This window comes from Streptomyces sp. NPDC094034 (assembly GCF_040303865.1).
Classification (GTDB): domain Bacteria; phylum Actinomycetota; class Actinomycetes; order Streptomycetales; family Streptomycetaceae; genus Streptomyces.
Genome location: NZ_JBEOUD010000009.1, coordinates 1 through 56,942, shown reverse-complemented (window position 1 = coordinate 56,942; position 56,942 = coordinate 1). Strand labels below are relative to the sequence as shown.

The 56,942-nt window shown below is 69.7% G+C and carries 49 protein-coding genes, 1 tRNA gene and 1 pseudogene (1 of these 51 running past the window's edge); 32 read left to right on the top strand and 19 right to left on the bottom strand.

The window, feature by feature from the left end; all coding sequences use genetic code 11:
* The 6 genes and pseudogenes from ABTZ59_RS11135 to ABTZ59_RS11110 form a co-directional block, all read right to left on the bottom strand.
* Window positions 1-3,802, bottom strand: partial view of a putative T7SS-secreted protein gene (locus tag ABTZ59_RS11135; protein ID WP_351394173.1) — the 5' portion only. The gene continues 971 nt to the left of window position 1, outside the view; only the first 3,802 of its 4,773 coding nucleotides appear in the window; its start codon is at window positions 3,800-3,802; its stop codon lies beyond the left edge, outside the window.
* A 27-nt stretch (window positions 3,803-3,829) separates the two neighbouring features.
* A complete protein-coding gene (locus ABTZ59_RS11130) occupies window positions 3,830-4,477 on the bottom strand; it encodes a hypothetical protein (protein ID WP_351394171.1) in 648 nt (215 codons plus the stop codon).
* Entirely contained in the window at window positions 4,470-4,889 is a 420-nt protein-coding gene (locus tag ABTZ59_RS11125; protein ID WP_351394168.1) for an SseB family protein, read from the bottom strand. Before ABTZ59_RS11125 ends, ABTZ59_RS11130 begins: the two co-directional genes overlap by 8 nt.
* Before the next feature lie 517 nt (window positions 4,890-5,406).
* Window positions 5,407-5,697 (bottom strand): hypothetical protein, encoded by a 291-nt coding sequence (locus ABTZ59_RS11120; protein WP_351394165.1) that lies wholly within the window; start codon window positions 5,695-5,697, stop codon window positions 5,407-5,409.
* A gap of 178 nt (window positions 5,698-5,875) precedes the next feature.
* Window positions 5,876-6,258: pseudogene (locus tag ABTZ59_RS37355) on the bottom strand (transcriptional regulator).
* Between the two features lie 430 nt (window positions 6,259-6,688).
* On the bottom strand, window positions 6,689-6,904 hold the full coding sequence (locus ABTZ59_RS11110) for a DUF6243 family protein (RefSeq protein WP_066943173.1): 216 nt from the start codon (window positions 6,902-6,904) through the stop codon (window positions 6,689-6,691).
* A gap of 497 nt (window positions 6,905-7,401) precedes the next feature.
* On the opposite strand from ABTZ59_RS11110, the gene ABTZ59_RS11105 reads away from it, so the two are divergent.
* From ABTZ59_RS11105 to ABTZ59_RS11095, 3 genes are all read left to right on the top strand, one after another.
* Entirely contained in the window at window positions 7,402-8,820 is a 1,419-nt protein-coding gene (locus ABTZ59_RS11105) for a DEAD/DEAH box helicase (RefSeq protein ID WP_351394157.1), read from the top strand.
* 80 nt (window positions 8,821-8,900) lie between these two features.
* The gene (locus tag ABTZ59_RS11100; RefSeq protein ID WP_351394154.1) at window positions 8,901-9,239 is read left to right on the top strand and encodes a thioredoxin family protein; all 339 of its coding nucleotides are present in this window, start codon (window positions 8,901-8,903) and stop codon (window positions 9,237-9,239) included.
* Between the two features lie 1,192 nt (window positions 9,240-10,431).
* Window positions 10,432-11,568: an NHL repeat-containing protein gene (locus ABTZ59_RS11095; RefSeq protein ID WP_351394151.1), complete on the top strand. Its 1,137-nt coding sequence runs from the start codon at window positions 10,432-10,434 to the stop codon at window positions 11,566-11,568.
* A gap of 287 nt (window positions 11,569-11,855) precedes the next feature.
* On the opposite strand, the gene ABTZ59_RS11090 is transcribed toward ABTZ59_RS11095, so the two are convergent.
* A tRNA-Gly gene (locus ABTZ59_RS11090) sits at window positions 11,856-11,929 on the bottom strand.
* 241 nt (window positions 11,930-12,170) lie between these two features.
* Between ABTZ59_RS11090 and ABTZ59_RS11085 the strand changes: the two genes are divergently transcribed.
* From ABTZ59_RS11085 to ABTZ59_RS11075, 3 genes are all read left to right on the top strand, one after another.
* Window positions 12,171-12,353, top strand: coding sequence for a hypothetical protein (locus tag ABTZ59_RS11085; RefSeq protein WP_351394148.1), 183 nt, complete (start codon window positions 12,171-12,173; stop codon window positions 12,351-12,353).
* Between the two features lie 69 nt (window positions 12,354-12,422).
* Complete coding sequence (gene dcd / locus ABTZ59_RS11080) at window positions 12,423-12,998, top strand: dCTP deaminase (RefSeq protein ID WP_351394145.1); 576 nt, start codon at window positions 12,423-12,425, stop codon at window positions 12,996-12,998.
* A 7-nt stretch (window positions 12,999-13,005) separates the two neighbouring features.
* Window positions 13,006-13,503, top strand: coding sequence for a phosphoribosyltransferase (locus ABTZ59_RS11075; protein WP_351394142.1), 498 nt, complete (start codon window positions 13,006-13,008; stop codon window positions 13,501-13,503).
* A 109-nt stretch (window positions 13,504-13,612) separates the two neighbouring features.
* Here the strand turns inward: ABTZ59_RS11075 and ABTZ59_RS11070 are convergent, their stop codons facing one another.
* From ABTZ59_RS11070 to ABTZ59_RS11055, 4 genes are all read right to left on the bottom strand, one after another.
* The gene (locus tag ABTZ59_RS11070; protein WP_351394139.1) at window positions 13,613-14,683 is read right to left on the bottom strand and encodes a Yip1 family protein; all 1,071 of its coding nucleotides are present in this window, start codon (window positions 14,681-14,683) and stop codon (window positions 13,613-13,615) included.
* Window positions 14,684-14,830: 147 nt separating this feature from the next.
* Window positions 14,831-16,147 (bottom strand): FG-GAP repeat domain-containing protein, encoded by a 1,317-nt coding sequence (locus tag ABTZ59_RS11065; RefSeq protein WP_351394136.1) that lies wholly within the window; start codon window positions 16,145-16,147, stop codon window positions 14,831-14,833.
* Window positions 16,148-16,428: 281 nt separating this feature from the next.
* Window positions 16,429-18,780 (bottom strand): (Fe-S)-binding protein, encoded by a 2,352-nt coding sequence (locus ABTZ59_RS11060; RefSeq protein WP_351394133.1) that lies wholly within the window; start codon window positions 18,778-18,780, stop codon window positions 16,429-16,431.
* 232 nt (window positions 18,781-19,012) lie between these two features.
* Window positions 19,013-19,525 carry a sugar transferase gene (locus ABTZ59_RS11055; RefSeq protein WP_351394130.1) on the bottom strand — a complete coding sequence of 171 codons (513 nt, stop codon included), beginning with the start codon at window positions 19,523-19,525 and terminating at the stop codon, window positions 19,013-19,015.
* A gap of 300 nt (window positions 19,526-19,825) precedes the next feature.
* Here ABTZ59_RS11055 and dnaK point away from each other — a divergent pair, with 300 nt between their 5' ends.
* Genes dnaK through ABTZ59_RS11035 form a run of 4 tightly spaced genes read left to right on the top strand, consistent with a single transcriptional unit; the run spans window position 19,826 to window position 24,043 of the window.
* Window positions 19,826-21,685, top strand: a complete 1,860-nt coding sequence (gene dnaK / locus ABTZ59_RS11050) for a molecular chaperone DnaK (protein WP_351394127.1) — start codon at window positions 19,826-19,828, stop codon at window positions 21,683-21,685.
* Entirely contained in the window at window positions 21,682-22,344 is a 663-nt protein-coding gene (grpE, locus tag ABTZ59_RS11045) for a nucleotide exchange factor GrpE (protein WP_351394124.1), read from the top strand. Before dnaK ends, grpE begins: the two co-directional genes overlap by 4 nt.
* A 45-nt stretch (window positions 22,345-22,389) precedes the next feature.
* Window positions 22,390-23,577, top strand: coding sequence for a molecular chaperone DnaJ (gene dnaJ / locus ABTZ59_RS11040; protein WP_351394121.1), 1,188 nt, complete (start codon window positions 22,390-22,392; stop codon window positions 23,575-23,577).
* 4 nt (window positions 23,578-23,581) lie between these two features.
* Entirely contained in the window at window positions 23,582-24,043 is a 462-nt protein-coding gene (locus tag ABTZ59_RS11035) for a heat shock protein transcriptional repressor HspR (RefSeq protein WP_249953152.1), read from the top strand.
* Window positions 24,044-24,050: 7 nt separating this feature from the next.
* Here the strand turns inward: ABTZ59_RS11035 and ABTZ59_RS11030 are convergent, their stop codons facing one another.
* Together ABTZ59_RS11030 and ABTZ59_RS11025 are read right to left on the bottom strand one after the other, a co-directional pair.
* Window positions 24,051-25,028, bottom strand: a complete 978-nt coding sequence (locus tag ABTZ59_RS11030) for a LuxR C-terminal-related transcriptional regulator (RefSeq protein ID WP_351394116.1) — start codon at window positions 25,026-25,028, stop codon at window positions 24,051-24,053.
* Between the two features lie 185 nt (window positions 25,029-25,213).
* Window positions 25,214-26,233: a helix-turn-helix transcriptional regulator gene (locus tag ABTZ59_RS11025; protein ID WP_351394113.1), complete on the bottom strand. Its 1,020-nt coding sequence runs from the start codon at window positions 26,231-26,233 to the stop codon at window positions 25,214-25,216.
* Window positions 26,234-26,317: 84 nt separating this feature from the next.
* On the opposite strand from ABTZ59_RS11025, the gene ABTZ59_RS11020 reads away from it, so the two are divergent.
* Both ABTZ59_RS11020 and ABTZ59_RS11015 read left to right on the top strand, forming a co-directional pair.
* Window positions 26,318-26,674, top strand: coding sequence for a hypothetical protein (locus ABTZ59_RS11020; RefSeq protein ID WP_351394111.1), 357 nt, complete (start codon window positions 26,318-26,320; stop codon window positions 26,672-26,674).
* Window positions 26,671-26,991, top strand: a complete 321-nt coding sequence (locus tag ABTZ59_RS11015; RefSeq protein ID WP_030353182.1) for a Rieske (2Fe-2S) protein — start codon at window positions 26,671-26,673, stop codon at window positions 26,989-26,991. Before ABTZ59_RS11020 ends, ABTZ59_RS11015 begins: the two co-directional genes overlap by 4 nt.
* Window positions 26,992-27,170: 179 nt before the next feature.
* On the opposite strand, the gene ABTZ59_RS11010 is transcribed toward ABTZ59_RS11015, so the two are convergent.
* Complete coding sequence (locus ABTZ59_RS11010; protein WP_351394109.1) at window positions 27,171-27,575, bottom strand: pyridoxamine 5'-phosphate oxidase family protein; 405 nt, start codon at window positions 27,573-27,575, stop codon at window positions 27,171-27,173.
* Between the two features lie 166 nt (window positions 27,576-27,741).
* Here ABTZ59_RS11010 and clpB point away from each other — a divergent pair, with 166 nt between their 5' ends.
* The gene (clpB, locus tag ABTZ59_RS11005) at window positions 27,742-30,363 is read left to right on the top strand and encodes an ATP-dependent chaperone ClpB (RefSeq protein WP_351394106.1); all 2,622 of its coding nucleotides are present in this window, start codon (window positions 27,742-27,744) and stop codon (window positions 30,361-30,363) included.
* 161 nt (window positions 30,364-30,524) lie between these two features.
* Window positions 30,525-31,052, top strand: a complete 528-nt coding sequence (locus ABTZ59_RS11000; protein WP_249953146.1) for a type III secretion system chaperone family protein — start codon at window positions 30,525-30,527, stop codon at window positions 31,050-31,052.
* A 142-nt stretch (window positions 31,053-31,194) separates the two neighbouring features.
* Here ABTZ59_RS11000 and ABTZ59_RS10995 read toward each other — a convergent pair whose 3' ends face one another.
* The gene (locus tag ABTZ59_RS10995) at window positions 31,195-32,340 is read right to left on the bottom strand and encodes a pyridoxal phosphate-dependent aminotransferase (protein WP_351394102.1); all 1,146 of its coding nucleotides are present in this window, start codon (window positions 32,338-32,340) and stop codon (window positions 31,195-31,197) included.
* 834 nt (window positions 32,341-33,174) lie between these two features.
* Between ABTZ59_RS10995 and ABTZ59_RS10990 the strand changes: the two genes are divergently transcribed.
* The 16 genes from ABTZ59_RS10990 (at window position 33,175) to ABTZ59_RS10915 (ending at window position 49,449) form a co-directional block, all read left to right on the top strand.
* Window positions 33,175-33,693, top strand: coding sequence for a DUF2617 family protein (locus ABTZ59_RS10990; protein ID WP_351394099.1), 519 nt, complete (start codon window positions 33,175-33,177; stop codon window positions 33,691-33,693).
* A gap of 54 nt (window positions 33,694-33,747) precedes the next feature.
* Window positions 33,748-35,382, top strand: coding sequence for a polyamine aminopropyltransferase (locus tag ABTZ59_RS10985; protein WP_351394096.1), 1,635 nt, complete (start codon window positions 33,748-33,750; stop codon window positions 35,380-35,382).
* 162 nt (window positions 35,383-35,544) lie between these two features.
* Complete coding sequence (locus ABTZ59_RS10980; protein WP_351394093.1) at window positions 35,545-36,294, top strand: SRPBCC domain-containing protein; 750 nt, start codon at window positions 35,545-35,547, stop codon at window positions 36,292-36,294.
* Window positions 36,295-36,303: 9 nt separating this feature from the next.
* Entirely contained in the window at window positions 36,304-37,098 is a 795-nt protein-coding gene (locus tag ABTZ59_RS10975; protein ID WP_351394090.1) for an aldose epimerase family protein, read from the top strand.
* A 23-nt stretch (window positions 37,099-37,121) separates the two neighbouring features.
* A complete protein-coding gene (pyrE, locus tag ABTZ59_RS10970; RefSeq protein WP_351394087.1) occupies window positions 37,122-37,661 on the top strand; it encodes an orotate phosphoribosyltransferase in 540 nt (179 codons plus the stop codon).
* A 154-nt stretch (window positions 37,662-37,815) separates the two neighbouring features.
* Entirely contained in the window at window positions 37,816-38,847 is a 1,032-nt protein-coding gene (gene fbaA, locus ABTZ59_RS10965) for a class II fructose-bisphosphate aldolase (RefSeq protein ID WP_351394083.1), read from the top strand.
* Between the two features lie 133 nt (window positions 38,848-38,980).
* Window positions 38,981-40,636, top strand: coding sequence for an MFS transporter (locus ABTZ59_RS10960; RefSeq protein WP_351394081.1), 1,656 nt, complete (start codon window positions 38,981-38,983; stop codon window positions 40,634-40,636).
* 2 nt (window positions 40,637-40,638) lie between these two features.
* Window positions 40,639-41,052: a DUF3151 domain-containing protein gene (locus ABTZ59_RS10955; RefSeq protein WP_249953136.1), complete on the top strand. Its 414-nt coding sequence runs from the start codon at window positions 40,639-40,641 to the stop codon at window positions 41,050-41,052.
* A 375-nt stretch (window positions 41,053-41,427) separates the two neighbouring features.
* Complete coding sequence (locus tag ABTZ59_RS10950) at window positions 41,428-42,282, top strand: DUF3152 domain-containing protein (protein ID WP_351394078.1); 855 nt, start codon at window positions 41,428-41,430, stop codon at window positions 42,280-42,282.
* Between the two features lie 93 nt (window positions 42,283-42,375).
* Window positions 42,376-43,221: a tryptophan 2,3-dioxygenase family protein gene (locus tag ABTZ59_RS10945; RefSeq protein WP_351394075.1), complete on the top strand. Its 846-nt coding sequence runs from the start codon at window positions 42,376-42,378 to the stop codon at window positions 43,219-43,221.
* Window positions 43,214-44,557: a kynureninase gene (gene kynU / locus ABTZ59_RS10940; protein WP_351394072.1), complete on the top strand. Its 1,344-nt coding sequence runs from the start codon at window positions 43,214-43,216 to the stop codon at window positions 44,555-44,557. The genes ABTZ59_RS10945 and kynU overlap by 8 nt, the downstream gene beginning before the upstream one ends.
* A 135-nt stretch (window positions 44,558-44,692) precedes the next feature.
* Window positions 44,693-45,577, top strand: a complete 885-nt coding sequence (locus ABTZ59_RS10935; RefSeq protein WP_351394069.1) for an alpha/beta hydrolase — start codon at window positions 44,693-44,695, stop codon at window positions 45,575-45,577.
* A 134-nt stretch (window positions 45,578-45,711) separates the two neighbouring features.
* Window positions 45,712-46,554: an NAD(P)H-binding protein gene (locus ABTZ59_RS10930; protein WP_351394066.1), complete on the top strand. Its 843-nt coding sequence runs from the start codon at window positions 45,712-45,714 to the stop codon at window positions 46,552-46,554.
* Window positions 46,555-46,771: 217 nt separating this feature from the next.
* Window positions 46,772-48,073 (top strand): sensor histidine kinase, encoded by a 1,302-nt coding sequence (locus ABTZ59_RS10925; RefSeq protein WP_503002574.1) that lies wholly within the window; start codon window positions 46,772-46,774, stop codon window positions 48,071-48,073.
* Entirely contained in the window at window positions 48,070-48,729 is a 660-nt protein-coding gene (locus ABTZ59_RS10920; protein ID WP_351394063.1) for a response regulator, read from the top strand. Before ABTZ59_RS10925 ends, ABTZ59_RS10920 begins: the two co-directional genes overlap by 4 nt.
* A 126-nt stretch (window positions 48,730-48,855) precedes the next feature.
* Window positions 48,856-49,449, top strand: coding sequence for a Uma2 family endonuclease (locus ABTZ59_RS10915; RefSeq protein ID WP_351394060.1), 594 nt, complete (start codon window positions 48,856-48,858; stop codon window positions 49,447-49,449).
* Between the two features lie 117 nt (window positions 49,450-49,566).
* On the opposite strand, the gene ABTZ59_RS10910 is transcribed toward ABTZ59_RS10915, so the two are convergent.
* Both ABTZ59_RS10910 and ABTZ59_RS10905 read right to left on the bottom strand, forming a co-directional pair.
* Window positions 49,567-51,186, bottom strand: a complete 1,620-nt coding sequence (locus tag ABTZ59_RS10910) for an ABC transporter permease (RefSeq protein ID WP_351394057.1) — start codon at window positions 51,184-51,186, stop codon at window positions 49,567-49,569.
* Window positions 51,183-52,118 (bottom strand): ABC transporter ATP-binding protein, encoded by a 936-nt coding sequence (locus ABTZ59_RS10905; protein ID WP_351394054.1) that lies wholly within the window; start codon window positions 52,116-52,118, stop codon window positions 51,183-51,185. The genes ABTZ59_RS10910 and ABTZ59_RS10905 overlap by 4 nt, the downstream gene beginning before the upstream one ends.
* Window positions 52,119-52,223: 105 nt before the next feature.
* Between ABTZ59_RS10905 and ABTZ59_RS10900 the strand changes: the two genes are divergently transcribed.
* Complete coding sequence (locus ABTZ59_RS10900; protein ID WP_503002571.1) at window positions 52,224-52,793, top strand: GbsR/MarR family transcriptional regulator; 570 nt, start codon at window positions 52,224-52,226, stop codon at window positions 52,791-52,793.
* Between the two features lie 77 nt (window positions 52,794-52,870).
* On the opposite strand, the gene ABTZ59_RS10895 is transcribed toward ABTZ59_RS10900, so the two are convergent.
* Window positions 52,871-53,743, bottom strand: a complete 873-nt coding sequence (locus ABTZ59_RS10895; protein ID WP_351394051.1) for a diacylglycerol kinase catalytic domain-containing protein — start codon at window positions 53,741-53,743, stop codon at window positions 52,871-52,873.
* Window positions 53,744-53,960: 217 nt separating this feature from the next.
* Between ABTZ59_RS10895 and ABTZ59_RS10890 the strand changes: the two genes are divergently transcribed.
* Window positions 53,961-55,244 (top strand): adenylosuccinate synthase, encoded by a 1,284-nt coding sequence (locus ABTZ59_RS10890; RefSeq protein ID WP_351394049.1) that lies wholly within the window; start codon window positions 53,961-53,963, stop codon window positions 55,242-55,244.
* A gap of 136 nt (window positions 55,245-55,380) precedes the next feature.
* On the opposite strand, the gene ABTZ59_RS10885 is transcribed toward ABTZ59_RS10890, so the two are convergent.
* Entirely contained in the window at window positions 55,381-55,794 is a 414-nt protein-coding gene (locus tag ABTZ59_RS10885; RefSeq protein ID WP_351394046.1) for a hypothetical protein, read from the bottom strand.
* Window positions 55,795-56,942: the final 1,148 nt, after the last annotated feature.

Sequence of the window (56,942 nt, the reverse complement as noted above, 5' to 3'; positions counted from 1 at the left end):
GGTCGTAGACGTAGCGCCATCGGGTGCCGTCCGGGGTGGTGACGGCGGTGAGGCGGTCCTCGGCGTCCCACTCGTAGCGCCAGGTGTCGGGTCTGCGTGACAGCCGGGTCTTCTGGCGCAGGACGATGCGGCCGGCAGCGTCGTGTTCGTAGCGGACATTCCCGGCGCGGGTGATGCGCGTGCCGGTGTAGGTGCGCGGACCGATGGCCTCCTGGCCGGGCATGAACGCCGGCCAGGAGGCAGTGGTCTGGTTGCCGGCTTCGTCGTAGGCGTACGTCTCGCTCCAGCCGTCCGCCCGGACCGAGGTGACACGGTCGGCCGCGTCGAGGTCGAAGCGGCGGGAGCCGGAGAGTTCGTCATCGATGCCGGTCAGATTGCCGTCGGCGCGATAGGTGTAGGCACGGCGGTTCAGGCTGCGCCCGCAGGAGGAGATCTCCTGCCCGGTGACGCGTCCCGCCGCGTCCCAGGCGGTCGTGAAGGTGAGTATCTCGCCGAACCGACGGGTCAGCTCGCGTCCGGTCGCGTCGCGGTCGAAACGCACGTCGTGGCCGCCGCTGGTCTGTCGTGCGAGACGCCCGGCGGCGTCGTACGCACAGGTGGTGACCTGTCCGGTGGGGGTCACCCGGCGGGTGCGGCGGCCCAGGGCGTCGTAGGCATGGGTGGTGGCCCGGCCATCGGACAATTCGGTCTTGATCTGCCCACGGCGGTCGTACTGGTAGATCAGTTCACTGTCCGGGCCCGCGGCGTGGATCAGATGGCCGGATTGGTCGTACGAGTAGTTGGTGATCCGGCCGGCCGCGTCCTTGCGGATCACCCGGCCGGAGAGGTCGCGCTCGTATCGGATGACCTCGCCCAGTGGCGTGGTACGGCTGCTCACCCGGCCAAGAGAATCGAGATCGTAACGGAGGGTGCGCTCGTCGAAGTCCGTCTCGGCGATGACCCGGCCTGCCGCATCGTAGGCGTAACTCCACGTCAGACCCTGGGGATTGGTCACCGTTGTCAGGCGCAGTTCCGCGTCGTGGCCGAATTCGTAGCGGGCGCCGTCCGGGCCGGTGCGCGCCGCGAGGAGGTCGAAATGCGTGTACTCGTAGCGGGTGGTTCGGCCAAGGGAGTCGGTGTGGGTGAGGCAGTTGCCCTCACCGTCGTAGGTCCACGATTCGGCGGCGCCGTCAGGCCCAGTACGGCGGGCGAGTCGGCCGTCGGCGGTCCACTCGAAGGCAGTGACCGATCCCAACGCGTCGGTGATGCGTACGGGGCGGCCGAAGGCGTCGCGCTGGAAGCGGGTCGTTCCGCCGAGCGGGTCGGTCACTTCCATGGGCAGACCGGCCCGGTCGCAGCGTACGGTCGTCACAGCGCCGAGTGCGTCGATGACGTTCGCCGGACGGCCGTGTGTGTTGTAGCTGTAGCGCGTGGTGTGTCCCGCGGGGTCGGTGAGCGCCGTCCGGTTGCCCCGCTCGTCGAACTCCTGCTGCCACGTGGCACCGCCCGGTGCGGTGATCTCGGTTGTGTGACCGGACGGGTCGTGTACGGCGCGGACCTGGCTGCCGTCGGGGCGGGTGAGTGTGGTGAGCCGACCCTCCTCGTCGTAGATGTAGGCGGTGGTGCGGCCGAGGGGGTCGGTACGGGTGAGCTGGTTGCCGCGGGCGTCGTAGGTGAAGCGAGTGGTGTGGCCGAGCGGGTCGGTGGTGGCGAGGACGCGGCTGCCGTCGCCGATGAGGTGGTGGGTGGTGTGGCCGTCAGCGGTGGTCAGTGTGGTGGTGCGATGGCCGCCGGCCCGGTTGGGGGCGCCGTAGGCGAGGGTGAGTTGGAAATGGCCGGCCTCGCCGCCCTCGGAGATGACCCGGTGCTGGTCGTCGTAGGTGTAGGCGTAGCGGCGGTTGTTGGAGTCGATCCAACCTGTCACTCGGCTGTGGTCGTCGTAGGTGAAGGCGAGTGTGGCGCCGGAGGGCTTGGTGACGGTGGTGAGGTTGCCGTCCGTGTAGCCGTAGGCCATGACGGGCTGGGCGGGCTCGCCGTCCGTTCCGGCCAGTGTCAGTGCGGTGACGCGGCTCTCCGCCGTCGTCAGCGTCAGGTGGTATCCGGCCGAGTGGGCCATCGCCAGGGGGGTGCCGTCGTCGGCGCGGTCGATGCTGACGGTGTTGTCGTTACGGTCGGTGATCTGGACGAGCCAGGCGTCGCCGTCGTCGCCGGGCTCCGTACCGGGAGGGGCGGTGAAGTGCCGGGTCAGCCAGGTGTCGGTGTCGGTCAGCGTGTAGTCGCCGGTCTCGTCGCGGCGCAGAACGCTGTGGCCGGCGCCGGATTCCGGATGAGTGGGCAGGCCCGGGACGGGGTGGGGGTAGGTGATCAGGAGTCCGTCGTCGGTGACGTGGATGACACCGTTGGCGTCGATCTCCAGGCGTTCGTCGACGGTGGAGGACCAGGACGGGCCGAAGAAGCGGCCCGCGGTGTAGCCGGATTCGACGCGGCGGGTGAAGGCCAGCGGGAGCGTTCCTGGGAGCACCACATCGGTCTGGGGCAGGAACATCCGGCCCGTGGCGAGGTCGACCGGGTCGGTGCCCTTGGTGGTGCGCTCCTTGTCGGGGCGGTTGTGCGTGCCGTCCGGGGCGTCGTCGACCAGACGGCGGGTCCGGTTCGCGTCGGCGGCCAGGTCGGCGGCTTCCTTCGCGATCCGCGCGGCCTTGACGCCCGCGCCGCCGCCCCCGGTCGCGGCGGTCATCACCAGGTCGGGGACCAGTCTGCCGAAGCCCTCGGCGGGGTCCTTCATGAAGCCGGTGACCATCTGTTTGCCCGCGCCCCAGGGGTCGTTGGCGACCTGGACCAGTCCGGCTGCGGTGTTGTTGAGAGAGAGGGCGTACTCCGCGGGGTGCGTGATGTTGTACGGGTCGGTGGGGTTGACGCTGCGGGCGAAACTGAGCAGTCCCGCGGTGCCCTTGACAATGCCCGCACCGAAATGGGTCTGTATGACGTCGAGTTCGCTCATGCCGTCGACGACCTGTTCGGCGTATGACGGTTTCGGTGGCGCTGCGTCCCGGGCGGCGGACACGGCACCGCGCGCGGTCTCGGCGGCCGTGTTGCGCTGGCGCCGGGCTTCGGCCAGGATCTCCTGCGCCTCTTCCATCCGGGTCTTGCCAGGATCGATGAACTCGCCCGGTTTGGGCGGCAGGGTGGCCGGGTCGCGTTCGTCGGCGGGCTGGGCGTTGTAGCGGTCGGCCGCCTTGTTGTACGTGTCGACCTTCGCGTTGTGCGCGTCCCACGCCTCTTCGGATGCCTTCGTGCCCGCTTTCCACTTGTCGATCGCGCTCTGCGCCTGCCCCTGGGCCCATTCGACAGTCCCGGCGAATGCCTCCAGCGCGCCGGCGGCCTTCCCGCAGGCGTCCGCGCCCTTGAACCACTTCGGGGGCTCGATCGCCACTTTCGCCCGGAAAGCGTCGGCGGCCTCCCCCTTGAGAGCGGCCGAGTCGAGGCCCTTCAGTCCCTGGCCGACGTTGTTGAACGCTTTCTGGAAGTCCTTGAGATGAGACGCGTTCTCACGCAGCTTCGACGGACTGCCGTAGACCAGCTTCGTCTTGTCCTCGGTCTGCCCGAGGTCCATCTCGTCGACCTCGGCGCCCATCCGGTTCGCCAGCGAACGGGACTGGTCGCGTATCCAGTCCGCGCCGGAGTCCCAGCCGGCGTCCTTCAGCCGGTCGGCGGTCCAGTTCCCGGCGTCCTCGACACGGTTCCCGGCCCACTCCACACCGTCCTCGACCACGTCCTCGACGACATCCGGGGTGAGGTCGCTGATGAAATCGCCGATCCCCATGTTCTGGTCTCCCCCGCTGATTCTGGATCAGTTGCCCGCGTTGCCCTGCTCCTGTTGTCGGGCGCGTTCTTCGGGTGACGGACCGAATGTGTCGTCCACCGCGCGGTCGAAGTCGTCCTGGTCGACGCCCACGAGATCGTTCAGCGCGCTCGAACGCTGTCCACCCATGCCCTCCGTCAGCACCGCCCGCCCGGTGTCCTTCCAGGTCTGCACGGCTTCGTCCCGCGCCTGCTGGAACGACTCCGCACTGTAGTCAGGACTCAGATAGTCCGGGGTGAGTACGTCGCCCCAGTTCTGCTTGACGATCTCGTCCTCGGAGGCGTGCGGATTGCCGACCGCGGCGTTCACCGCGATCTTCATCGTGCCCTCGACATACTGGTCCTCCTCCCAGAGGATCCCCGCCGCCAGACCCAGCTTCGCCGCGATGGTGTTGGCATCCTGGATCAGGGCCCGTACGCCCCACTCCCAGCGTTCGCAGTAGTCCTCGAAGTCGACCGACAGGCCATGGTGCCCAGTCTCCATGCCGGTCATCGACAGGCCCGAGAATCCCTTGCCCAGCACCGCCCCGGTTCCCGTACCGAGATCCCGCAGCTCGGACACCGCCGCCCGCAGCCCCTTGGTGATCCGCTGGACGCTCTCCTTGCCGACCCTCAGGTCCTCCGCGCCCTCACCCATCGGACCCGCCCCCATGAATGTCATCGGCATCGACGGCGACCGCGTCCGGCACGATCCCTGTCACCGGCGGAAACAGCATCGCCCCGGCCGGATCCGCGACATTGATCGCGACCCCGGCCGGCTCGTCCATCGCCGGGATGATCTCGTCCAGCAGCCGCGCCCCGCGCAGCTCGGCGAACTCCCACGCCCGACCGGTGTCCCGCCCGTCCCCGGAGTCACGCGCCCGCACGAACCGGGCCAGCGCGCCTTCATCCGTGAACCCACAGATCCAGCGCACCCCACCGAACTCCGCGGTCCACAACCCGCCGGCGTCGACCGGCACCAACACCAGCGCCCGCCGCAACTCCCCGACCAGCGCCCGCGGATCCCCCGCCCCCGCCCGCCGCTCGGCAATCCGCTCCACAAGCGCCATCCCGTCGACCACCCGGAACCCCCCTACGCTTCGCTGTCCCAACGGCATGTCTTTCGGCACCGTAGGACACGGACCGGTGAACTGGCCACCGAACTCAGGGAACGAACGACGATCTCGGCCAGGCCGGACGGGAGACAGCGAGCAGAAGACCGCCGCGTCCACGCCCAACGATGAGGGCGTCCGGTACGCGACGCTGAGTATGGTCCGGACAGAAAGTCCCGAGGCTGTGGCCCGGGGCTTACTTATGGAGCGGGTGACGAGAATCGAACTCGCGCTCTGAGCTTGGGAAGCACCTGGTACTGGATAGGCTTGCGCGCCTCTGAGCTGGGAAAACTACCTCGGTGACACCACAATAGGTGAACGGGCCAACGACGACCTGCTCTCCTCGGAGCACGGCGTCCGCGCGGTGAACGTGATCAACGCCGTGAATGACAGCGTCTGATCGTCTCCGACGTATGCACAGGTGTGCTCCGGTCGCCGGTCCGTCCCGGCGCCGGGGTACACCCGTCGATCGGGATCACCAGCAATGCGGGCGGACGAACCATTGCCAGCCCCCACACTCCGCCGGCTGCACCGGCATCTCGGCGGGCTTCGCCTGTTTCACCCGTTCCGGAGTCCAGAACTTGAGGACCTCCTCGCGGGTCGCTGTCTCTCGGCGCGTCTCCACGCCGTCGGAGCCCCCCGCGTCCAGGACCGCAGCCGACACGGCCGCGCCGGAGAGTGCGATCGACCCGACGGACGCCGCGATCACGATCCACGCGCGGGGCGGCAGCGTGGCACGGCGTTCGCCACGGCGGGCGGCACTCATCGGGTCCCCCTGCGCTGCGGATCGGCGGCCTCGGTTTCGTGGCCCCAAGTATGCATTCGCCGCGTCCGACTCTCCAACAGCTCTTCTGTGAGGGACAGTTGGCGATTCCGCGTTCCTCGACGGCATGGCCCGCATCCGCGTCTCACCGCCGGGCTCCCTTGCCTCCCCGGAGGCCCAGTCATCGCAACGGGCCCGCACGACGCATACAAGAGGCCGCGCTCGCACGCGCTGATTGTCGCGCCAGTTCGTCGAAGGAACTCTCCCGGACCACACGGACATCACGGCTGACCAGTGAGCGCAGTGTGGGTCACAGGTCGACGAGTAGCTCGCGATGGGGATACCGGACCAGGTCGTCGTGCTGGCCCTCGGCCAGAACGATGCGGTAGTAGCTCATTCGCAGCCGGGGCCGGTCGAGATCGAACGTGGTCGGCCCCGACCACGCAAGGTGGAGCGGCAGACTCACTGCGCCGTGCACAGGTCCGGCAAGCTCGGAGAGCGTCCGGGCAGGCGCCGAGCGAACTTGACACGGCGGAGATCGGAGAGATCGGGCTGCGATGCCATACGTCGAGTTTCCAGCAGGAGGGCACGGCACGCCGCCAGGTTCGGGGCGAACGGCCACAGAAGCGACGACTGAGCATGAGAAAGCCCCAGGTCGCTGACTGGGGCTTTTGTATGGAGCGGGTGACGAGAATCGAACTCGCGCTCTGAGCTTGGGAATCACCCAGTACTGCGTAGGCTTGCCCGCCTCTGACCTGGGAAAACGCGTCCCTGGGAGCGTGCCGCAGTGGCCTCGTCCGGGCCCCAGCTGACCGCTGTTCACCGTCCTGACTGGCACGTAGTGGCACGCACATCCCCGGGTGGTCAGCTGAGACGCTGGTGGTCGGCCGAAAGCTGAGCGGGAGCGGCCGCGTTCGGTACGGCAGCGGGGCCCGGACCGTGCGTCGCGGCCCTGGCCCTGCCCCGTGCGGTGCCGCCCCGCGACAGTGGTGCGTCAGCTCTGTGCGGTGTCGTCGCCCGTCTGCCCGGCGCCCTCGGCTGCGCCTGCCTTCTCGCGGATCTTGCGCACCAGCTCCGCCTTCCGGTCGGCGGCGCCCTTGCGGTCGAGGTTGCGGTGCGGACCATTATTCTGCCGTTCGGCGCGGGACAGCCTCTTGCGCTGGCCCCCGCCCATGCCCACAGGATTATTGATGTTCTTGCTCACGGTCATAGGTACTCCCGCAATGATGTGAAGTGATCTACGGATTCATCGGTGGGGGACGGGCGCGGCGACGCCGAGGGACGTCAGCAGGGGCCCATCACGCTCTCACTCGTAAATCGGCGTCCTGGCCTTCGGCCGAGTATGCGCCGTGCACGGACATGCTGGTCATGTATCAGTGCAAGCGTGAGACTTCGATCCCGAACTCCCCGATCGCCCGCGCCACGACCGTGCCCGCCATGGTCTCCAGCCGCGGGGCAACCGCGTCCAGCGCCCGGACACCTACGGCAGGAACCCTCGTACCGCTCGGCAAGAGCATCCCGGATGTCGAGGAGGTTACCGGCCTTCAGCGCGTGACGATCCCCGGGGCGGGTGCCCGGCCGGGCCGCGGGACGGCCGGCGCGAGGCCCGCGCTGGTAAGGTTGGGTCACGCTTGCAGAGAGGCTGGGCCCGTGCCGGACAAGGTACGGGCCCAGGTCCGTTCAGGGCGCCGAAACGAGGAACCTCCAATGAAGGCGAAGCAGTCGGCCTCCGGTCGCTCCGGACCCGACAGGTCCGACCAGGGGAGGGCCCCGCGGGGCGAGCTCTCGGTGCCGGGGTCACCGGCGCCTGGCCTCCCGTCGACCGGCTCCTTCGCGGAGCTGGAACTGCCGGTCGAGCTGATGGGGGTGCTGGCGGGGCTCGGGATACGGGAGCCATTCCCGATCCAGGCGGCCACCCTGCCGAGCGCGCTGGCCGGCCGGGATGTCCTCGGCCGCGCGCGGACCGGCTCGGGAAAGACCCTCGCCTTCGGGCTTGCGCTCCTCGCACGTACGGCGGGCCGGTGCGCCGAACCGAAGCGCCCTCTCGCGCTGGTCCTGGTGCCGACAAGGGAACTCGCGCAGCAGGTGAGCGAGGCGCTGGCTCCCTACGCGGAGGCGCTCGGGCTACGCTCGGTGACTGTGGTCGGCGGGCTGGCGATCGGCCGACAGGTGGCGGCGCTCCGGGCGGGCGCCGAGGTCGTGGTGGCGACGCCGGGACGGCTGGCCGATCTCGTCGCCCGGCGGGACTGTCACCTGGACCGGGTGCGGATCGCGGTGCTGGACGAGGCGGACCAGATGTGCGACATGGGTTTCCTGCCGCAGGTCTCGGAGACCCTGGACCGGATGCCCCCCGGCGGGCAGCGAATGCTGTTCTCCGCGACGCTCGACCGCAACGTCGATCAACTGGTCAGGCAATATCTGAGTGAGCCGGTGTTCGCCGCGGTCGATCGGGCGGAGAGCTCGGTCGCGACGATGGACCACCACGTACTGAACGTCCATCCCGCCGACAAGTACGCGACAGCCACCGAGATCGCGGCCCGGGACCGGCGGGTGCTGATGTTCCTGGACACCAAGCACGGTGTGGACCAGTTCACCCGCCACTTGCGGAGCAGCGGCATACAGGCGGGTGCTCTGCACAGCGGGAGGTCGCAGCCGCAGCGCACGCACACGCTGGCCCAGTTCAAGGACGGGGAGATCACGGTGCTGGTGGCCACCAACGTTGCTGCCCGTGGCATCCACGTCGAGCACCTGGACCTTGTCGTCAACGTGGATCCGCCCTCCGACCCCAAGGACTACCTCCACCGCGGCGGGCGCACCGCGCGTGCCGGGGAGTCCGGCAGCGTGGTCACGCTGGTCACGCCCGGCCAGCGCCGGGACGTGAACCGGATGATGTCGGATGCCGGGATCCGGCCCACGGTCGCTCAGGTTCGCTCCGGCGAGGAGAGGCTGACCAGCATCACAGGCGCGAAGCGCCCGCCGGTGCAGGACGGGGCGAAGACCGGCAACGCGGCGTTCCGGGGTCTGGGTACCCGCGCGGGCCGCCCGCCGAAGGAATCCCGCAAGGCCGCGGAGGCGCGCACGATGGCGGAGGCCCGCAAGGCCGCCCGAGCGCGCAGGGCCCACTGACGGGCGGTACGGCCGTCGCGGTCGGGAGACACAAGGAGGCACCCACTGCCTCGCATCGAGTGGAGCGTCAAGGAGTGACGATGGCGAACAGGGTCCAACGACCCCACGAGGAAGCCGAGTTCGAGTTCATCCTGACGAGGGCGGACGTGCTGGTGCTCGCGTACTTCCACGGGGTGTGGCCCAAGGCCGCGGCAGCATGCAAGGAAATGGATCCCCTGGTGCGGGAGGTGGCCGACGCCTACGAGGGCCGACTGATCGTCATGCGGGCCGACATCGCAAGGTGCCCCGGCCCCGTACGACGGTACGGCGTCACCGGCGCGCCCTCTTTCGTGCTGATCGATCGGGGCGAGGCGATCGGGGCCGGGAGCGGTCCGATGTCCAGGACAGCGCTCGGGGAGTTCCTGGACGCCCACCTGTGAGCAGGCCGCATACCGGCCGGCGAGGCTGCGCCCGCAGCGACCGGCCCGGGCACCATCGTGGCCGCAGATGTACGACTCTTCACCGAAACCGGCGAGTGCCCCGGTGAGGTCCTGGTGCTCGCGCAAGGCGGCTACCCGTCATGGCTGGAAGTCTGCTCATCGAACGACGAGATCGAAGTGAACCTGGGCGCCGCGCGTCGGTGGATGAGCCACCCCCGTGATCACGGAACGCCGGCGTCCAGCTCTCTCGAATCAGGACCTCACCACGATTCAACCGACATCAAGAGTTCAAGTTCGGTAGCGGACGGGCCTGAGTGACCCCAACTTCCGGTTGCTGATTGTCGGCGCCGGTACTTGGTGCGGGGGAGCATCCCTATCTGTACCCGCAGGAGAACGGCGATTTCAGACGACGATACTCGGCAGGTCGCCGAGACTCGTGTCGCTGCACCGATTGACCGCCAGATGTTGTGCACAAGTGGTGCGTGGTCTTCGAATTGGACTAGACGATAAACAACCCCCGGGCCGCTGGCCTGGGGCTTTTCTTTGGAACGGGTGACGAGAATCGAACTCGCGCTCTGAGCTTGGGAATCACCGCTCCTTGTTACATCGGCAGCCCTCTGAGCTGCGGTAAAGGGCGTTCGCGCAAACCCTTGGGCTCGGTCTGGCGCCCGCTGTTGATGCGGATTACCGCCCCGTCGGGCACGGATGTGGCACGGGGATGACAGGGCCTTCTGATCCGTGAGATCGGGTGGCGCGCTGCGACAGGGGCCGATGACCCTCCCGTTCCGGCTGCCGAGGTTGGCACGCATGGGCGTTTGTGTGCCGCAGTTGCCGTCAGGGTTGCGGTCAACTCCGAGCGCAACGAGAAAGCCCGCCCCCGAAAAAGACAGCGTCAAGGGCTCTGAGCCCCCGGCGGCCGGTGGGCCCTGGTTTCCACTGTCTGTGGGAGCCGGCCGACATGCGTAGTGATCCGACCTCACGCCCCTCTACCCCGCAGACAGTCTCGTCACGGACATTCGGCCATCACTCCGGCGCACCGGCGGCCTGCCTCGATCGGCGGCCCGGGGCACACATCCGGCTCTCTTTGACGTGCACTGCGCCACGGGGTTCGTTTATGTGATGACCGGCAACTCTCTGTGACCGTCGATGAGGCCGCAGGACGGCCCCACGACGCTGAGGAGGTAGGACTCTGATGAGGCTTGATTTCGGTTCGCGTCTCGCAGCGGTGGCCATCACCGCAGCGACAGTGATCGTGACGGTGGGCCAGACGGCATCCGCCGCGCCGGTGGGCGGGGACGGGAAGCCGTTCCTCGGGCCGCTGCACACCGTCTCCACCGTCGCGTCGACGGTTCCGGCCAACGGTGACCTGAACCCGTACGGCACCGCCCTGGTCAAGAAGAGCACTGGTGACCTGCGGCGCGGCGACGTGCTGGTCAGCAATTTCAACAACGCCGCGAACCAGCAGGGCACGGGGACCACGCTCGTGCAGATCAGTCCCGAGGGCGAGACCAGACTGTTCGCTCAGATCAACCCGAGCAAGCTGCCAGGACCGTGCCCGGGGGGCGTGGGGCTGACGACCGCACTGTCCATCCTGCCGGGCGGCTGGGTGGTGGTGGGGAGCCTGCCCACGGCCGACGGCACGTCCGCCACGGCGAAGGCCGGGTGCCTGATCGTGCTGGACAAGCATGGCAAGGTCCGCGAGACCCTCAGCGGCAAGGGGATCAACGGTCCCTGGGACATGACCGCGACAAGCCACGGCGACAAGACTGATCTGTTCGTCACCAACGTGCTCAACGGTACGGTCGCCGCCGGCGGCGACGTCGTGCGGCGGGGCACCGTGCTGCGGATCACCCTGCACCGCCACGACGACCGGCCGCCGACCCGTGTGGCCACGACCGTGATCGGCTCGGGTTTCGCCCAGAAGACCGACCCGGCGGCCCTCGTGATCGGGCCGACGGGTGTCGGCCTGCGGGACGGGACGCTCTACGTGGCGGACACCGAGAACAACCGCATCACCGCGATCCCGGACGCGCTGAAGCGGGACACCAGCGACGGCCCCGGCCGAGTGGTCACCACCAACCAGCACCTCAACGGCCCGCTCGGGTTGGCAATCGCTCCGAACGGCCACATCCTCACCGTCAACGCCGGTGACGGCAAAATCGTCGAGACCACCCCGGACGGCGCCCAGGTGGCGGTGCGCAGGCTCGACAGCAGCGGTACGCCGCCGGGAGCGGGCGCGCTGTTCGGGCTCGCGATCGCGGAAAACCCCGACCGGGTCTACTTTGTCGACGACGCAACCAACACGCTGAACCTGCTGAGCCGATCTTGAACCGCTTGCACGGGGGGCTGATCCGGCCCTGTACAAGCACAGGCAGTCAGTGCTTCCGGCTCGGACCAGGGAGGGGCTGACCGCGCACCCCGAGACAGAGGTCGCCGAGGCGATCGACGCTCGCGTACGTTCGGAGCGCGAGAAGTCCAAGCAGGTTGAGGCCAGCTCGGACGATCGGGCACCGGGCACCGGGCACCGGGCACCGGGCACCGGGCACGGAACGGGGACGAGACGCCTAGGCAGGAGACAACAAAGGAGGCCCAAGTCGATGACTTGGGCCTTCGTCGTGGAGCGGGTGACGAGAATCGAACTCGCGCTCTGAGCTTGGGAAGCTCATGTTCTACCATTAAACTACACCCGCGAGGCGAGCCGGTGATCGGCTGCGCATCGTCGGACACTCTACCTCATCGCGGGCCCCGGGCGTATTGCGTCGTGGGGCCCCTCGCGTTCCGGGTGGCAGGGAGCGGGCGCGGTTGTGGGGTGGATGTGGGGGTGGCGGGCGGGAGTTGGGGCGTAGGGTCGGGGCGGAGTGCCGTTGGCGGGTGGGTTTCGTTCATCCCCTAGTGTGGGCTTTCGTCCGCGTTTGTTGGGGAAGGGACCTGATGGACTTGATGGAGCGCACCGTCGTCCGCTGTGCCGAAGGGCATGTGTTCAGTACCGCCACGTTTCCGATGCAGCAGCTCGATTCCGGACGGATCGGTCCCGGGCGGCTCATCCGGTGTCCGCGGTGTGCGCGGTTGCGGCATGCCGTGCCCGTGGAGGCCGCGGTGGTGGAGCGGCACTGACCGTAGTGGCTCAGGCGCGCGGGGCTGCCCGATTGGGGCGGGCTCGCGCGCTCTGCGTATCCTCGGGGCGTGCTTCTCTCAGACAAGGACATCCGGGCCGAGCTCGAATCCGGACGTGTGCGCCTCGAACCGTATGACGTGTCGATGGTGCAGCCCTCCAGCATCGATGTGCGGCTCGACCGGTTCTTCCGGGTGTTCGAGAATCACCGCTATCCGCATATCGATCCCGCCGTCGAGCAGGTCGATCTGACGCGCACCGTCGAGCCGGACGGGGACGAGCCGTTCATTCTGCACCCCGGGGAGTTCGTGCTCGCGTCGACGTACGAGGTCATCTCGCTTCCCGACGACATCGCCTCCCGGCTGGAGGGGAAGTCCAGCCTCGGCCGCCTCGGGCTGGTGACGCATTCGACCGCGGGCTTTATCGATCCCGGTTTCTCCGGGCATGTCACGCTCGAACTCTCGAATATGGCGACCCTCCCGATCAAGCTCTGGCCCGGCATGAAGATCGGGCAGCTGTGTCTTTTCCGGCTCAGTTCGCCGGCGGAGTTCCCGTACGGCTCGGAGAGGTACGGCTCGCGTTACCAGGGACAGCGGGGGCCGACCGCCTCCCGCTCGTATCTCAATTTCCATCGGACACAGGTGTGATACGGGAATGACCGAGACCCGAGAGAACCTCACGTACGAGAAGTTCGGCCGCGCCGTCCGCGAGCTGGCGCAGACGATCGCCGACGACGGGTACGAGCCCGATGTCGTGCTGAGCATCGCGCGCGGTGGTGTGTTCGTCGCCGGTGGGCTCGCGTATGCCCTGGACTGCAAGAACATCCATCTGGTCAATGTCGAGTTCTATACCGGGGTCGGGACCACCCTCGCGATGCCCGTCATGCTCGCGCCCGTTCCCAACGTGATCGACTTCTCCAACAAGAAGGTCCTCATCGCGGACGATGTCGCCGACACCGGCAAGACGCTGAAGCTGGTGCACGACTTCTGCATAGACCATGTCGCCGAGGTGCGCAGCGCCGTCATCTACGAGAAGACCCAGTCCCTGGTGAAGTGCGAGTACGTGTGGAAGCGCACCGACGACTGGATCAACTTTCCCTGGAGCGTCGAGCAGCCCGTCGTCCGCCGCGGCGGGCAGGTTCTGGACGCCTGACGCGCTGACACGGCGCGTACCCGTAGTACGCCGAAGGGGCCCGGTGATTCTCCTGGCAGGAGATCCGGGCCCCTTCCGGGTGCGTGGTGGCCGTGGTGGCCGGGGTCCGCTACAGCGTGCCCAGTTTCAGCAGTGACAGCAGCGCGATCAGCTGGATCGCCGACGCGCCCAGCGCCTTCGGCCAGGGCAGGTCGTGCGACTTGCTGACCATGACCGTGAACAGCGCGCCCGCCCCGATCCAGGTGAGCCAGCCGAGCACCTGCACCAGCGAGTTCTCCCCGCCGAGGAAGAGCGCGAAGACCAGGCGCGGGGCGTCCGTGATCGACATGATCAGCATGGACAGGCCCACGGTCGGCTGCCAGGCGCCGTCGCCGCCGAGCTGGCGCGCGAGCGTGTGGGTCACCGCGCCGAGGATCAGGCCACCGAAGACGAAGGCGATGCCGGTGGTCAGTACGTACGGAATGGCCGTGGAGAGGGTCGCGTTGATCGCGTCCTCGCGGGCCGTGTCGAAGCCGAAGATCGCCAGCAGGCCGTAGACGAACGTCACGATCAGGGCAGGGCCCCAGACCGGGTAGTCGCGCATCCGCAGGAACGTCTCGGAGGGGCGCAGTACGACGCCGCTCAGCAGTTCCTTCCAGTGCAGCCGGGGGCCCGCGGGGGCCGCGGCCGCGCCGGCGCGGTACGGGGTCCCGTGGCCGTAGGGGTCGTCGTTGACGCTGAAAGCCTGGGTGTGACCGGGGTCGTTGGCGTACGGGTCGCCGGGCCGGCCGCCGTGTCCGCCCTGCGGGGGGTGGCCATACGGCCCGTGCTGCCCGCGTGCGCCCTGCGAACCGTGCGGACCGTGCGGGTCGTACGGGCCCGGCTGTCCCTGCTGGCCGTACGCGTCGCCGAAGTACTCCGGTTCGCCATGACCACCGCCGTGCCCGCCACCGCCGTGCCCGCCACCGCCGTGCCCGCCACCGCCGTGCCCGCCACCGCCATGCCCGCCACCGCCGTATCCGTTCGGTGCGCCGCCGCTGGCGGGAGGCCACTGCTGTCTGCCGTACGGGGGCGCGGCCTGGTGCCCGCCTCCGTAACCCGGGGGCGGCGCCTGCCGTCCGTACGGCTGTTGCTGCTGCCGCTGCGGTTGTTGTTGCGGGGTGCGGTTGTCCCGGCCGCGTCCGATCCTGAATCCAGCCACGCGATCGAACGTACCCGGTCCGGGCGGGTCGGGTAGCTGAGGTGGCGTAACGGGGGGTCCTTTGCGGCCGAGCTGTGACATCCCCTAAGGGAACCCCGTGGGGACAGCCCCCCTTGGCCGCCGGGGACCTCTCGCCACCCCCCGGCCCTATCCGAGGAAGATCGATGTACTGAACGTGATCACGGGCCGGTCGGCTCCCGACGCGTACAGCGCGATCAGATCCGTACGCTCGCCCCGGTGGGTGCGGGTCACCAGATCCTGGCGCCCGTCCCCGCGCCCGTCCCCGGTGAAGTCGGCCGAGGCGAGGAGTTCCGTCACGGCCCGGCCGGACCCCGACGGGAGCCGGGGCGCGGTCGGGAACCGTACGGCCTTGAAGCGGTACGCGCCTCCCGCGCGCCCCGGCCCCTCCGGGCCGCCGAGCAGCAGCTCGCCCGTCGCGGCGCGGCCCGGGGCGCGGGCCCGGGCCAGGTGGACGAGGTCGTCGTAGCCGTCACCGTTGACATCGGCCTTGGGCGTGGGCGCTTCGAGGACCGGGCCGCCGCCCGGGATCGGCGCGGAGGCGGCGCGTGGGGCGCCGGTGCGGCTGAAGGGGCCCCGGAGATAGCTCACCTGGCCCGCGCTCGCGGTCACCGCGAGGTCCATCTCGCCGTCGCCGTCGAAGTCGCCGCAGACGGGGTGGTCGGGCCACTCGTCTCCGGCGCGGGCCTTGGCGGGGATCCGGAGGACAACCGCCCTGCCACGATCACCGCCCGCGCCGCCATCACCGTCACCGCCCCTGCCGTCATCACCGCCACCGCCCGCCCCGAGGCCATCGGGACCGCCGAAGAGGATCTGGAGCGGCACGGGCGGGGCTCCGATCCCGTCGTACGGCGGGTCCGTGGTGACGATCAGGTCCCCGAACCCGTCGCCGTCCAGATCGCACGCGGCCTCGGCGTCGAACGCCGAGGGCAGCACGCCGTCGACACGGGCGCCGTGTTCCCGGGGGCTGAGGAGCTGGCGCACGGCCGGATCAACACCGCGGGCCGTGCCGGTGCCGTACACGATCCCGATGCCCGCATCATCGCCGTAGGTGTCGCCCGGGGCCTTGACCAGGTCGTTCAGTACGAGGTCAGGGTGGCCGTCACCGTTGAAGTCGTCGGGGACACGGCTGCCCTTGCCGCGCGGTACGGGACGACGAGGGGCGCCGGAGCGGCCGGAGAGGGGCTCGGTGTCGCCGTTCTTGTCGGCCGTCGTGCCCTTGCTCCCGTCCTGGCCGCCGCCTCCGTCCGGGCCCGAGAAGGCGGTGCAACCCGTCAGCAGCAGCGCCGTACAGACGGCCGCGCACACCGCCGCGCACGCGGCCGTACGGAACCCACGCCCGCGCCTGCGTCCATGCCCGCGTTCGCGCCCGCCTCCACGCCCGCGTTCGCGTCCGCGCCTCACCGCGGCCCCGGGAGCCGCCTTCGCTGTCACGCGTATGCGCATGTCCCGCTCACCCGTCGACCCGTCGACCCGTCGACCCGTCCACCCATCGCCCATGCACCCGCCGTCCTCCGCCTGCCCGGTCCCTCTCGCCGGCCTCAGTCGTCACATGGTGCCCCAGTCCCCGCCCGTTCAGCGGCCCGAATCGGAGCCGAATCCCCACGGTCCAGGACCACGCACCACACACCGAGCGGCCGGACCCGCCCCGAGGCAGATCCGGCCGCTCCTCCACTCCTACTCGTGCACTCCTGCTCGTGCACTCCTGCTTGTGCTTACTCGTTCCTCTACTTCACCGGCTGAGGCTCCGGGTCCGGATCCGGAGCGCTCTCCCGCTCCTCCGAGCCCTCCGGTCCCGCCGGCGTCCGCACCGAGTCGAGCAGCAACTGCGCCACGTCCACGACCTGGAGGGACTCCTTCGCCCGCCCGGAGCCACCGGCGGAGCCCTCGGCGGAGCCGCCGTTGGACGCCTTCTTGCCGTTGACCGAGTCGGTGAGCATCACCAGACAGAACGGGCAGGCCGTCGACACGATGTCCGGGTTCAGCGAAAGGGCCTCGTCGACCCGCTCGTCGTTGACGCGCTTGCCGATCCGCTCCTCCATCCACATCCGCGCGCCCCCCGCGCCACAGCAGAAGCCGCGCTCCTTGTGGCGGTGCATCTCCTCGTTCCGCAGACCGGGCACCTTCGCGATGATCTCGCGCGGCGGCGTGTAGATCTTGTTGTGCCGGCCCAGGTAGCAGGGGTCGTGGTACGTGATCAGACCCTCGACCGGTGTGACCGGGACCAGCTTGCCCTCGTCCACGAGGTGCTGGAGCAACTGCGTGTGGTGGATGACCTCGTACTCGCCGCCGAGCTGCGGGTACTCGTTCGCGATCGTGTTGAAGCAGTGCGGGCAGGTCGCGACGATCTTCTTCGACGACTTCGGCTTCTTCGTCGAGGCGTCGTCATCGTCCTCCCCGTACGCCATGTTCAGCATCGCGACGTTCTCCTGGCCGAGCTGCTGGAACAGCGGCTCGTTGCCCAGGCGGCGGGCCGAGTCACCCGTGCACTTCTCGTCGCCGCCCATGATCGCGAACGTGACGCCCGCGATGTGCAGCAGCTCCGCGAAGGCCTTGGTGGTCTTCTTGGCCCGGTCCTCCAGCGCGCCCGCGCAGCCGACCCAGTACAGGTAGTCGACCTCGGTCAGGTCCTCGACGTCCTTGCCGACGACCGGTACCTCGAAGCCCGTGTCCGCCGCGAGCTCCTTGGTCCACTCCAGGCGCTGCTTCTTCGCCAGACCCCAGGGATTGCCCTTCTTCTCCAGGTTCTTGAGCATCGTCCCGGCCTCGCTCGGGAAGGCGCTCTCGATCATCACCTGGTAGCGGCGCATGTCGACGATGTGGTCGACATGCTCGATGTCCACCGGGCACTGCTCCACACACGCGCCGCAGGTGGTGCAGGACCACAGCACGTCCGGGTCGATGACGCCGCTGGTGGCGAAGCCGCTGTCGGACCCGGGCTCCAGCGTCCCGATCAGCGGGCGTTCGGCCTCCGCGAGGGCCGCGGCGGGGACTCCGGCCAGCTGCTCCTCGGTGGCCTTCTCCTCGCCCTCCATCGTCTTGCCGCCGCCGGCCAGCAGATACGGCGCCTTGGCGTGGGCGTGGTCGCGCAGCGACATGATCAGGAGCTTCGGGGAGAGCGGCTTGCCCGTGTTCCAGGCCGGGCACTGCGACTGGCAGCGGCCGCACTCCGTACAGGTGGAGAAGTCGAGGATGCCCTTCCAGGAGAAGTGCTCGATCTGGGAGACACCGAAGACATCGTCCTCGCCCGGGTCCTCGAAGTCGATCTCCTTGCCCGCGCTCGTCATCGGCTGAAGGGCGCCGAGGGCCGTCCCGCCGTCCGCCTCGCGCTTGAACCAGATGTTGGGGAAGGCGAGGAAACGGTGCCAGGCGACGCCCATGTCGGTCTTGAGCGCGACCGTGATCATCCAGATGAAGGATGTCGCGATCTTGATCAGCGCGACCAGGTAGACCAGGTTCTGGAGGGTGCCGAGGCTGAGCCCGTCGAACGCCGCGACCAGCGGGTACGAGACCAGATACGCCGCCTGGTACGAGTCGACGTGGTGCAGCGCGCCCTCCAGCCCGCGCAGGACCAGGATCGCCAGGCCGATGACGAGGATGACGGCCTCGACGAAGTACGCCTGGCCGAAGTTGGAGCCCGTGAAGCGGGACTTGCGGCCGGCGCGGCTGGGAAGCGAGAGCTGCCGGATGACGATCAGGGTCAGGATGCCGAGCGTCGTGAGCAGGCCGATGAGCTCGACGAAGACCTCGTACGGCGTCCAGTTCCCGATGACCGGCAGCAGCCAGTCGGCCTTGAAGAGCTGCCCGAAGGCGTTCACCAGGGTCAGTACGAGCGAGAAGAAGCCGATGGCGACGAACCAGTGCGCGACGCCGACCACGCCCCAGCGGTTCATCCGGGTGTGGCCGAGGAACTCCTTGGCCACGGTCAGGGTGCGCTGGGCGGGCTCATCGGTCCGGGTGCCCGCGGGGACGGGCTGGCCGAGCCGTACGAAGCGGTAGATCTGCGCGATGGCTCGGCCGAACAGCGCCACACCGACGACGGCGAGTACCAGCGACACGATGATCGCGGCGAGTTGCATTGGGGGCTCCTCGGGCCTGCGAGGGTGGGAGATCGGCCCACTCTTCCACGGGCTTCTGCGTTACGGGGGCGGGCGACTGGCTCGCTGCTGCTCACCAGCCACTGGTGCGGTCGACTGTTGCTGCTCACTGGTGCTTACTAAGCGGTAACTTAATCGTTTCGTGCTGAGGTTACCCACTTCTCCAGCCGCAATGTAGCGGCGGAGCCGGTGATCTGCGTCGCTCAGGCGACCCTCAGGGAAACCTGGCCGCCCGCAGCGCGCGTCCGGGCGTGCGGGCGAGGATCGCGAGGTCCAGGCCGATCCAGTGGTGTTCCACGTAGTGCTGGTCGAGCAACGGTGTCTCGTCCCACGGCAGCCCCGAGTGGCGCCGTACCTGCGCGAGGCCGGTCAGGCCGGGCCGTACGCGCTGACGCCAGGGCGCCGACCCCGCGGGGCAGCCGGTCTTCAGGGGTGCGGGACCCACCAGGGACAGCTCGCCGCGTACGACGTGGGGCAGCCGGGAGAGCAGGTCGAGCCGGAACAGGCGGGTGCGCAGGGAACTCAGCAGGAAGGGGTGGCCGTTGAGTCCTGTGCGGTAGTCGCGTACGAAAACGCCCCCGGCCGGCCGGGACAGCGCGAGGGCGAGGGCTGCCGACCCGAGCAGGGGCGCGGTCAGCACCAGGAGGGCCGAGCCGAGGGTCAGATCGAGTAGGCGCTTGGGCTCCGGGAGGTGGGGCGGGCGCCATGCCGTGGGGCGTCGCTTCAAGGTCACACCTGACCGTTCTGTTCGCTATAAGTGCTCTATTACATTCAGCTGTGTTCAGCGGTAGTTTCGATTGCTTCGCGAGTTTCGTCAGTTTCGTTTGTTTTGATGCTTTTGCCACGGAACGATCGCATGGTGTGGGTGCCGGGGTCGGGCAGGCGGGCCCCTCAGGCGCGTCCGGCGGCGCCCGGCGATGGGGGCGGCGCACGATAGTTGAGTCCCATCGACTCAGGTCCTTTGACTCCCAGGGATCTGTCATGCATCCTTGAGTCAGTTCCACTCAAGTCAGCTGGAGGAATCGAAATGGCACGTGCGGTCGGCATCGACCTGGGCACGACTAACTCCGTCGTCAGCGTTCTCGAAGGCGGCGAGCCCACCGTCATCACCAACGCCGAAGGCGCCAGGACCACGCCGTCCGTCGTCGCCTTCGCCAAGAACGGCGAGGTGCTCGTCGGCGAGGTCGCCAAGCGCCAGGCAGTCACGAACGTCGACAGGACCATCCGGTCGGTCAAGCGCCACATGGGCACCGACTGGAAGATCAATCTCGACGGCAAGGACTTCAACCCGCAGCAGATGTCGGCCTTCGTGCTGCAGAAGCTGAAGCGGGACGCGGAGTCGTACCTCGGCGAGAAGGTCACCGACGCGGTGATCACCGTCCCCGCGTACTTCAACGACTCCGAGCGTCAGGCCACCAAGGAGGCCGGCGAGATCGCGGGCCTCAATGTGCTGCGTATCGTCAACGAGCCGACGGCGGCGGCGCTGGCCTACGGGCTCGACAAGGACGACCAGACGATCCTGGTCTTCGACCTCGGTGGCGGCACCTTCGACGTCTCGCTGCTGGAGATCGGTGACGGCGTCGTCGAGGTGAAGGCCACCAACGGTGACAACCACCTCGGTGGTGACGACTGGGACCAGCGTCTCGTCGACTTCCTGGTGAAGCAGTTCGCCAACGGCCACGGCGTGGACCTCTCCAAGGACAAGATGGCTCTCCAGCGTCTCCGCGAGGCCGCGGAGAAGGCGAAGATCGAGCTGTCGTCCTCGTCCGAGACCACGATCAACCTGCCGTACATCACGGCGTCCGCCGAGGGCCCGCTGCACCTCGACGAGAAGATCACGCGCTCGCAGTTCCAGCAGCTGACCGCGGATCTGCTCGACCGCTGCAAGACCCCGTTCCACAACGTCATCAAGGACGCCGGCATCCAGCTGTCCGAGATCGACCACGTGGTGCTCGTGGGCGGTTCGACGCGTATGCCCGCCGTCGCGGAGCTCGTCAAGGAGCTGACCGGTGGCCGCGAGGCCAACAAGGGTGTCAACCCCGACGAGGTCGTCGCCATCGGCGCCGTGCTCCAGGCCGGTGTCCTGAAGGGTGAGGTCAAGGACGTCCTGCTCCTCGACGTCACCCCGCTGTCCCTCGGTATCGAGACCAAGGGCGGCATCATGACCAAGCTGATCGAGCGCAACACGACGATCCCGACGAAGCGTTCGGAGATCTTCACGACGGCCGAGGACAACCAGCCGTCCGTGCAGATCCAGGTCTACCAGGGCGAGCGCGAGATCGCGGCGTACAACAAGAAGCTCGGGATGTTCGAGCTGACCGGTCTGCCGCCCGCGCCGCGCGGTGTGCCGCAGATCGAGGTCGCCTTCGACATCGACGCCAACGGCATCATGCATGTGGCCGCGAAGGACCTCGGCACCGGCAAGGAGCAGAAGATGACCGTCACCGGCGGCTCCTCGCTGCCGAAGGACGAGGTCAACCGGATGCGTGAAGAGGCCGAGCAGTACGCGGACGAGGACCACCGCCGCCGCGAGGCCGCGGAGACCCGCAACCAGGCCGAACAGCTCGTCTACCAGACGGAGAAGTTCCTCAAGGACAACGAGGACAAGGTTCCCGGCGACATCAAGGCCGAGGTCGAGACGTCGATCGCCGAGCTGAAGGAGAAGCTCAAGGGCGAGGACACCGCCGAGATCCGTACCGCCACGGAGAAGGTCGCGGCCGTCTCCCAGAAGCTCGGCCAGGCGATGTACGCCGACGCCCAGGCGTCCGGTGCGGCCGCCGGTGGTGCCGAGGCCGGTGCGGGTGCCGGACAGGCCAAGGCCGATGACGATGTCGTCGACGCCGAGATCGTGGACGACGAGAAGCCCAAGAAGGACGGTGCGGTGTGACGGAGGAGACCCCGGGCTTTGAGGAGAAGCCCGACGTTCCCTCCGGCGCGACCCCCGAAGATGCCGCGTCGAAGGGCGCCGAGTCCGACTCCGTAGCGGAGTCGGGCCCGGCGGCCCCGGGCGGGGACGTACAGGAAGTCGCTTTGACGGCGCAGCTGGACCAGGTCCGTACGGCACTCAACGAACGCACGGCTGACCTCCAGCGGCTCCAGGCCGAGTACCAGAACTACCGGCGCCGGGTGGAGCGGGACCGGGTCACGGTCAAGGAGATCGCTGTCGCGAGTCTGCTGACCGAACTGCTGCCGGTCCTGGACGACATCGGCCGGGCGCGCGACCACGAGGAACTGGTCGGTGGGTTCAAGTCGGTGGCCGAGTCGCTGGAAGCGGTCACGGTGAAGCTGGGCCTCCAGCAGTTCGGTACGGAGGGCGAGCCCTTCGATCCGACGATTCATGAGGCCCTGATGCACTCGTACGCGCCGGATGTCACGGAAACGACGTGCGTCGCGATCCTCCAGCCTGGGTACCGGTTCGGCGAGCGGACCATCAGACCCGCCCGCGTCGCGGTGGCCGAGCCCCAGCCGGGGGCCCAGCCCAAGGCCGCGGACGAGGGCGCGGATTCCGCCAACGACAAGGAGAGCGGTGGCCCGGACGAGGGCTGACGCGGCGGGCAGTGGGGTAGCAGGCGGAGAGGAGGGACGTCGGGAATGAGCACGAAGGACTTCGTGGAGAAGGACTACTACAAGGTTCTCGGCGTCCCCAAGGACGCCACCGAGGCCGAGATCAAGAAGGCGTACCGAAAGCTCGCGCGCGAGTTCCACCCGGACGCCAACAAGGGCGACCTCAAGGCCGAGGAGCGCTTCAAGGAGATCTCCGAGGCGAATGACGTCCTCGGGGATCCCAAGCGGCGCAAGGAGTACGACGAGGCGCGCGCCCTCTTCGGCAACGGCGGGTTCCGGCCCGGTCCCGGCGCCGGGGGCAACGGCTCGTTCAACTTCGACCTGGGGGACCTCTTCGGCGGCGGCCCCGGGGGCAGCCAGGGCGGACCCGGCGCCGGCGGCTTCGGCGGCGGGCTCGGGGACGTCTTCGGCGGGCTCTTCAACCGGGGCGGCACCGGGACCCGTACGCAGCCGCGCCGCGGCCAGGACATCGAGTCCGAGGTGACGCTCAGCTTCACCGAGGCGGTCGACGGGGCCACGGTCCCGCTGCGGATGTCCAGCCAGGCGCCCTGCAAGGCGTGTTCGGGCACCGGCGACAAGAACGGCACCCCACGGGTCTGTCCGACCTGTGTGGGCACGGGACAGGTCTCGCGCGGCAGCGGCGGCGGCTTCTCGCTGACCGACCCCTGTGTGGACTGCAAGGGCCGCGGGCTGATCGCCCAGGACCCGTGCGAGGTCTGCAAGGGCAGTGGGCGTGCCAGGTCCTCCCGGACCATGCAGGTCCGTATCCCGGCGGGCGTCAGCGACGGGCAGCGGATCAGGCTGCGCGGCAAGGGCGCTCCCGGCGAGCGCGGCGGCCCCGGCGGCGACCTGTATGTCGTCGTGCATGTCGACGCCCATCCGGTCTTCGGCCGCAAGGGCGACAACCTCACGGTCACCGTGCCCGTCACGTTCACGGAGGCGGCGCTCGGCGGCGAGGTGAAGGTGCCGACCCTGGGCGGTCCCGCGGTCACGCTCAAGCTTCCGGCGGGGACACCCAACGGCCGTACGATGCGCGCCCGCGGCAAGGGCGCGGTACGCAAGGACGGCACCCGTGGCGACCTGCTGGTCACCGTCGAGGTCGTCGTCCCCAAGGACCTCGACGCGCCCGCGCGGGACGCGCTGGAGGCCTACCGGAAGGCGACCGCGGCCGAGGACCCGCGGGCGGAGCTGTTCCAGGCGGCGAAGGGAGCATGACCTCATGGACGGGCGGCGGCAGTCTTCATCGTTCACCCGGGCGTATCAGCTGACCGAGGAAACGCCGGTGTACGTCATCTCGGTGGCGGCACAGCTCTCCGGGCTGCACCCGCAGACGCTCAGGCAGTACGACCGCCTCGGTCTGGTCTCCCCGGACCGCACGGCGGGCAGGGGACGCCGCTACTCGGCCCGTGACATCGAGCTGCTGCGCCAGGTGCAGCAGTTGTCGCAGGACGAGGGCATCAATCTGGCCGGTATCAAGCGGATCATCGAGCTGGAGAATCAGGTCGCCGCGCTCCAGGCGCGGGTCGCCGAGCTTTCGGCGGCGGTGGACGGCGCGGCGACGGCGATGCGGCAGCGCGAGGCGCAGGTGCATGCCTCGTACCGCCGGGATCTGGTGCCGTATCAGGATGTGCAGCAGGCGAGCGCGCTGGTGGTGTGGCGGCCCAAGCGGCCGACGGACTGAGCTCGCGTCAGTCCAGCCTGCGTTCCTTCGCGGCCGCCTCGGAGCCCCACCACACACCGAGGGCGAACAGCGTGTCGACCCCCACGGCCTCATAGAGCTTGTTGAGGTCGGTGTTGACGGTGCGCAGGCTGACCCCGAGTTCGCTCGCGATCTGCTTGAGCGCGCGCCCCTCCCGCAGCTTGTTGAGGATGCGGCGGGACCGGCTGGTGGTCAGGGTCGTCTGTTCCCGCCGCCGGAAGCGGCCGCCCATCCAGGGCTCGGCCCGTTCCCACTGCTGCTCGTACACATGGTGGAAGAAGGCGAGCATGCCGGGGTGGGTCACCTTGAAGGCGACGTCCCTGTTCGGTTCGCCCCGGTGATCGGCGATCACGGCGACTTTGTTGTCCACCAGGATCATGCGCTCGAAGTCGGTGGCGAGGGTGCGTATCTCCGCGCCGTGTCCGCTCGCCGCGGTGGCCCATTCTTTCTCGCCGGGCCTGGTGCGGGCGGTGTCCGGATAGAGAGTGCGGTAGCCGACACCTCGCTGGAGGACCGCCACATCGGCCACGAGCGCCTTGCGCAGCGTATCCAGCTTTCTGTCCTGCGGATGCGCCGTACAGATCCGTGAAGTCGCGGAATTCGTCGCCTGAACGATGGCGGCGTTGACGAGCTCGATTCGGTCGAGGAATTCGATGCCATTTCCGCTCGGCGGCTCGATATTTCTCATCTCGCGGTGCAGCTCGGACAGCCGGTGCATGCGCTGAAGATGATGGGCGATGCCGGCGCGCTCCGCGGCCAGAGCGGTCTGCTCCGCGTGCCACAGGTCCGCTGAACTCCAGCGGTCGTCATGCGGGTTGTGCACCGCCAGGCCCAGCGCGGCCAGTTCCGCGAGCCCGGGTTCTGTCCCCGTGACCTGTTCGCCCCGAATGAGCCGGCGCAGCAGGGCGTGTGTTTCCTCTGATATGTCGAGCGATGCTTCGTTGTGCAGCGCTATGTCGGATTTCATATGTCCCTCCTGCGAGCTTCCGCAGTGCACATCAGTGCAGGCATCTTTCGCTTGATCCGCGCGGACCGGCCCCGCATTCTACAGAGAGTGACGGAAGATATCGAAAGGCGACATCGCGCGCCCGGACGGAATTGAGGCGCCCCTTCGCCGGGGTCGCCGGGGGCGGCTGAATGGCAATTCCTGGGTTACTCCGACTCGGTGCCCTGGTCCAGGATTCCCGACTGCGCGATGAGATATCCGAGTTGGGCGCGGCTGCCGCTGCCGAGGGTGGTGGCGAGTTTGGCTATGTGCGCGCGGCAGGTGCGTACGTTCATGCCGAGGCGGCGGGCGATGGCCTCGTCCACGTACCCCTCGATGAGCAGCTTGGCGATGGACCGCTGGACGCCGGTGATGCCGAAGGGCGTGGGCTCGTAGGAGACCTGTTCGGTGAGCGGGGTGGCGCGGCGCCACAACTGCTCGAAGACCTGGGCGAGATAGTCGACGAGTCCGGGGTGGCGCAGTTCCAGCGCGACCTGCCGGTCGGAACGGGCCGGAATGTACGCGACGGTGCGGTCGAAGACGATGAGCCGCTCGATGAGTTCTTCCAGCGTCCGTATCTCCACCTTGCCCTCGGCCAGCCGCTCCGCGTAGGCGAGTGTGCCCTGGCTGTGCCGGACGGTGTGCTGGTACAGGGTGCGGATGCTGACACCGCGGTCCACCACGGAACGGCCCCGCTCCAGGGCCTGGGCGAGCACATGCGCGCTGCGTCCGCCGCCGGGCTGCACGGTGAGTACTTCCGTCCGGCATTCGGCGGTGGAGAGGTCGAGCGCGGCGTTGATCCGGCTGTCGCCCTCCAGGACGGTGATCGCGTGTGTGGTGGGCGGATCCTGGGCGCTGATGGTCATGAACGGCTCGAAAGAGTCGGTCAGTTCGACGGCGAAGTGCCGGCGTTCCTGGATCTCGCGCTCGATGGGGTGGAGACGCTGGGCAAGGGCCGCGGAGGGCGGAACTGGGCGTAGCCAGTCGGCATCGTCGGGATCGGGGTGGAGAAGAGGGAATTCCATGAGGCAGGGAGCCGCCGCGGCCTCGCTGCGAGCGATCCGTCCGGAGCGCAACGCGCTGGCGTAAATCCGTCTGCCGTCATCACACAGCTCAGTCACAGCGTGGGGATGTGTCTGTTTTGTGTTGTTTACTAGCAAAGCTCCACCCCCCAGGGTCCTGAACATACAGGAACATGATGCCTCGTCCCGGTGGTGTTGACGTGTCCGGGTGAGACATCGTCTAGATGGCGGGGGAGAGGAATCCATCAAGTGAGGACGAAGCCGACTATGTACAAGAGAATGCTTCGCGCGGTGGTTGTCACTGCTTTCTCTGCGGCTCTGGCCTATGGTGCGCTGGCTGTTGGGGCGGACATTGGCTGGAACACAACGCCTGCCGGATCTGCCGCCCAGGGTGTGGAGTCGGGCGACATCGGGTGGAAGTCCGGCGACATCGGGTGGAACACAACGTCTGCCGGATCCGTGGAGTCGGGTGACATCGGCTGGAACGTGAAGGCTACGGGAACTACTGCCGTGAGTTCGGGGTCCGGTGACATCGGCTGGGTGACCCCTCAGGCAACTCCAAAGGACATCGGCTGGATCGTCACGTCGGCCGACACCAGCGCATGACTGTCCCGCCGGACGACCGGGTCTTCCGGCGCGAGATGGCCACGGCCTACCGGTCGGGCTGGCACTTCATCGATCTCGTCACCGCAATTCCTCACCGTGGCGACTCGTTGATGGTCACCCTCTTCGGAGAGCCGATCGTCGTCGTACGCGAGGAGGACGAGGACGTCCGCGCCTACCGCTGCCTTCGGAGGCCGCGGGGGGCTCCGCAGCCGGTCCGGTGTGCCATCCGATACGACATGATCTTTGTGAACCTCGATCAGCGTGACCACCAGCTGGTCGGGTCGAATACCACCATCGCCACCCCCCGCAGTGCCTGAGCGATTCCCCCGTCGTTGTAAATCGCTCAGGCGCTTCCCCCACACAGCGGCGCCATCGTGGACCTGAAACACGATGGCGCCGTTGTGCTGTCCGCGTCCGTTTCGAAGACCTGTCAGTTTCGGGGACCTGTCGGTTTCGAGGACGTGTCCGTTTCGAAGACCTGCCAGGGCCCTCGCGGTCAGACGCGGCCGAGCGCCCGTTCCAGGGCGATCTCGATGACCACCCGGTCCGGGTTGGGGCGCGGCGCGCGCTCGTAGCGCTCCTCGTAACGGCTCTCGGCGTCCGCGACCACCTCAGGCTCCGTACGGACCGTCGCGCGGCCCTCCAGCGTCGCCCAGTGGCCCTTCTTGACCTGACACACGGCCACCCGCGCGCCCCCCGGTCCCGCCGCCAGGATGTTGGCGACCTTCGTGCTGTTCTTGTTGGTGATGACACGGGCGAGTCCGGCCGCCGGGTCATACGTCACGCCCACCGGCACCACATGCGGGCTGCCGTCCGGGCGCAGGGTGGTCAGGGTGCATACGTGGCGCTCGCTCCAGAAGGCGAGAAAATCGGGGCTGGGATCGCGTACGTCATGGGCCATGCCGGAAGCCTAGGTCCGGAGGCGCCCCGGGTTGGACAGGGGCACGGAAAGCCCCGAATCGCGGCCCCGTTTCAGGCTTGAGTGGAATAGACTCAACTTTGCGCACGTTCTCAGTGTCAGGGTCGGACGGAGACCCGAGGTCTGTGCAGGAGAGGAGAGGGCGTACGTGGACGCCGAGCTGACCAACAAGAGCCGGGATGCGATCAATGCCGCCACCAACCGCGCCGTGGCGGCCGGGCATCCCGATCTGACCCCCGCGCATCTGCTGCTCGCGCTGCTTGAAGGCCAGGACAACGAGAACGTCACCGACCTGCTGGCCGCCGTCGAGGCGGACCAGGTCGCGGTACGGTCAGGGGCGGAGCGGCTGCTGGCCGCGCAGCCCAGTGTGACCGGTTCGACGGTCGCGCCCCCGCAGCCCAACCGCGAGCTGCTCGCCGTCATCAACGACGCGGCTCAGCGGGCCAAGGAGCTGGGGGACGACTACCTCTCCACCGAGCACCTGCTGATCGGCGTCGCCGCCAAGGGGGGCCAGGCCGGGGAGGTGCTCGACCAGCAGGGGGCGGGCGCCAAGAGACTGCTTGACGCGTTCGAGAAGGCAAGGGGAGGGCGCCGGGTGACCACACCCGACCCGGAGGGCCAGTACAAGGCCCTGGAGAAGTTCGGTACCGATTTCACGGCCGCCGCCCGCGAGGGCAAGCTCGACCCGGTCATCGGCCGGGACCAGGAGATCCGGCGTGTGGTGCAGGTGCTGTCACGCCGTACGAAGAACAATCCGGTGCTGATCGGCGAGCCCGGCGTCGGCAAGACCGCCGTTGTCGAGGGGCTCGCGCAGCGCATTGTCAAGGGCGACGTGCCGGAGTCACTGAAGAACAAGCGGCTGGTTTCGCTGGACCTCGGTGCGATGGTGGCGGGCGCGAAGTACCGCGGCGAGTTCGAGGAGCGGCTCAAGACCGTCCTCTCCGAGATCAGGTCGAGCGACGGCCAGATCATCACCTTCATCGACGAGCTGCACACCGTCGTGGGCGCGGGCGCCGGCGGCGACTCCGCCATGGACGCCGGGAACATGCTCAAGCCGATGCTGGCCCGCGGCGAGCTGCGGATGGTCGGCGCGACCACACTGGACGAGTACCGCGAGCGGATCGAGAAGGACGCGGCGCTGGAGCGGCGCTTCCAGCAGGTACTGGTCGCCGAGCCGACCGTCGAGGACACCATCGCGATCCTGCGCGGGCTCAAGGGCCGTTACGAGGCCCACCACAAGGTGCAGATCGCGGACGCGGCGCTGGTCGCCGCCGCGGCGCTCTCCGACCGTTACATCACCTCGCGCTTCCTGCCGGACAAGGCCATCGACCTCGTGGACGAGGCGGCCTCCCGGCTCCGGATGGAGATCGACTCCTCGCCCGTCGAGATCGATGAACTCCAGCGCTCCGTCGACCGCCTCCGTATGGAGGAGCTGGCGCTCAAGAACGAGTCCGACCCCGCCTCCAAGCAGCGGCTGGAGAAGCTCCGCCGCGATCTCGCCGACCGCGAGGAGGAGCTGCGCGGCCTCAACGCCCGCTGGGAGAAGGAGAAGCAGGGCCTCAACCGCGTCGGTGAGCTGAAGGAACGCCTGGACGACCTGCGCGGCCAGGCCGAGCGCGCCCAGCGCGACGGCGACTTCGACACCGCCTCCAAGCTGCTGTACGGCGAGATCCCCGGCCTGGAGCGCGAGCTGGAGGAGGCCGCCGAGGCCGAGCAGGTGGCGGCCAAGGACACCATGGTCAAGGAGGAGGTCGGCCCGGACGACATCGCCGATGTGGTCGGCTCCTGGACCGGAATCCCGGCCGGCCGGCTGCTGGAGGGCGAGACACAGAAGCTGCTGCGGATGGAGCAGGAGCTGGGCAGGCGGCTGATCGGCCAGAGCGAGGCGGTCCAGGCCGTGTCCGACGCGGTACGCCGTACCCGCGCCGGGATCGCCGACCCCGACCGCCCCACCGGCTCCTTCCTCTTCCTGGGCCCGACCGGTGTCGGCAAGACCGAGCTGGCCAAGGCGCTCGCCGACTTCCTCTTCGACGACGAGCGGGCCATGGTCCGTATCGACATGAGTGAGTACGGCGAGAAGCACTCCGTGGCGCGGCTCGTCGGCGCGCCTCCCGGCTATGTCGGCTACGAGGAAGGCGGCCAGCTCACCGAGGCCGTGCGCAGGCGCCCGTACTCCGTGGTCCTGCTGGACGAGGTGGAGAAGGCCCACCCCGAGGTCTTCGATGTGCTGCTCCAGGTCCTGGACGACGGCCGGCTCACCGACGGCCAGGGGCGGACGGTGGACTTCCGTAACACCATCCTGGTCCTGACGTCGAACCTGGGCAGCCAGTACCTCGTCGAGCCGACCACCTCGGAGGAGACCAAGAAACAGCAGGTCCTGGAGGTGGTACGGACCTCCTTCAAGCCGGAGTTCCTGAACCGTCTCGACGATCTGGTGGTCTTCTCCGCCCTCTCACGGGATGAACTGGCCCATATCGCCAAGCTCCAGATCGACCGGCTGGCCCGCCGTCTCGCGGAGCGCCGGCTCACCCTGGACGTCACCCCCGCGGCGCTGGAATGGCTGGCCGACGAGGGCAACGATCCGGCCTATGGGGCCCGGCCACTGCGCCGTCTGGTGCAGACCGCGATCGGCGACCGGCTGGCCAAGGAGATCCTCGCGGGCGAGGTCACGGACGGCGACACGGTCCGGGTGGACCGCTTCGAGGACGGCCTGATCGTGGGCGCGGCGACGACCGCGGCGGCGGGGACGGAGTCCGGCAAGACGCTGTGAGCGCCCGGTACGCGGGGCCGGTACGCGCGTGATCGCGCACCGGCCCCTTCGCGCGCCCCGGGTGCCTCGGGTGCCTTGTTCGCCGGATCGGCGGGCCGGGGTTGCCAGGGCCTCCCCGCTATGGGGGAGGATGGCAGGAACCGTACGAAGGGAAATTCACGGTGAGCATCGACCCGTCCTCGATTCCGAATTTCGGGGGCCAGCCCCAACCGCAGGGTGCAGGACCGGCGGGCCCCGTCGTCCCCGACCAGGACCTGGTCAAGCAGCTCCTCGAACAGATGGAGCTGAAGTACGTCGTCGACGACGAGGGTGACCTCGCGGCGCCGTGGGAGGAATTCCGTACGTACTTCATGTTCCGCGGCGAGGAGGACCAGCAGGTCTTCTCGGTGCGGACGTTCTACGACCGGCCGCACCCGATCACGGACAAGGCGAAGGTCCTCGACGCGATCGACGACTGGAACCGCCGCACCCTGTGGCCCAAGGTCTACACCCACATCCACGAGGAGGGTGACGGTCCCCCCACCGTCCGGCTCATCGGCGAGGCCCAGATGCTGATCGGCATGGGGGTCAGCCTGGAGCACTTCGTGTCGTCCACGGTCAGCTGGGTGCGCGCGTCGATCGAGTTCGACAAGTGGCTCATCGAGCAGCTGGGCCTGGAGCCGGGCGACGAGAAGCCCGAGGACGCCTGAGCCACGCGGACCGCGCGGCACGAGGCCCGGCCGGCGCCGCGATCGTCTGTGATCGCGGCCCTGAGCCGGGCTTTCGCGCGGACACGCCCCACAGCCGGCGCAGTCGTGACACGCCCTACAGTCGGCGCAGCCGTGACACGGCCTAGAGTCGGCGCAGCCGTGACACGGCCTCCTCCAGAACGTCGGTCCGCTTGCAGAACGCGAACCGTACGAACGGGGCGCCCTGCTTCTGGTGGTCGTAGAAGACGGCGTTGGGGACGGCGACCACGCCGCACCGTTCCGGCAGGGCGCGGCAGAAGGCGAAGCCGTCGCTCTCCCCGAGCGGCCGGATGTCGGTCGTCACGAAGTAGGTGCCGGCCGGGCGGTAGACCTCGAAACCGGCCGCCGCCAGACCCGTGGAGAGCAGATCGCGCTTGGCGCGCAGATCGGCGCGCAGCCCCTCGAAGTAGCTCTCCGGCAGCCGCAGGGCCTCGGCGATCGCGTACTGGAACGGGCCCGACGCCACATACGTCAGGAACTGCTTGGCCGAGCGCACCGCCCTCACCAGCTCCGGCGTTCCCGTCACCCACCCCACCTTCCAGCCGGTGAACGAGAAGGTCTTGCCCGCCGAGCTGATCGTCAGGGTCCGCTCGCGCATGCCGGGGAACGAGGCGAGCGGGATGTGCTCGCCCTCGAAGACCAGGTGCTCGTACACCTCGTCGGTGACGACCAGCAGATCGCGTGCGACGGCGAGGTCGGCGACGGCGGTCAGTTCCTCGCGGCTGAGGACGGTGCCCGTGGGGTTGTGCGGGGTGTTGAGGAGGATGAGGCGGGTGCGGTCGGTGACGGCGTCCCGCAGTTCGTCCAGGTCCAGGTGGTACGCGCCGTCCCGGGGGCGCAGGGTGACCGGTACGCGGGTGCCGCCCGCCATGCCGATACAGGCGGCGTACGAGTCGTAGTACGGCTCCAGCGCGATCACCTCGTCACCGGGCTCGACCAGGGCGAGCAGCGCGGCGGCGATCGCTTCGGTGGCGCCCGCCGTGACCAGGACCTCGGTGTCCGGGTCGTGGGCCAGTCCGTAGCGTGCCAGCTGGTGTCCGGCGATGGCGGCGCGCAGTTCCGGGACGCCGGGGCCCGGCGGGTACTGGTTGCCCTTGCCCTCGCGCAGCGCCCGTACCGCCGCTTCCCTGACCTCCTCGGGGCCGTCGGTGTCGGGGAAGCCCTGGCCGAGGTTGATCGCGCCGGTGCGTACCGCGAGCGCCGACATCTCCGCGAAGATCGTGGTGCCGCCGAGCCATTCTTTGGTCATGGCCGCCATCCTGTGCCGAACCTCTGGACTTGCTCAAGTCGGCTTTGGCCGCGGGGCGCCGGGGGGACACCCACGTCACGCGAGAAGTTCACGCGGGAAGTGCGGACGGGAAGTTCAGGCGGGAAGCCGGTCAGTGCGGAGCCGGTCGCGCGACGGCGCGGGGCTTCGCGACGGGGGAACAGAAGGACGGTGGGGACGATGGCAATGGGCGTGGTGGTCGTACTGATCGCGGTCGCGTTCGTCGGGGTCGTGGCGAGTGTGAGCAGCAGGGACAAGCGCAGGAAGCCGCGTGTGAAGGCGGCGAAGGTGGTGTCGGGCCGGTCGCTGAAGAAGAGGGGCGGCAGGCGCCGTGCCGATGGCGGTTGGTGGGCCGGCGGCGGTGATTCGTCGTGCGGCGGCGGTGGTTCGTCCTGCGGCGGTTCTTCGTGCGGCGGTGGTTCGTCGTGCGGCGGTGGCGGGGGCGGGGGTTGCGGCGGAGGAGGCAGCTGACACGGGGCAGCTGATCCTCGCTCACGATGGTGCCCGGTGGGAACGAACTCCCGCCGGGCACCTTCGTGTTGGTGGCACCGACCGTTTGGACGGCGGCCCCGCGGGCCTTCTCCGACCGTTTTTGATTGAACAGTTGAACCCTTGGGCCCCCTACGGGATGGAAACCCCTTCAAGTTGGGTAAAAACACTGTGAGCGTCGCGTACTTCGTGATTCCCTCGCTGTTGAGAGCTTCCAGCCCTCGGGCCTGATACGGAACCGAGCAGGCGATCTCCCCCCACAAGCCACTCGCTCATCGTCCGGGACATCCCCGGTTCACCCGTCAAGCGTGTTTGCGGAGCCGACCCATGCTCACCACCCTCAATACCGCCTACACCGACACCCGCGCCGCTGATCTGGCCTGGGCGTTGGGCCGGGAGCCGGTCCCCGCCCTGGCCGTCCTCGACCTCGAACTCGCGGGCGCCGGGCTCCAGCTGAGACTGCTCGGCGCCTCTCACCAGGTGATTCTGGAGGAGGAGCGCGGCACCTGCTCCGAGACCGTCGCCTGTATCCCGGGCAGTAGCACACCGCTTCCGCTCGGCGTCTCCAAACGGCTCGGGGACTGGGAGTACGAATTCGCCGCGCGCGTCGAGACGTTGTCCCAGGGTTCGTTCGCCGGGCGCGCGCAGGAACTGCTCGCGCTCGTGGCCGACCACCCGAACGGATTGGCGGGGACATTCCCCGGCGCCCCGAACGCCTTCACCGCGATGCTGGCGCAGCGCGACGGCGGCCAGGTCCGATGGCGTACGTGGCATGCGTATCCACAGGAAGGCCGCCTGGTCGTCACTCGGACGCGGGTGGGGGTCCGTATGCCTGCCGTGCTCTAGATGCACCCGTGTGGGTGACAAACCGCAATGAATTCGTGACGTAGCGTTACGAACATGATCGAGCAGTCCGTGTCCTCGCCGCCCCGGGGTGGCGCGCGGCTTCCCGTGCGCGCGGGCGCCGGGCGTTATCTGATCCTCACCGTGGTCTTCATCTGCGCCGCGTGCGGGCTGGTGTACGAGCTGGAGCTGGTCGCGCTCGCCTCGTATCTCATCGGGGACTCCGTCACACAGGCCTCGGTCGTCCTCTCGGTGATGGTCTTCGCGATGGGCGTCGGCTCGCTGCTCGCCAAACGGCTGCGGTGCCGCGCCGCGTTCGGATTCGGGCTGCTGGAAGCAGCGTTGGCACTCCTGGGCGGTTCCTCCGCACTCGTGCTGTACGCGAGCTTCATATGGCTGGGCGAGTCCCGCTACGCACTGGTCGGTTTCTCGCTGGCCATCGGCGTCCTCATCGGCGCCGAGATTCCGCTGCTGATGTCGCTCATCCAGCGGTTCTCCCGCCAGAGCGCGGAGGGGACGGTCGCGGATCTCTTCGCGGCCGACTATGTGGGCGCGCTCGTCGGCGGGCTCGCCTTCCCGTTCCTGTTGCTGCCCTGGCTGGGCCAGCTGACGGGGGCGCTGCTGACGGGCGCGGTGAACGCGGTGGCGGGGGGCGGGCTGGTGCTCTGGCTCTTCCGGCGCGATCTGAGGCCGCGTTCACGCTGGGTGCTGGTGATCGTCAATGTGCTGGTGCTGGCCCTGCTCGGCACGGCGGCCGTCCTGGTGGACGACTTCGAACGGGCGGCGCGGCGGGCCGTCTACGGCGACCAGGTGCGGGTCGCCCTCCACACCGGCGCCCAGGAAGTCGTCATCACGGGCGGCCGGAGCGGGCCGCTGGAGCTGTATCTCGACGGGCGGCTGCGGGTCAGCGCGCGCGACGAGTTCCGCTACCACGAGGCGCTGGTGCATCCCGCGATGCGCGGTCCGCACGCGCGGGTGCTGATCCTGGGCGGGGGCGACGGACTGGCCGCGCGCGAGGTCCTGCGATACCGGGGCGTGCGCGAGGTCACGGTGGTCGAGCTGGACCCGGAGGTTGTCCGGCTGGCTCGCACGGATCCCGCGCTGCGGGAGCTGAACGGGGCGGTGTACGGGGACGGGCGGGTGCGGGCGGTGTACGCGGACGCGTTCGTGTGGTTGCGGGGAGCGGTGGACGCCGGAGGCGTCGGGGGGCGCGGTGGGCGTGGGGGCGGGCCGTACGACGTGGTCATCTCGGATCTGCCGAATCCCGGCGTGACGGCGAGTACGAAGCTGTACTCCGAGGAGTTCTACGGCCTGGCCACGCGTGTGCTGGCGGACGGCGGGCGGCTGGCGGTGCACGCGGGGTCGCCGATGGCGGAGCGGCATACGTACTGGACGGTGGACGCGACGTTGCGGGCGGCCGGGTTCGGGACCACGCCGTACCACGCGACGGGGTGGCCGTCGGGCTTCGCGGCGGGCCCCGACCGGGTCGAGGACGGGGCGCCGGCCGCGGGTGACTGGGGGTTCGAACTGGCGGCGGTGGGCAGGCCCCCGAGGCTGGCGCTGGCGCGGGACGCGCCGAGGCTGCGGTCGTTGGAGGGGGCGATGCTGGTGGCGGGGGCGCGGGGGGTGGAGCGGACGAGGGTGCGGGGGCTGCCGCCTTCGACGCTGGTGCATCCGCGGTACGGGGGGTAGGGCCTGCGCGTGTACCCGGACAAGCGCGGCATGCGGTCCGGGGCGCGAGCCCGAAGCGACCACCGGCAACAACCCGCGCACCACCACCGGCCCCGGCCGAAACGAAACGAACCGCGAGCACGACCCCCCGCCGGAAGGCGCACGGCGTTACGCTCGGGGCTTATGGAGCATGAGGTGTTCGTTCCGGTCACGGCAGAGGCTCTTCGGCAGGCACTTGGCGACCCCGTTCGTGTCGCCCGTTGTGTGCCGGGGCTTCAGCACGACGCGGAGGAGTCGGCCGGGCCGCTCTCCGGGCGTATGAAGGTGCGTATCGGCGGTCACACGATCACCTATCGCGGCAGGCTCACGGTCGCCGAGCGGGACGGTGTCTTCGAGGTGGAGGGTGAGGGCGAGGAGGTCCGGGGTTCCGGCTCGGCCAAGTTGACGCTCACCGTGCGGTTGATGGAGACGCCGGACGGCACGACGCTCGCCTTCACGGGCGGATCGCGTTCCGAGGGCCGACTCGCGGAGCTGCCCGCCGAGACGACGACCGCCGCGGCGCGTCGGCTGCTGGACCGTTTCGTCGCGCGGCTGGGCGAGGAGACGGAGCCGCCCGAGGACATCGTGGCGGAGGCGCTGGCGGAGTTCGGGACCGAGACGCCCGGCCTCGGTCTTGACGGGGAGACCGTCGCCGGTGAGGGGGACTTCATCATTCCGGACGAGCCGTCGGCCGAGGCCGCGCACGCGCGTCGCACCATGATCGGGCGCAGCGCCGAGGAAGTGGATCACGCGCCGCCGCGTGGGCGTTACGCGCCCGTGCCCGCTCCCGACGCCGGGGGCGCGCGGGCCACACTGCGCTGGGTCGCGCCCGCCGCCGCGCTCGCGCTCGCCTCCGCCGTGGTGGTCGGACGGGCACTGCGTCGGCGCAAGTAATGTCGTGGTGTGAGTAGCAGCGAAGAGAGCATCCGACTGGCGGCGGGCGACGCCGAGTTGACCATTACCCCGGCGAACGGCTGCCGGATCAGCAGTCTGCGCATCGGCGGGACCGAACTGCTGCGCCAAGGCGAGCGGTACGGCTGCTTCCCGATGGTGCCGTGGTGTGGGCGGATCGAGAACGGCCAGTTCCGCAACGGCGGGGTCGTCCATCAGATGCCGCTCAACTCCCCGCCGCACGCGATCCACGGCACCGGCCGGGACACGGCCTGGCGTCCCGCGCGGGTGGATGGCAGCGAGGCGGTGTTCACCTATGACCTCGTCGACCCCTGGCCGTACAGCGGCCGGGTCACCCAGACCTTCGAGCTGACCGAGGACTCGCTGACGATGGGGCTGGGGGTGGAGACGTACGACACGTCCTTCCCGGCCCAGGCCGGCTGGCACCCGTGGTTTCTGCGTGACCTGGGGGGAAGCGAGGCGCGGGTCGACTTCGACCCCGCCTGGCAGGAGGAGCGCGGCGCCGACCATCTGCCCACCGGGCGCAGGATCACGCCGCGCTCCGGTCCCTGGGACGACTGCTTCGGGATGCCCGACGGTGTCGAGGTGACCCTGACCTGGCCCGAGCGGCTGGAGCTGAAGGTCACGAGCCGCGCCGAGTGGGTGGTGATCTATGACGAGCAGGCAGAGGCGGTGTGTGTGGAACCGCAGTCGGGTCCGCCGAATGGGCTCAATACCGCGCCCCGGCTGGTCACCCCCGTGGAGCCGCTGGAGATGGGCGCGACCTGGCGTTGGCGGCGGCTCTGAACACAGGACCTAAGCTCGTGGGCATGACTGACGTACGGGCTGAGCTGCTGCAACTGATCAAGGACAAGGCCGTGGTGCACGGCAGGGTGACCCTCTCCTCGGGGATTGAGGCCGACTGGTACATCGATCTGCGCCGGATCACACTGGACGGTCATGCCGCACCGCTGGTCGGTCAGATCATGCTCGACACCACCGCCGATCTGGACTTCGACTGCGTCGGCGGGCTGACGCTGGGCGCCGATCCGGTGGCGACGTCGATGCTGCACGCCGCCGCCGCGCGCGGGCAGCGGCTCGACGCGTTTGTTGTCCGTAAGGCGCAGAAGGCACATGGCCTCCAGCGCCGGATCGAGGGCACGGACGTCAAGGGGCGCCGCTGTCTGGTGGTCGAGGACACCTCGACCACGGGCGGTTCGCCGCTGACGGCGGTCGAGGCGGTACGTGAGGCCGGCGGCGAGGTCGTCGCGGTCGCGGTCATCGTGGAGCGGGGCGCCGCCCCGGCGATCGCGGAGGCGGGCCTTCCGTACCTCAATGTCTATGCGCTGGATGAACTGGGTCTCGGCTGAGCTGGGCTTTCGGCCGGGTCCCGGGTGTTTCACGTGAAACGGCCGGGACCCGGGTGGAGTCCATACAGGAGTCTGGAAAGATGGGGGTGACGATGACGTCGCCCCCAGGTCAGGGACAAGCACCTCTCACCCGCACATCACAAGGAGCGGCCCGATGCCCATCGCAACCCCCGAGGTCTACGCCGAGATGCTCGATCGGGCGAAGGCAGGCAAGTTCGCCTACCCGGCCATCAATGTGACCTCGTCCCAGACCCTGCACGCCGCACTGCGTGGCTTCGCGGAGGCCGAGAGCGACGGCATCATCCAGATGTCCACCGGCGGTGCGGAGTTCCTGGGCGGCCAGTACAACAAGGACATGGTGACCGGTGCGGTCGCCCTCGCCGAGTTCGCGCATATCGTCGCCGCGAAGTACGACATCACCGTCGCGCTGCACACCGACCACTGTCCCAAGGACAAGCTCGACGGCTATGTCCGCCCGCTGCTCGACATCTCCGCCGAGCGCGTCGCGGCCGGCCGTAACCCGCTCTTCCAGTCGCATATGTGGGACGGCTCCGCCGAGACGCTCGCCGACAACCTGGCCATCGGCGAGGAACTGCTCGCCAAAGCCGCCGCCGCCAAGATCATCCTTGAGGTCGAGATCACCCCGACCGGCGGCGAGGAGGACGGCGTCAGCCACGAGATCAACGACGAGCTGTACACCACCGTCGAGGACGCGCTGCGCACCGCCGAGGCCCTGGGGCTCGGCGAGAAGGGCCGCTACCTGCTGGCCGCGTCCTTCGGCAATGTCCACGGCGTCTACAAGCCGGGCAATGTCGTGCTCCGCCCCGAGCTGCTCAAGGACCTCCAGGAGGGTGTGGCCTCCAAGTACGGCAGGGCCGCCGGCAGCCAGCCCTTCGACTTCGTCTTCCACGGCGGCTCCGGCTCCACTGCCGAGGAGATCGCCACGGCGCTGGAGAACGGCGTCGTGAAGATGAACCTCGACACCGACACCCAGTACGCCTTCACGCGTCCCGTCGCGGACCACATGCTGAAGAACTACGACGGTGTCCTGAAGGTCGACGGCGAGGTCGGCTCCAAGAAGACCTATGACCCGCGCACCTGGGGCAAGCTGGCCGAGGCCGGCATGGCCAAGCGCGTCACCGAGGCGTGTGCCGCGCTGCGTTCGACGGGCACCAAGCTGAAGTGACGGACACCAAGCTGAAGTAACGCGCGGGAGCGGTATCTCCCGTACGGCGGGCCCGGCATCCATCACGATGCCGGGCCCTTGCCATACCGTCCGCCGGGTCGCCACCGGGCTGCGAGGCGAGGATGATCCCCGTATGAACATCAGGCTGTCCTCCGCCCAGGGGCGCTGGGTCATTCTGACGACGGTGCTCGGCTCGACCATGGCCCTGCTGGACTCCACCGTCGTCAATGTCGCGCTGCCGCATATCGGGGACTCCCTGAACGCGAATCTCGCGGACCTCCAGTGGACCGTCAACGCCTACATGCTCACGCTGGCCGGGCTGATCCTGCTCGGCGGATCGCTCGGCGACCGGTACGGCAGGCGGCGGATCTTTGTGATCGGGATCATCTGGTTCGCGTGTGGCTCGCTGCTGTGCGGGGTCGCGCCGAGCGCCCTTGTGCTGATCATCGCCCGCGCGCTCCAGGGTGTGGGCGGGGCGCTGCTCGTACCGGGCTCGCTCGCGATCATCCAGTCGAGCTTCCACCCGGACGACCGCGCACGGGCCGTCGGGGTGTGGTCCGGGCTCGGCGGGGTCGGCGCGGCGGTCGGCCCGTTTCTCGGCGGCTGGCTGGTCGACGGTCCCGGCTGGCGCTGGGTGTTCCTGATCAATGTGCCGCTGGCCGCGCTGTGCGTACCGGTGGCGCTGCGCCATGTACCGGAGACCAGGGATCCGGCGCACCACGGCCGGTTCGATGTGCTGGGCGCGTTCCTCGGTGCGGCGGCGCTGGCGCTGATCACCTACGCGCTGATCGGCAAGGCGGCCTGGTCGGGGGTGGCGGGGGTGCTGGTCGCGGTGGTCTTCGTACTCGTCGAGCGGCGCAGACCGGACCCGATGCTGCCGCTGTCGATCTTCGCGTCCCGGCAGTTCAGCGCGGTGAATCTGGTGACGCTCTGTGTGTACGCGGCGTTCGGCGGCTTCTTCTTCCTCGCCGCGCTCCAACTCCAGGTGGTCGTCGGGTACTCGGCGCTGGGCGCGGGGGCCGCGCTGCTGCCGACGACCGTGCTGATGCTCCTGCTCTCCGCGCGCTCCGGCGCGCTCGCGGAGCGGATCGGGCCGCGGATCCCGCTCACCGTGGGGCCGCTGCTGTGCGCGGCCGGGCTGCTGCTGATGCTGCGGGTGGGCCCGGGCGCCTCGTATCTCGCGGATGTGCTGCCCGCGCTGGTGGTGCTGGGGATGGGGATGGTGAGCCTGGTCGCGCCGCTGACGTCGACGGTGCTGGCCTCCGTGGACAACACGCGCGCGGGTCTGGCCAGCGGCATCAACAACGCGGCGGCCCGTGCGGCGGGCCTGCTCGCGGTCGCCGCGCTCCCGCTGCTCACGGGCACGGGCCCGGAGGCGTACCACTCGGCGCCCCAGTTCGACACCACCTTCCACCGCGCGATGCCGCTGTGCGCGGGGGTGCTGGTGGCGGGCGCGCTGATCGCCTGGGCGACGGTACGGACGCCGAAGGCGGCGGCCGACCGGGCCGAGCCCGAGTGCCGGGTGAACTGCGGACTGTCCGCGCCGCCCCTGGAGCGGCTGGCCGGGGAGGGGGTGGCCGACGGCGGGGGCGGCGCGGCCGGCGGGTCCGGCGGGCCGGGCAGTGGTAGGGGCGGGGGCCCTGGTGGCGGATTCGGTGGTGGTCCTGGCACGGGTCCGCGTGGCGGTCCGATCGGAGGTTCGGGCGGAGGCCCGATCGGAGGTCCGGGCGGGATTGCGGACGGAGACGGGGACGCGGGGTCCGCCGGGCCGGGGCAAGGCAGACTGTAGGTATGGCCATCCATGAAAACCTGCTGGGGGGACCGCCCCCCACTCAGCTGCCCGACGATCCCGAGCCGCGTGAGCTGCTCGCGAACGGTACGCCGCCCGCCGACGTCGCCGCGAAATATCCGACCTCCTCGCTGGCCTGGGCACAGCTCGCCGACGCCGCGTTCGAGAACGGCCATGTCGTCGAGTCGTACGCGTACGCCAGGACCGGTTACCACCGCGGGCTGGACTCCCTGCGGCGCAGCGGCTGGAAGGGGCACGGCCCGGTCCCGTGGGAGCACGAGCCGAACCGCGGCTTCCTGCGTGCCCTGCACGCGCTCGCCCGAGCCGCGCAGGCGATCGGGGAGCAGGACGAGTACGAGCGCTGCGCGACGTTTCTGCGCGACTCCTCGCCGCTGGCGGCCGACACCCTGGGCTGACCTGCGGCTCCCCGGCTGACCAGCGACTCCCTGGCCGACCAGCGACTCCCTGGCTGATCCGTTACTCCCTGGCTGATCCCCGTCTCCACGGCGGCTCCCCGACCGGGGGCCGCCCGTTCCCTCGCGGCCGACAAGCAGCCGACCGCTGCTGATCGCCCCGAAACGGAACCCAACGAGGGCCCCGTCCGTCATCAAGGGCGCGGGCCTTCGGTCTGATCGATCGCGCGCAGCAGATCATCAGCCCGCCCCGGCACAGAGGCCCCCACTCGCGCCTCTCCCCCCACGCCGGTCGCACCAGGGGAGACGTTCGTTTTGGGTAAGCGTGCCGCCGTCCGTCGAATAGGCCGCCGCGGTCGTGACCGTGTCCGTGCTCGCGTGCGCGGAAGGCGCCATGGACGCGGCCGTCCGCCCGCCCGGCCGGCCCTGGCAGGACTGGGCCTGGTCGTCGTACTCCTCGGCGCGGGCGCCGCCGTCGCCGCCTGGCAGGGTGGCGGTACGGGGGAGAGCGGGGCGACCACGACCGCGGATGTGCTCCCGGCGTCGCCCAGCGCGCCGTCCCCGGAGCCCTCGCCCCCGAAGCCTCCGCCCTCGTCGTCCCCGTCGTCCTCGCCGACCGCGTCGGCCGGCGGCGAGCCCGCCGAGGAGAAATCGTCGGAAGCGCCCCATGTCCCCGCCTCGGGCCCCGGCACCTTCACCACCGCGCGGGCGCACGGCGACCCGGTCGGCGACGGGCCGCTGCGCCGCTACCGCGTCCAGGTCGAGAACGGGGTCGACATCTCCGCGAAGGAAGCGGCGGCCGAGATCGAACGGATCCTCGCCCATCCGCGCGGCTGGGCCGCGCACGGCCGGGGCTCCTTCCAGCTGGTCTCCACGAACGCCGACTTCGTCATCCGTATCGCCACCCCGGCCACCGCCGACAAGCTCTGCGGCGCCCAGGGACTCGACACCCGCGGCGAGCTGAACTGCGAGACCGTGGACGGTGTCGTGGTCAATCTGCGGCGCTGGGTCCTCGGATCCCCGACGTTCGACGGACCGGCCTCCGAATACCGGCATCTGATCATCAACCACGAGGTCGGCCACGAGATCGGTCTGCGTACGCATCTGGGCTGCCCCGGCCCCGGCCGGCTCGCCCCGGTGATGATGCAGCAGATCAAGGGCCTGGACGGCTGCGAGTCCAACGCCTGGCCGTACGACGAGAACGGGAAGTACATCACAGGCCCGAAGCTCTGACCCCGGATTATGATGCCGGGAGGGGACCGGGGCTCCGTAACCAACACGGAAGGGGCGGACCGCTACCCGGGAACACATGTCGAGGAGACAGAGATGTCGCACGCCTCCGATGTCCCCGAAGCCGGTTCGGAAGCCCCGAACCTCGACTTCGCGGGGACCACCCCCTACGAGGACTACGTCCAGGCGGATGTCCTCACCCATTTGCAGCACCCGCGCTCCGACGACCCCGGCGAGATGGTCTTCCTCGTCACGACACAGGTCATGGAGTTGTGGTTCACCGTCCTCGTCCACGAGTGGGAGACCGCGTCCCGCGCGCTGCGCGAGGACCGGATCGCGGTGGCGATCGACGCGCTCAACCGGTCCGGCCACGAACTGGAAGCGCTGAACGCCTCGTGGAAGCCGCTCGGCCGGCTGACGCCCGCGCAGTTCAACTCCTACCGCGCCGCGCTCGGCGAGGGCTCCGGCTTCCAGTCGGCGATGTACCGGCGCATGGAGTTCCTGCTCGGCGACAAGTCCGCGTCGATGCTCGTCCCGCACCGGGGCGCGCCGCGCGTCCACGCCGAGCTGGAGAAGGCGCTCCAGGAGCCGAGCCTGTACGACGAGGTCCTGCGGCTGCTCGCCCGGCGCGGGCTGCCGGTGCCCGCGGATGTGCTCGACCGCGATCTCGCGCAGCGGTACGAGCCGTCGCGGGCGGTCGAGGAGGTCTGGGCCGGGATATACCGCGAGCCCGATCAGCACAGCGAACTCATCCGGCTCGGTGAGGCGTTGACGGATGTCGGCGAGCTGGTGTGGCGATGGCGCAATGACCATCTGGTGGCGACGAGGCGGGCGATGGGGTCCAAGACCGGTACGGGCGGCTCCGCGGGCGTGGCCTGGCTGGAGAAGCGGGCCACGAAGAGCGTGTTCCCCGAGCTGTGGACGGCGCGCAGCCATGTCTGAGTCGTACGAGCTCCACTCGCGGGAGCCTCAGTCGCACGGGACCTCCGGGGCCCGTGAACACCACGCGTCCCAGGACAAGTCCCTCGCCGTCCAGGCCGCGACGCTGGACTCCGCCGACGAACTGGCCCCGCTGCGCGATCTGTTCACCCTCCACGACGACTCCGTCTATCTCGACGGCAACTCCCTGGGCGCGCTGCCCCGCCATGTCCCCGAGCGCGTCCAGGACGTGATCACCCGGCAGTGGGGCGAGTTGCGCATCCGCTCCTGGACCGAGAGCGGCTGGTGGACCGCGCCCGAGCGGATCGGCGACCGTATCGCCCCGCTCGTGGGCGCGGGGCAGGGCCGGATCGTGGTCGGCGACTCCACCAGCGTCAATGTCTTCAAGGCCGTGGTGGGCGCGGTACGGCTGCTGGATCCGGCGGAGCCGGCCAGGGACGAGATCCTTGTCGACGCCACGACCTTCCCCACGGACGGATACATCGCGCGCTCCGCGGCCCGGATGACGGGCCTGCCGGTCGTCCCCGTCGACCCCGGGAATCTGCTTGGCGCGCTCGGGCCGCGTACCGCCGTCGTACTCGTCAACCACGTCGACTTCCGGACCGGCCGGCTGCACGATCTCCCCGGGATCACCGCCGCCGTGCACGAGGCCGGGGCGCTCGCCGTCTGGGACCTCTGCCACAGCGCGGGCGCCCTGCCGGTCGGTCTGGACGAGCACGGCGTCGACCTCGCGGTCGGCTGCACGTACAAGTACCTGAACGGCGGGCCCGGTTCGCCCGCCTTCCTCTATGTCGCCGAGCGCCACCAAGCACGGTTCGACTCCCCGCTGCCCGGCTGGAACGCGCACACCGACCCGTTCGCCATGTCCCAGGACTTCGAGGCGGCGGACGGCGCGGTACGGGGCCGGGTCGGCACGCCCGACATCCTCTCCATGCTGGCCCTGGAGGCGGCCCTCGACGTCTGGGAAGGGGTGAGCCTGGCGGCGGTACGGGCGAAGAGCCTGGCGCTCACGGACTTCTTCCTGGAGTGCGTGGAGGCGTACGCGCCACCGGGCCGGGTCCGTTCGCTCACGCCCGCCGCGCACGCCGAGCGCGGCAGCCAGATCGCACTGCGCTGCGCCGAGGCGCCCGCCGTCATGGCGGCGCTCATCGCCCGGGGCGTTGTCGGGGATCTGCGCAGGCCGGACGTGCTGCGCTTCGGATTCACCCCGCTCTATACGGGTTTCGCCGATGCGGAACGGGCGGCGAGGGTCCTCGGTGAGGTGCTGACCGAGGTACCGGCCGAGGTACCGGGCGAAGTGCCGGACGAGGTGCCGGACGAGGTGTTGGCCGAAGGGTAGGCCGGGTTCGGGTCACAGTGGCCCGGCGGCCGCCCCCGCGGCCGCCGGGCATCGGGGTGAACGGGCCCCCGTGGGGCTGATAGCGTCCCCGCTGATCAGGTCAATTCGGCCCCCGTACCGAAAGGTTGGAGCAAGATGCCGGACCCCGCCGCGCACGATGCCCTTGCTCGTGACGCCGCAGAGACCGAATCGGTCTTCTCCCATCCGGTTGTCCGGCCCGATGCCACCGCCGCGTACGGCGAGCACCCTGATCAGGTGATCGACTTCTACGCTCCCCGGGGCGACCAGGAGCGCGTGCCACTGGTCGTCGTTCTGCACGGCGGCGCCTGGCGCGCGCCGTACGACCGTACGCATCTGACCCCCTTCGCGGACTTCCTGGCCCGGCGCGGATTCGCCGTCGCCAATGTCGCCTACCGGCGGGGGCCCGCGATCCCGCAGCAGGGCGACGGGCCGCCGGTGGCGGGGCGCTGGCCCGAGACGTTCGACGATGTGGCCGCGGCGATGGACGCGCTGCCCGCGCTGGCCGCCGACGCGCTGCCGCGGGCCGACGCGCGGCGGACCGTGCTCACCGGCCACTCCGCGGGCGGCCATCTCGCGCTGTGGGCGGCGGCCCGGCATGTGCTGCCGGTGGGTTCGCCGTGGCGGCTGCCGGAGCCCCCGCCGCTGCGCGGGGTCGTCGCGCTGGCGCCGATCGCGGATCTCGTACGCGCCGTGGAGCTGGATGTGTGCGGCGGGGCGCCCATCCAGTTGCTGGGCGGCGAGGAGGAGTTCAAGCAGCGCAGGGAGAGCGCGGACCCGGCGGCGCTGCTGCCGACGGGGATCGCGACGACGGTGGTCCAGGGCCGTACGGATCTCACCGTGCCGTACACGGTCTCCGAGGCGTTCGTGGAAGCGGCGGGCCGGGCGGGCGAGATGGTGGGGCTCACGTTGCTTGAGGACGTCGGTCACTTCCCGCTGATCGACCCGGCGGCGGACGCGTGCGCGGTGGTGGCGGAGGAGATCGCCCAGCTCGCCTGGTGAGGCCCGCGTTTCCCACACGGGCGGAGAGGCCGGACGACGACAGGCGGAGGGGCCGGAAGACGCCGGGAGACGCCGGAAGACGCCGCGGGGAGACGCGGACAGAAACTGACCGCAAGCCTTCCTACGGTCTCCCCATGACCCAGAACACCAGCCAGACCGTGCTCGTGACCGGCGCCACCGGAACCGTGGGCCGGCAAGTCGTCGCCGAACTCCGCCACCGCGGCCACACCGTCCGCGCGCTCACCCGTGACCCCGAGAAGGCGAGGACCGCCCTCCCCGGCGTCGATGTCGTACGGGGCGACCTCACCGACCCCGCGAGCCTCGCCCCCGCCCTCGAAGGCGTCACCGCGATTCATCTGATCACCTTCGGCGGGGCGATGTTCGCGCCGTTGGAGACCGGACCCGAGATCGTGGAGCTGGCGCGGAAGGCAGGCGTACGGCGGGCGACCGTCCTCTTCGGTGGCGAGGAGACCCCGCTCCAGCGGGCCGTCGAGGCGAGCGAACTGGACTGGACCGTCGTGCAGCCCGTCGAGTTCATGTCCAACGCGCTGGAGTGGGCGGACGCGATCCGTACGGAGGACACCGTCGCCGAGCCGTTCATCGGTCGGCTGAGCGCCATGATCCACGAGGCCGACATCGGCGCGGTCGCGGCGGTCGCGCTCACCGAGGAGGGGCACGCGGGCCGTACGTATCTGATCACCGGCCCCGAGGCGCTCACCCTCCGGGACAAGGTGGACGCGCTGGCGGCGGCCCGTGGCCGGGAGATCGCGCTCGTGGAGCTGAGCGAGGAGACGGCGAAGGAGCGGTGGCGCGCGGCGGGCCGGCCCGAGGAGGTGATCGCCTTCCTGATCATGGTCTACCGGGACACCCCGCCGGAGGGCAGGACCGTGGTGGGCACGGTCGAGGAGGTCACCGGCAGGCCGGCCCGTACGTTCGCGGAGTGGGCGGCGGAGCACGCGGCGGCGTTCCGGGCCTGATCCCGACCACTGCCGACAACCGCCGCACACTGCCGACCACTGCCGACCACCCTCGCCCATCCCAGCGCCTCCGACCGCCTGCCGACCGCCGCCGGCCGTCCGCGGCACGCGTCATACCTGGTGGGCGCCGGAGGCGCGCAGTAGTACCTGGGACGGACGGGCAAGGATCCGCTTCGCTGGTGACGACCCCGTCCCTCCCCCCGCTTACCGTGGCAACGTGACCGAGACAGATACCGGGAAGACCCGGAGCCCCGAGTTCCACTTGGCCATGGGGGCACTTCATGGCATGCGCCAGGATCTCTTCCACGACGCTTTCGCCTACCGTCCGCTCAAGCCCATGCGGACGGGCGGCCCGATCACCCGCCGCCTGCCCGGCCGGATACGTGAGAACGCGGTCTGGACCCCGCATGTCCTGATCACGGCGTGCGCGCTGCTGGTGATGTTCGTCGGCTTCGCCGATCACGGCGGTCTGTTCGGCCTCCTTCCGGCGATCCCGGTCCTGTTCACCATGGTCAGGCCGGTGGGCGCCCTGTGGCTGTCGCTGGGGGTCTCCGCCGTGCTGGCCGTGCTGTCGTACGACGAGTGGCCGTGGGGGGCCGCGAGCTTCCTCGGTTACCTCACCGTGCTGACGGTGGCCGCGATCCGTACGCGCCCGCGCACCGGTGCCTATATGTGGGCGCTCACGGCGGCGTACGCGTTGTGCATGGAGATCTTCTTCAACCGCGGCTACGGGGGCGGGGGAGCCTCCGTCTCGCTGATGATGCTCTTCCTTTCCGCGCTCGTCCTGCTGACCGTGACCGTGCTGCATATCCGCCGGGAGGCGGAGCAGGAGGTCGCCGCGCAGCAGAGCGTCACCGCCGTCGAACGCGACCGGCGCACGCTGCTGGAGGAGCGCACCACCATCGCCCGCGAGCTGCACGATGTGGTCGCCCACCACATGTCGGTCGTCGCGATCCAGGCCGAGGCGGCCCCGTACCGGGTGGAGAACCCGCCGCCGGAGCTGGAGCAGGCGTTCGTCACGATCCGGGAGAACGCCGTGGCCGCGCTGACGGAACTGCGCCGGGTGCTCGGGGTCGTACGGGCGGAGGACTACGAGGCGCCCGACGCCCCGCAGCCCACGCTCGCCGATCTCGACGGACTGCTCGGGAATGTCCGTGACGCCGGGCTGACCGTGGAGAAGACGATCACCGGATCGGTGCGCACACTGCCGCAGGGCGTCGAGCTGTCGGCGTACCGCATCGTCCAGGAGGCCCTCAGCAACGCGCTCCGGCACGCGCCCGGCTCGGCCGCGCGGGTCGAGATCTCGTATGTGCTGGGCGGGCTCGGTCTGCGGATCGTGAACACGCCGCCGCGCGGCCTGGTCAAACCGTCGCCCGGCTCCGGGCACGGCATCACGGGGATGCGGGAGCGTGTCACGATGCTCAACGGCGAGATGACCGCGGACCTCCTGGAGGACGGCGGCTACGAGGTCGCGGCCTTCATTCCGGTGGCCGCCGTGCGGGACGGGGACGCGTCATGACCATCCGGGTACTGATCGTCGACGATCAGGTGATGGTCCGCGAGGGCTTCTCGGTCCTGCTGAACGCGATGCCGGACATCGAGGTCATCGGCGAGGCGGTGAACGGCCGCGAGGCCGTGAGCCAGGTCGCCGCGCTCCACCCCGACGTGGTGCTGATGGACATCCGGATGCCGGAGCTGAACGGTATCGAGGCGACCCGGGAGATCGTCGCGGCGGACGCCGACGCGAAGGTCCTCGTGCTGACCACCTTCGACCTCGACGAATACGTCTACCAGGCGCTGCGCGCCGGCGCCTCCGGCTTCCTGCTGAAGGACGCCTCGGCCCGCCAGCTGGCGGACGGTGTACGAGTGGTGGCCTCCGGCGAGGCGCTGCTCGCCCCGACGGTCACCCGTCGCCTGATCACGGAGTTCTCCAAACTCTCGGAGGCCCCGCGCGCCCCGGCGATGGCCAGGATCGGTGATCTCACGGAGCGTGAGACGGAGGTCCTGGTCCTGATCGCGCAGGGGCTGTCGAACGCGGAGATCGCCGAGCATCTGGTGGTCGCGGAGTCCACGATCAAGACGCATGTGAGCCGCGTCCTGGTGAAGCTGGGGCTGCGGGACCGTACGCAGGCGGCGGTGTTCGCGTACGAGGCTCGGCTGGTGACTCCGGGCTGAGCCGAGTCCGAGCGGGGTGGCGAGTATCGGTCATGTGATCACTCGCACGGGTGATCGCACCGGAAAGAACCGTTTCGTCCGCTCGGGGGCACGTCACGCTGGTGTCCACCTGACAGGAGGTGCACCATGACAGTTATGGCAGAGCATGTGGTCCAGATGTCCGTCGAGGAGTTCGAAGAGATCGCCAAACTCATCGAGAGGCAGTCCGACACCGTCAGGTTGGAGTTCATCAACGGACGGATCGGGTTCAAGGGCGTGACGGATGGCGACCACAGCGAGATCATCAGGTGGCTGCAGAAGCGCTGCATGCAGGTTCGGCCCGACCTGTGGCTTTATGCGGGGGGCGAGTTGGGGCTGCTGGTCGAGGCATACCGCAAGGGTCGGGCCAAGCCCGATGCCGTCCTTGCCCCGGAGGGGAATTTCGCGGGGCAGGGAGACTGGGCCGACCCGGCGCGCGTGTTGATGACGGTCGAGGTGACGTCGTACGACTCGGACACTGATAAGCGGGACCGGAAAGAGAAGCCTCTCGCTTACGCCGTCGCGGGGATTCCTCTCTATCTGCTGATCGACCGCGACGACTGCACGGTCACCGTCCACAGTCGGCCAGCGCCTGAAGGCTACCGCTGTCGCCAGGTGGCGAACTTCGGAGAGACAGTCACTCTCCCCGACCCCGTCGGCATCGAGCTGGACACCGAGATCCTGAAGCACTACGTCCGCTGACGCACCCGGCGTCGCGCGGCGGCCCACCTTGTCCACAGCCTGTGGACAAGACGGGCCGCCGCGCGTCTCCGATCAGTGAGTCTCCGATCAGTGAGTCTCCGGTCAGTCTGTCTCCGGTCAGTTCAGCAGGTCACGACGGCGCAGTCCCGCCAGCCCCGCCCCCACCAGCGCCACCGCGAGCACCGTCAGCACCACCGCCGGTGTCCAGGCCATCTCCCCGCCCGGCAGCTTCGGCAGGTGTCCGAACGGCGACAGGTTCATCACCGACCGCGGCAGATCCAGCGCCGGGCCGATCCAGCCCAGGGCCAGCGCCAGGCCCGCGACTCCCCACGCGGCCACGGTCGCCTTCGGGAAGACCCCGTACAGCAGGACGGCCAGCGCGCCGAGGACCCAGATCGCGGGCAGTTGGACCAGGGCGGCGCCGAGGATTCCGGGCAGATCGTCGCCGTAGCCGACGAAGAGTCCGAGACCGCCGAGCACCATGATCAGGACCGCGCCGCCGAAGGCGATCGTCAGATGCCCGCCGGCCCAGCGGAGCCGGCCGACCGCGCCCGCGAGGACCGGTTCCGCTCGCTGGCCGGTCTCCTCGGCGTACAGCCGCAGTACGGACGCGACCACGTACAGCGCCGCGACCATCCCCAGCATGCCGACCATCGCGGCCAGGAAGGCATCGGTCAGTCCCTGCTGGCCGCCCATCCGCTGGATGATCTGCTGGGTGGCCTCGTTGTCGCCGACCAGGTCCGCCGCGCCGTCGGTGATGCCGCCGAACATGATTCCGGCGAGCAGGAAGCCGATTCCCCAGCCGAACACGCTGCCGCGCTGGAGGCGCCACGCGAGCCCGCCCGCCGTCGCGATCGCGCCCGTCGCGGGTCCCGGTCGCGCGGGCAGGAAGCTCATGCCGATGTCACGGCGGCCCGCCAGGGTGTACGCGAGGACCGCCTGTACGGCGATCGCGGCCAGCAGGACCAGCAGTACCCACCAGCGTTCGTCGGCGTAGGCGCGTACGTTCTCGGCCCAGCCGATCGGGGAGAGCCAGGTCAGTACGGACGAACCGTCGTCGGTCGACGCGTCGCCCGCCGCCTTGAGTACGAACGCGGCGCCGATGACGGCGGCCGTCATCCCCTTCGCGAGCCGGGCGTTCTCGGTGATCTGAGCGGCGATGGCGGCGGTGCAGGCGAAGAGCATGCCGACTCCGCCGGTCGCCAGGCCGAGCGCCAGCGCGCCGGTGGCGGCCTCCCCGTTGCCGACGAGCCCGGCGGCGACCGCCAGGACCAGCGCGGCGTTGGCGATCAGCGCCGTGAGCAGCGCGGCGGTCAGCGGCGCCCGGCGCCCGACCATCGCCGCCGAGAGCATCTCCTGACGGCCGGTCTCCTCTTCCTCCCTGGTGTGCCGCACGACGATGACCAGGCTCATCACCGCCGCGAGCGCGGCGCCGAAGGCGATCATGCGCCAGGAGGTGAGCCCGCCCACGGAGTCGCTGAAGACGGGCCCGTACAGGGCGCGCAGCGAGCCGTTGGCGGACATCGACTGGATGAGGTCGGCCCGTTTGGCGTCCGTGTCGTACAGCGTCGAGACGGACTGTGTGACGGACAGGAACGAGGCGCCGAGCACCAGCACCCATACCGGCACGATGATCCGGTCGCGGCGCAGGGCGAGCCTCAACAGCGTTCCGGTGCCCGCGAGTTGCCGGGTGCCGCCGGTGCGTGCCAGCGGTACGGCCAGGGTGGTGGCGGTCATGACGCGACCGCCGGATCGGCCTCGGGCGCGTGACCGGCCGCGGGGGCGTCGTCGGCCGCGTAGTGGCGCATGAACAGCTCCTCCAGGGTGGGCGGGGTGCTGGTCAGCGAGCGGATGCCGGAATCGGAGAGGGAGCGCAGTACGGCGTCCAGCTTGTCGGTGTCGACCTGGAGCCTGACCCGCTTCCCCTGGATGTCGAGGTCATGCACGCCGGGGAGCCGGCCCAGTCCGTTCGGCTCGCCGGAAAGCTCGGCGCTCACGCTCGTACGGGTCAGATGGCGCAGCTCGGAGAGCGAACCCGACTCGACGGTCACGCCCTTGCGGATGATGCTCACCCGGTCGCAGAGCGCCTCGACCTCACTCAGTACATGGCTGGAGAGGAGCACGGTCCTGCCCCGGTCGCGCTCCTCCTCGACGCACCGCTGGAAGACCTCCTCCATCAGCGGGTCGAGCCCGGAGGTCGGCTCGTCGAGGATCAGCAGATCGACGTCCGAGGCGAACGCGGCGACGAGGGCGACCTTCTGGCGGTTGCCCTTGGAGTACGTACGCCCCTTCTTGGTGGGGTCCAGCTCGAAGCGCTCGACGAGATCGGCCCGCCGGGCCGGGTCCAGTCCCCCGCGCAGCCGCCCGTACAGGTCGATGACCTCGCCGCCGGAGAGGTTCCGCCACAGGGTCACGTCCCCCGGTACGTAGGCCACGCGGCGGTGCAGTTCGACCGCGTCCTTCCACGGGTCCCGGCCGAGCAGCTGGGCCGCCCCGGAGTCGGCGCGCAGCAGCCCGAGGAGGACTCTGATGGTGGTGGACTTGCCGGCTCCGTTGGGGCCGAGGAAGCCATGGACCTCGCCGGCCTCGACGGCGAGGTCGAGGCCGTCCAGCGCGTGCGTCCGGCCGAACGACTTGTGTAGTCCGGCGACGGTGATTGCCTTCGTCATGCTTCGGAACGTACGCTACTTTCACAAAATTATGAAGTTAAGGAAGCGTAAAAAGGGTTCGGGTTAAGATCGAGGTGGACGCCGAGCAGGGGAGACGATGGGCCGATGAACAGCGAGGACCAGAGCATCGAGGGCCAGCGCCGGGGCGCGAACGGGAGCGGGAGCCGGAGCGGTGACGGTACGTCGCGGGACGAGGAAGCCGTGTCCCGCTTCGTGGAGCGCTTCGCGGCCGACATGACCGAGGCCGGGATGCAACGCACGGCCTCCCGGGTCTTCGCGGCGCTGCTCAGCTCGGACGACGCGAGCATGACCTCCGCCGAGCTGAGCGAGAAGTTGCGGATCAGCCCCGCGGCCGTCTCAGGGGCGGTCCGCTATCTCACGCAGGTCAGCATGGTCGGCAGGGAGCGCGACCCCGGCTCGCGCCGGGACCGCTACCGGCTGCACAACCAGGGCTGGTACGTCACCATCACCCAGCGCGACTCCGTACTGAGCCGCTGGGAGCACACCCTGCGCGAGGGCGTCGAGACGCTGGGCCCCGACACCCCGGCGGGGGAGCGGGTGGCGGAGACGGTCGAGTTCTTCGAGTTCCTCCAACAGGAACTGCTCGCCCTGATGGACCGCTGGAAGGACCACCAGGAGACGAAGCGCGCGGCGCAAGCGGGCGGCGCGGGCTGACGGTGCGGGCCGAGGGGGGCGCGCCGAACTGGCCCGCGCCGAGGCGCGAAGGGCTCCCCGAAGCCCGCCGCCCCCGCTCAGGCCCTCGGACCCGCCACCGCCCCCGCCCCCGCCGGAAGCGTCAGCTGCCAGGCCTCCGGCCGGAGCGTCCACGTCCGGGTCCGTACCGGGCCCGTGACCCGCGTGTCCGCGCGGTAGCGGAAGTCGGCGCCCGACACCGTGACGGACAGCGCGCTGGCACGCACCGGCTCCTCCGAGGCGCGCGTACGGATCACGACCTCGGCGCGGCCCCCGCGGGAGGACACCCGTACGCCCTCGACCGGCTCGTCCAGGTCGTTCAGCACTATGCCGTCCGCCTCCACCCTCAGCCGGTGGTGCGCATGCGCGGTGAACACCGGCGGGACCGGCCGTACGAGCGTACGGACCAGCGAGCGGCAGGTGTGCCAGACCGACGCCATCGATGCCGCGCCCGGGACGCCGCCCAGCACCGCGCCCGTCGCGGGCAGCGCCGGGATCCGCAGATCCCCCAGCACCACCCCGTCGCTGTCGTCCACCAGCAGATCGAGCCTGCGCGCCGCGCCGTCCAGCACGGCCCTCGCCGCCGCCACCGCGCCCGTGGGCACGCCCAGGGAGCGGGCCAGCTCCACGGAAGCGCCGATCGGCACCAGCGACAGCGCCCCGGAGGCCAGCTCCCGCTCCCGGTGGAGCAGGGCGACGGTCCGCAGCAGCGCCCGGTCGTCGCCCACCACCACCGGCCGTCTGCTGCCCCGCCGGGCCAGCGCCCGCGCGAATTCCTCGGGGCCGTCGGGGAGACAGAGCTTCACCCCCGCACCCGCACTGAGCACGTCCTTCGCGATCCGGACCGATTCGCCGTCGGTCCTGCGGGCGAAGGGGTCGATGACCACCAGAAGCTGTCGCGCACCGTTCTCGGCGGGCTCTGCAGCCGACACCTCGGTCCTTCCTCGGGTAGCATCTTTGTGCAAGAGCCCCTTGCGCTATTGCGCCAGGGGCTTCGTCTATTCCGGGGCATCCGGTTCGACGGTCAGGACCGCGTCGTACAACGTCGTGCGGTGTCATACGCGTAGATATGGCGTACACGCGCCGAATGAACGGCGTTTGCGCGCCCCCTGACCTTGGACATGCCCCGCCCGGAAGGGGTGTACGCCTGTGCCCGCACTTGTGCTGCTCGGTGCTCAGTGGGGTGACGAAGGCAAGGGAAAGGCCACCGACCTGCTCGGTGGGTCCGTGGACTATGTCGTGCGCTATCAGGGCGGCAACAACGCCGGTCATACGGTCGTCGTGGGCGACCAGAAGTACGCACTGCATCTCCTCCCTTCCGGAATCCTCTCCCCGGGGTGCACCCCGGTGATCGGCAACGGAGTGGTCGTCGACCCGGCTGTCCTGCTCTCCGAGCTGAGCGGTCTCAACGAGCGCGGTGTCGACACATCCAAATTGCTGATCAGCGGTAACGCGCACCTGATCACGCCGTACAACGTAACCGTCGACAAGGTGACGGAACGGTTCCTCGGCAAGCGGAAGATCGGTACGACCGGCCGTGGCATCGGCCCGACCTACGCGGACAAGATCAACCGCACCGGTATCCGCGTCCAGGACCTCTACGACGAGTCGATCCTGGAGCAGAAGGTCGAAGCGGCGCTGGAGTCCAAGAACCAGCTGCTCGCCAAGGTCTTCAACCGGCGGGCCATAGAGTCCGGCAAGGTCGTCGAAGAGCTGCTGACCTTCGCCGGCCGGCTCAAGCCGTACGTCGCGGACACGACGCTGATCCTCAACGACGCCATCGACGCGGGCAAGGTCGTCCTCTTCGAGGGCGGCCAGGGCACGCTGCTGGACGTGGACCACGGCACGTACCCCTTCGTCACCTCCTCCAACCCGACGGCGGGCGGCGCCTGCACGGGCGCGGGGGTGGGGCCGACGAAGATCAGCCGGGTCATCGGCATCCTCAAGGCGTACACGACGCGCGTCGGCGCCGGACCGTTCCCGACGGAGCTGTTCGACGAGGACGGCGAGGCGCTGCGCCGCATCGGCGGCGAGCGGGGCGTCACGACGGGCCGCGACCGCCGCTGCGGCTGGTTCGACGCGGTGATCGCGCGCTACGCGACGCGGGTCAACGGGCTGACGGACTTCTTCCTCACCAAGCTGGACGTGCTCACGGGCTGGGAGCGGATCCCGGTGTGCGTGGCGTACGAGATCGACGGCAAGCGCGTCGAGGAACTCCCCTACAGCCAGACGGACTTCCACCACGCGAAGCCGGTGTACGAGTACCTGCCGGGCTGGTCCGAGGACATCACGAAGGCGAAGACCTTCGCCGACCTGCCGAAGAACGCGCAGGACTATGTGAAGGCGCTGGAGGCGATGTCGGGGGCGCCGATCTCGGCGATCGGAGTGGGTCCGGGGCGTACGGAGACGATCCAGATCAACTCGTTCCTGTAGGACCTGTGGGGCTCGCAGGACGTGGCGGACCTGGGGGGCTCGTAGGACCTGTGGGGCTTGTAGTGCCCGTGCGGCTTGTAGTGCCTGTGGGGTTGGCAGGAACGGGGTCCCCGGGGGAGAAGCCCCGGGGACCCGGTCACACCATCCCGGCGAAGAGATGGCCCCCGGGCCGCGCGGGGTCGGCGACCAGGAGGACCTGGTCGCCGGCGCGCGGGATGGCCAGCTTGGAGACGATGGTCTGGAGTGTGACGTGGTCCGCCGCTCCGGCCGGCTGGACAACCAGATCCACGATGGGATCGAAGTTCACGAGCTTGCCCGTGTCGCTGATCGATACGACGACGGCGACGGTGGTGGGCGCGCCCATGGCGATCAACTGCTGAACGTTGGCAGCGGAGTTGTACGCGCCGATCGCCCCCTGGAGCTGGGCGAAGCCCTCGCGGCCGACGAACGCGCGTGTGGTCCGTCCATAGAAACCCTTGCCGCCGGCCACCTTGTTCGCGATCTCGGCGGCGCGCTCTTCGCGGCTCTTGCGCTTCCCGAAGATCCCCATGACGTCCATCCCTCCGCGGCGTGGTGTGTTGCCTGGCGAGATGGACGCTAGGGGCACGGCGGGACCTACCGATCCCAGGTTCGGGGGTGGGGTGCGGGTGCGGGACGGGGGGTTGTCGGGGGCGTCCGGAGTCGGTGATGGCGGGTGGGGGCCGCCCCTGGGTTTCAGTTTCGCGGTTGCGGGTTGGGCGTCAAGGGCGCTCCTTCGTCGCGTCGGCTGCGCCGATTCCGCTTCGCTTCACCCTTGACGCCCAACCCTCCACCGCAAGTGCTGCTTTGAGGGGGGCGGCCCGGGGGGAGGGGTCCCCGGAAGGGATCCGTGCATGGAGCCGGTCCATTGCCGACCGCAGGTCGGTGGACCCTGCGGGGCTGCGCGGCAGTGCAGTGGGGCGGCCCGGCACCGGCTCAGCGAGCTGATGCCGGTGGGTGGTGGGGATTCATGCCCCGCTGGTGACGGTCTGTTGACGGGTGCACCTGTCGACTGGGGCGGGCGGGCCTGCCACCCACCCCCTATGTCCCAGTTTGGCGCGCCGTTTTGGGGCTCCCCACTCGGTGTTGCGTCCTGGGTTCGGTTAAGTCGTTCCCACGGCACATCGCACCCCTGACCGGCCCGCTGGCCGCCCCACGAGTCACACCCACCCCAGCACCCACACACCCAGACAGCGGGGCACCAGCCCCGGCCGCTTCCCCGCCCCGGACCGTGGGAAATGAGGCGGATGTGACTGGTGAGGCGCCTAGTGGGCCGGTCGGAGGGGGTGATGTGCCGTGGGGCCCGGTTAACCGAACCCAGGACGCATGACCCGCCGGAGGGTCCCTGGAATGGTCCGCCAAACTGGGGCATAGGGGGCAGGTGGCAGGCCCTTCGGCCTCAGGGCACAGGTGTCACCCGACAACGGGCCCGTACAGCGGGGCATGAGTCTCAACCACCCACCCACATCAGCTCGCTGAGCCGGTGCCGGGCCGCCCCACTCCACTGCCGCGCAGCCCCGCAGGGCCCACCCACCCAAGGCCGGGATCCGGCCCTCAGCACATGGGAGCTTCCCCGGGGACCCCTCCCAATGCCAGGAACTTAGGGGGTTCATTGTCGGTGTTGTCCCTGATCGACTGGCAGTTGGGTGTTCCGCCAGACGCAGCGAAGCTCCTCGGCTA

Bases quoted from the DNA above. Each gene is read 5' to 3' on its own strand.
- ABTZ59_RS11130 (WP_351394171.1), bottom strand. From the start codon at position 4,477: ATGGGTGAGGGCGCGGAGGACCTGAGGGTCGGCAAGGAGAGCGTCCAG.
- ABTZ59_RS11125 (WP_351394168.1), bottom strand. From the start codon at position 4,889: ATGGCGCTTGTGGAGCGGATTGCCGAGCGGCGGGCGGGGGCGGGGGAT.
- ABTZ59_RS11120 (WP_351394165.1), bottom strand. From the start codon at position 5,697: ATGAGTGCCGCCCGCCGTGGCGAACGCCGTGCCACGCTGCCGCCCCGC.
- ABTZ59_RS11110 (WP_066943173.1), bottom strand. From the start codon at position 6,904: ATGACCGTGAGCAAGAACATCAATAATCCTGTGGGCATGGGCGGGGGC.
- ABTZ59_RS11105 (WP_351394157.1), top strand. From the start codon at position 7,402: ATGAAGGCGAAGCAGTCGGCCTCCGGTCGCTCCGGACCCGACAGGTCC.
- ABTZ59_RS11100 (WP_351394154.1), top strand. From the start codon at position 8,901: ATGGCGAACAGGGTCCAACGACCCCACGAGGAAGCCGAGTTCGAGTTC.
- ABTZ59_RS11095 (WP_351394151.1), top strand. From the start codon at position 10,432: ATGAGGCTTGATTTCGGTTCGCGTCTCGCAGCGGTGGCCATCACCGCA.
- ABTZ59_RS11085 (WP_351394148.1), top strand. From the start codon at position 12,171: ATGGACTTGATGGAGCGCACCGTCGTCCGCTGTGCCGAAGGGCATGTG.
- ABTZ59_RS11075 (WP_351394142.1), top strand. From the start codon at position 13,006: ATGACCGAGACCCGAGAGAACCTCACGTACGAGAAGTTCGGCCGCGCC.
- ABTZ59_RS11065 (WP_351394136.1), bottom strand. From the start codon at position 16,147: ATGCGCATACGCGTGACAGCGAAGGCGGCTCCCGGGGCCGCGGTGAGG.
- ABTZ59_RS11060 (WP_351394133.1), bottom strand. From the start codon at position 18,780: ATGCAACTCGCCGCGATCATCGTGTCGCTGGTACTCGCCGTCGTCGGT.
- dnaK (WP_351394127.1), top strand. From the start codon at position 19,826: ATGGCACGTGCGGTCGGCATCGACCTGGGCACGACTAACTCCGTCGTC.
- dnaJ (WP_351394121.1), top strand. From the start codon at position 22,390: ATGAGCACGAAGGACTTCGTGGAGAAGGACTACTACAAGGTTCTCGGC.
- ABTZ59_RS11035 (WP_249953152.1), top strand. From the start codon at position 23,582: ATGGACGGGCGGCGGCAGTCTTCATCGTTCACCCGGGCGTATCAGCTG.
- ABTZ59_RS11030 (WP_351394116.1), bottom strand. From the start codon at position 25,028: ATGAAATCCGACATAGCGCTGCACAACGAAGCATCGCTCGACATATCA.
- ABTZ59_RS11025 (WP_351394113.1), bottom strand. From the start codon at position 26,233: ATGTTCAGGACCCTGGGGGGTGGAGCTTTGCTAGTAAACAACACAAAA.
- ABTZ59_RS11015 (WP_030353182.1), top strand. From the start codon at position 26,671: ATGACTGTCCCGCCGGACGACCGGGTCTTCCGGCGCGAGATGGCCACG.
- ABTZ59_RS11010 (WP_351394109.1), bottom strand. From the start codon at position 27,575: ATGGCCCATGACGTACGCGATCCCAGCCCCGATTTTCTCGCCTTCTGG.
- ABTZ59_RS10995 (WP_351394102.1), bottom strand. From the start codon at position 32,340: ATGACCAAAGAATGGCTCGGCGGCACCACGATCTTCGCGGAGATGTCG.
- ABTZ59_RS10990 (WP_351394099.1), top strand. From the start codon at position 33,175: ATGCTCACCACCCTCAATACCGCCTACACCGACACCCGCGCCGCTGAT.
- ABTZ59_RS10985 (WP_351394096.1), top strand. From the start codon at position 33,748: ATGATCGAGCAGTCCGTGTCCTCGCCGCCCCGGGGTGGCGCGCGGCTT.
- ABTZ59_RS10980 (WP_351394093.1), top strand. From the start codon at position 35,545: ATGGAGCATGAGGTGTTCGTTCCGGTCACGGCAGAGGCTCTTCGGCAG.
- pyrE (WP_351394087.1), top strand. From the start codon at position 37,122: ATGACTGACGTACGGGCTGAGCTGCTGCAACTGATCAAGGACAAGGCC.
- fbaA (WP_351394083.1), top strand. From the start codon at position 37,816: ATGCCCATCGCAACCCCCGAGGTCTACGCCGAGATGCTCGATCGGGCG.
- ABTZ59_RS10960 (WP_351394081.1), top strand. From the start codon at position 38,981: ATGAACATCAGGCTGTCCTCCGCCCAGGGGCGCTGGGTCATTCTGACG.
- ABTZ59_RS10955 (WP_249953136.1), top strand. From the start codon at position 40,639: ATGGCCATCCATGAAAACCTGCTGGGGGGACCGCCCCCCACTCAGCTG.
- ABTZ59_RS10945 (WP_351394075.1), top strand. From the start codon at position 42,376: ATGTCGCACGCCTCCGATGTCCCCGAAGCCGGTTCGGAAGCCCCGAAC.
- kynU (WP_351394072.1), top strand. From the start codon at position 43,214: ATGTCTGAGTCGTACGAGCTCCACTCGCGGGAGCCTCAGTCGCACGGG.
- ABTZ59_RS10935 (WP_351394069.1), top strand. From the start codon at position 44,693: ATGCCGGACCCCGCCGCGCACGATGCCCTTGCTCGTGACGCCGCAGAG.
- ABTZ59_RS10930 (WP_351394066.1), top strand. From the start codon at position 45,712: ATGACCCAGAACACCAGCCAGACCGTGCTCGTGACCGGCGCCACCGGA.
- ABTZ59_RS10920 (WP_351394063.1), top strand. From the start codon at position 48,070: ATGACCATCCGGGTACTGATCGTCGACGATCAGGTGATGGTCCGCGAG.
- ABTZ59_RS10915 (WP_351394060.1), top strand. From the start codon at position 48,856: ATGACAGTTATGGCAGAGCATGTGGTCCAGATGTCCGTCGAGGAGTTC.
- ABTZ59_RS10910 (WP_351394057.1), bottom strand. From the start codon at position 51,186: ATGACCGCCACCACCCTGGCCGTACCGCTGGCACGCACCGGCGGCACC.
- ABTZ59_RS10905 (WP_351394054.1), bottom strand. From the start codon at position 52,118: ATGACGAAGGCAATCACCGTCGCCGGACTACACAAGTCGTTCGGCCGG.
- ABTZ59_RS10900 (WP_503002571.1), top strand. From the start codon at position 52,224: ATGAACAGCGAGGACCAGAGCATCGAGGGCCAGCGCCGGGGCGCGAAC.
- ABTZ59_RS10885 (WP_351394046.1), bottom strand. From the start codon at position 55,794: ATGGGGATCTTCGGGAAGCGCAAGAGCCGCGAAGAGCGCGCCGCCGAG.